The 57,671-nt window shown below is 61.1% G+C and carries 44 protein-coding genes, 1 tRNA gene, 1 other RNA gene and 5 pseudogenes (2 of these 51 cut by a window edge); 23 read left to right on the forward strand and 28 right to left on the reverse strand.

Annotated elements, in window-relative coordinates; genetic code table 11:
- Nucleotides 1-104, reverse strand: the 5' portion of a protein-coding gene (locus L8U58_RS05875) for an oxidoreductase (RefSeq protein WP_269954902.1). The gene continues 292 nt to the left of window position 1, outside the view; the window shows 104 of its 396 coding nt (coding positions 1-104); it begins with the start codon at nt 102-104; its stop codon lies off the left edge, out of view.
- A 130-nt stretch (nt 105-234) separates the two neighbouring features.
- Between L8U58_RS05875 and sucB the strand changes: the two genes are divergently transcribed.
- The 4 genes from sucB (at nt 235) to L8U58_RS05895 (ending at nt 5,758) form a co-directional block, all read left to right on the forward strand.
- Entirely contained in the window at nt 235-2,394 is a 2,160-nt protein-coding gene (gene sucB, locus L8U58_RS05880; RefSeq protein ID WP_269954903.1) for a 2-oxoglutarate dehydrogenase, E2 component, dihydrolipoamide succinyltransferase, read from the forward strand.
- 639 nt (nt 2,395-3,033) lie between these two features.
- Nucleotides 3,034-3,774, forward strand: a complete 741-nt coding sequence (gene lipB / locus L8U58_RS05885) for a lipoyl(octanoyl) transferase LipB (RefSeq protein ID WP_034978127.1) — start codon at nt 3,034-3,036, stop codon at nt 3,772-3,774.
- A gap of 26 nt (nt 3,775-3,800) precedes the next feature.
- Nucleotides 3,801-4,850 carry a lipoyl synthase gene (gene lipA, locus L8U58_RS05890; RefSeq protein WP_034972050.1) on the forward strand — a complete coding sequence of 350 codons (1,050 nt, stop codon included), beginning with the start codon at nt 3,801-3,803 and terminating at the stop codon, nt 4,848-4,850.
- Between the two features lie 128 nt (nt 4,851-4,978).
- Nucleotides 4,979-5,758, forward strand: a complete 780-nt coding sequence (locus L8U58_RS05895; protein ID WP_034972048.1) for a DUF4191 domain-containing protein — start codon at nt 4,979-4,981, stop codon at nt 5,756-5,758.
- 38 nt (nt 5,759-5,796) lie between these two features.
- On the opposite strand, the gene L8U58_RS05900 is transcribed toward L8U58_RS05895, so the two are convergent.
- Nucleotides 5,797-6,273: an RDD family protein gene (locus L8U58_RS05900; RefSeq protein ID WP_034966160.1), complete on the reverse strand. Its 477-nt coding sequence runs from the start codon at nt 6,271-6,273 to the stop codon at nt 5,797-5,799.
- 155 nt (nt 6,274-6,428) lie between these two features.
- On the opposite strand from L8U58_RS05900, the gene glnA reads away from it, so the two are divergent.
- On the forward strand, nt 6,429-7,865 hold the full coding sequence (gene glnA, locus L8U58_RS05905) for a type I glutamate--ammonia ligase (RefSeq protein WP_034972047.1): 1,437 nt from the start codon (nt 6,429-6,431) through the stop codon (nt 7,863-7,865).
- 227 nt (nt 7,866-8,092) lie between these two features.
- On the opposite strand, the pseudogene L8U58_RS05910 reads toward glnA, so the two are convergent.
- Nucleotides 8,093-8,351: pseudogene (locus tag L8U58_RS05910) on the reverse strand (transposase); the annotation flags it as partial.
- A 127-nt stretch (nt 8,352-8,478) separates the two neighbouring features.
- Entirely contained in the window at nt 8,479-9,897 is a 1,419-nt protein-coding gene (locus L8U58_RS05915) for a peptide MFS transporter (protein ID WP_269954904.1), read from the reverse strand.
- 54 nt (nt 9,898-9,951) lie between these two features.
- On the opposite strand from L8U58_RS05915, the gene L8U58_RS05920 reads away from it, so the two are divergent.
- From L8U58_RS05920 to istB, 4 genes and pseudogenes are all read left to right on the forward strand, one after another.
- The gene (locus L8U58_RS05920; protein WP_034966212.1) at nt 9,952-11,184 is read left to right on the forward strand and encodes an adenosylmethionine--8-amino-7-oxononanoate transaminase; all 1,233 of its coding nucleotides are present in this window, start codon (nt 9,952-9,954) and stop codon (nt 11,182-11,184) included.
- Nucleotides 11,181-11,840, forward strand: coding sequence for a dethiobiotin synthase (gene bioD, locus L8U58_RS05925; RefSeq protein ID WP_070551063.1), 660 nt, complete (start codon nt 11,181-11,183; stop codon nt 11,838-11,840). The genes L8U58_RS05920 and bioD overlap by 4 nt, the downstream gene beginning before the upstream one ends.
- Before the next feature lie 337 nt (nt 11,841-12,177).
- Nucleotides 12,178-13,386: an IS21 family transposase gene (gene istA / locus L8U58_RS05930; RefSeq protein WP_051892061.1), complete on the forward strand. Its 1,209-nt coding sequence runs from the start codon at nt 12,178-12,180 to the stop codon at nt 13,384-13,386.
- Nucleotides 13,383-14,179, forward strand: a pseudogene (istB, locus tag L8U58_RS05935) (IS21-like element helper ATPase IstB). The gene istA and the pseudogene istB overlap by 4 nt, the downstream one beginning before the upstream one ends.
- Nucleotides 14,180-14,246: 67 nt before the next feature.
- On the opposite strand, the pseudogene L8U58_RS05940 reads toward istB, so the two are convergent.
- From L8U58_RS05940 to L8U58_RS05960, 5 genes and pseudogenes are all read right to left on the reverse strand, one after another.
- Nucleotides 14,247-14,609 (reverse strand): annotated as a pseudogene (locus L8U58_RS05940) (VIT1/CCC1 transporter family protein); the annotation flags it as partial.
- A 50-nt stretch (nt 14,610-14,659) separates the two neighbouring features.
- A complete protein-coding gene (locus tag L8U58_RS05945; RefSeq protein WP_070551065.1) occupies nt 14,660-15,775 on the reverse strand; it encodes a DUF3322 domain-containing protein in 1,116 nt (371 codons plus the stop codon).
- Entirely contained in the window at nt 15,762-19,112 is a 3,351-nt protein-coding gene (locus tag L8U58_RS05950) for an ATP-binding protein (protein ID WP_269954905.1), read from the reverse strand. Before L8U58_RS05950 ends, L8U58_RS05945 begins: the two co-directional genes overlap by 14 nt.
- Nucleotides 19,109-19,696 (reverse strand): DUF4194 domain-containing protein, encoded by a 588-nt coding sequence (locus tag L8U58_RS05955; protein ID WP_034978096.1) that lies wholly within the window; start codon nt 19,694-19,696, stop codon nt 19,109-19,111. The genes L8U58_RS05950 and L8U58_RS05955 overlap by 4 nt, the downstream gene beginning before the upstream one ends.
- Complete coding sequence (locus tag L8U58_RS05960) at nt 19,697-21,169, reverse strand: DUF3375 domain-containing protein (protein WP_230580566.1); 1,473 nt, start codon at nt 21,167-21,169, stop codon at nt 19,697-19,699.
- Nucleotides 21,170-21,448: 279 nt separating this feature from the next.
- Here L8U58_RS05960 and L8U58_RS05965 point away from each other — a divergent pair.
- Nucleotides 21,449-21,821, forward strand: a pseudogene (locus L8U58_RS05965) (carboxymuconolactone decarboxylase family protein).
- A gap of 47 nt (nt 21,822-21,868) precedes the next feature.
- Here L8U58_RS05965 and L8U58_RS05970 read toward each other — a convergent pair.
- Entirely contained in the window at nt 21,869-23,797 is a 1,929-nt protein-coding gene (locus tag L8U58_RS05970) for a hypothetical protein (protein ID WP_269954906.1), read from the reverse strand.
- Nucleotides 23,798-24,052: 255 nt separating this feature from the next.
- Here L8U58_RS05970 and L8U58_RS05975 point away from each other — a divergent pair.
- The 3 genes and pseudogenes from L8U58_RS05975 (at nt 24,053) to L8U58_RS05985 (ending at nt 28,624) form a co-directional block, all read left to right on the forward strand.
- Nucleotides 24,053-25,611 (forward strand): annotated as a pseudogene (locus tag L8U58_RS05975) (MFS transporter).
- Between the two features lie 143 nt (nt 25,612-25,754).
- Nucleotides 25,755-26,492 (forward strand): ATP-binding cassette domain-containing protein, encoded by a 738-nt coding sequence (locus L8U58_RS05980; RefSeq protein WP_269954907.1) that lies wholly within the window; start codon nt 25,755-25,757, stop codon nt 26,490-26,492.
- Nucleotides 26,492-28,624 carry a YhgE/Pip domain-containing protein gene (locus L8U58_RS05985; RefSeq protein WP_034966189.1) on the forward strand — a complete coding sequence of 711 codons (2,133 nt, stop codon included), beginning with the start codon at nt 26,492-26,494 and terminating at the stop codon, nt 28,622-28,624. The genes L8U58_RS05980 and L8U58_RS05985 overlap by 1 nt, the downstream gene beginning before the upstream one ends.
- On the opposite strand, the gene L8U58_RS05990 is transcribed toward L8U58_RS05985, so the two are convergent.
- Both L8U58_RS05990 and L8U58_RS05995 read right to left on the reverse strand, forming a co-directional pair.
- Complete coding sequence (locus tag L8U58_RS05990) at nt 28,621-29,256, reverse strand: DUF421 domain-containing protein (protein ID WP_269954908.1); 636 nt, start codon at nt 29,254-29,256, stop codon at nt 28,621-28,623. The two genes, L8U58_RS05985 and L8U58_RS05990, sit on opposite strands and share 4 nt — an antisense overlap.
- Nucleotides 29,257-29,286: 30 nt before the next feature.
- Nucleotides 29,287-30,549, reverse strand: a complete 1,263-nt coding sequence (locus L8U58_RS05995; protein ID WP_034973183.1) for a membrane protein — start codon at nt 30,547-30,549, stop codon at nt 29,287-29,289.
- Nucleotides 30,550-30,767: 218 nt separating this feature from the next.
- Here L8U58_RS05995 and L8U58_RS06000 point away from each other — a divergent pair, with 218 nt between their 5' ends.
- The 5 genes from L8U58_RS06000 (at nt 30,768) to L8U58_RS06020 (ending at nt 35,250) form a co-directional block, all read left to right on the forward strand.
- Nucleotides 30,768-31,244, forward strand: a complete 477-nt coding sequence (locus tag L8U58_RS06000; protein ID WP_011273306.1) for a cupin domain-containing protein — start codon at nt 30,768-30,770, stop codon at nt 31,242-31,244.
- 528 nt (nt 31,245-31,772) lie between these two features.
- A complete protein-coding gene (gene bioB / locus L8U58_RS06005) occupies nt 31,773-32,867 on the forward strand; it encodes a biotin synthase BioB (RefSeq protein WP_237744587.1) in 1,095 nt (364 codons plus the stop codon).
- Nucleotides 32,868-32,889: 22 nt separating this feature from the next.
- The gene (gene bsaP / locus L8U58_RS06010) at nt 32,890-33,165 is read left to right on the forward strand and encodes a biotin synthase auxiliary protein BsaP (RefSeq protein ID WP_034993682.1); all 276 of its coding nucleotides are present in this window, start codon (nt 32,890-32,892) and stop codon (nt 33,163-33,165) included.
- Nucleotides 33,166-33,282: 117 nt separating this feature from the next.
- Nucleotides 33,283-33,819 (forward strand): SRPBCC family protein, encoded by a 537-nt coding sequence (locus tag L8U58_RS06015; RefSeq protein ID WP_034966194.1) that lies wholly within the window; start codon nt 33,283-33,285, stop codon nt 33,817-33,819.
- Between the two features lie 15 nt (nt 33,820-33,834).
- Nucleotides 33,835-35,250, forward strand: coding sequence for a glycosyltransferase 87 family protein (locus L8U58_RS06020; protein WP_155272501.1), 1,416 nt, complete (start codon nt 33,835-33,837; stop codon nt 35,248-35,250).
- Here L8U58_RS06020 and L8U58_RS06025 read toward each other — a convergent pair.
- Complete coding sequence (locus L8U58_RS06025) at nt 35,180-36,472, reverse strand: MFS transporter (protein ID WP_269954909.1); 1,293 nt, start codon at nt 36,470-36,472, stop codon at nt 35,180-35,182. The two genes, L8U58_RS06020 and L8U58_RS06025, sit on opposite strands and share 71 nt — an antisense overlap.
- 43 nt (nt 36,473-36,515) lie before the next feature.
- On the opposite strand from L8U58_RS06025, the gene L8U58_RS06030 reads away from it, so the two are divergent.
- A complete protein-coding gene (locus tag L8U58_RS06030; protein ID WP_034977033.1) occupies nt 36,516-37,307 on the forward strand; it encodes a sortase family protein in 792 nt (263 codons plus the stop codon).
- Here L8U58_RS06030 and L8U58_RS06035 read toward each other — a convergent pair.
- Complete coding sequence (locus L8U58_RS06035) at nt 37,304-40,348, reverse strand: bifunctional [glutamine synthetase] adenylyltransferase/[glutamine synthetase]-adenylyl-L-tyrosine phosphorylase (protein ID WP_034966201.1); 3,045 nt, start codon at nt 40,346-40,348, stop codon at nt 37,304-37,306. The two genes, L8U58_RS06030 and L8U58_RS06035, sit on opposite strands and share 4 nt — an antisense overlap.
- An 85-nt stretch (nt 40,349-40,433) precedes the next feature.
- Nucleotides 40,434-41,771, reverse strand: a complete 1,338-nt coding sequence (locus tag L8U58_RS06040) for a glutamine synthetase family protein (protein WP_034966224.1) — start codon at nt 41,769-41,771, stop codon at nt 40,434-40,436.
- Between the two features lie 92 nt (nt 41,772-41,863).
- Between L8U58_RS06040 and panB the strand changes: the two genes are divergently transcribed.
- Nucleotides 41,864-42,724: a 3-methyl-2-oxobutanoate hydroxymethyltransferase gene (gene panB / locus L8U58_RS06045; RefSeq protein WP_034966204.1), complete on the forward strand. Its 861-nt coding sequence runs from the start codon at nt 41,864-41,866 to the stop codon at nt 42,722-42,724.
- A 266-nt stretch (nt 42,725-42,990) separates the two neighbouring features.
- Here panB and L8U58_RS06050 read toward each other — a convergent pair whose 3' ends face one another.
- The 9 genes from L8U58_RS06050 to L8U58_RS06090 form a co-directional block, all read right to left on the reverse strand.
- Nucleotides 42,991-43,677: a hypothetical protein gene (locus tag L8U58_RS06050; protein WP_269954910.1), complete on the reverse strand. Its 687-nt coding sequence runs from the start codon at nt 43,675-43,677 to the stop codon at nt 42,991-42,993.
- 106 nt (nt 43,678-43,783) lie between these two features.
- The gene (locus tag L8U58_RS06055) at nt 43,784-44,110 is read right to left on the reverse strand and encodes a DUF202 domain-containing protein (protein WP_269954911.1); all 327 of its coding nucleotides are present in this window, start codon (nt 44,108-44,110) and stop codon (nt 43,784-43,786) included.
- Entirely contained in the window at nt 44,111-44,479 is a 369-nt protein-coding gene (locus L8U58_RS06060) for a YidH family protein (protein WP_255463675.1), read from the reverse strand.
- 115 nt (nt 44,480-44,594) lie between these two features.
- Nucleotides 44,595-44,786, reverse strand: coding sequence for an SPOR domain-containing protein (locus tag L8U58_RS06065; protein WP_269954912.1), 192 nt, complete (start codon nt 44,784-44,786; stop codon nt 44,595-44,597).
- 38 nt (nt 44,787-44,824) lie between these two features.
- A complete protein-coding gene (locus L8U58_RS06070) occupies nt 44,825-46,375 on the reverse strand; it encodes an RNB domain-containing ribonuclease (protein WP_269954913.1) in 1,551 nt (516 codons plus the stop codon).
- Between the two features lie 75 nt (nt 46,376-46,450).
- An RNA gene (rnpB, locus tag L8U58_RS06075) (RNase P RNA component class A) lies at nt 46,451-46,911 on the reverse strand.
- 13 nt (nt 46,912-46,924) lie between these two features.
- Nucleotides 46,925-48,316 carry a bifunctional RNase H/acid phosphatase gene (locus L8U58_RS06080; RefSeq protein ID WP_269954922.1) on the reverse strand — a complete coding sequence of 464 codons (1,392 nt, stop codon included), beginning with the start codon at nt 48,314-48,316 and terminating at the stop codon, nt 46,925-46,927.
- Between the two features lie 82 nt (nt 48,317-48,398).
- A complete protein-coding gene (locus L8U58_RS06085; protein ID WP_034966286.1) occupies nt 48,399-49,145 on the reverse strand; it encodes a C4-type zinc ribbon domain-containing protein in 747 nt (248 codons plus the stop codon).
- 13 nt (nt 49,146-49,158) lie between these two features.
- The gene (locus tag L8U58_RS06090; protein ID WP_269954914.1) at nt 49,159-50,352 is read right to left on the reverse strand and encodes a Nif3-like dinuclear metal center hexameric protein; all 1,194 of its coding nucleotides are present in this window, start codon (nt 50,350-50,352) and stop codon (nt 49,159-49,161) included.
- 102 nt (nt 50,353-50,454) lie between these two features.
- Between L8U58_RS06090 and L8U58_RS06095 the strand changes: the two genes are divergently transcribed.
- A complete protein-coding gene (locus L8U58_RS06095; protein ID WP_034993692.1) occupies nt 50,455-51,171 on the forward strand; it encodes an HAD hydrolase-like protein in 717 nt (238 codons plus the stop codon).
- Between the two features lie 30 nt (nt 51,172-51,201).
- Complete coding sequence (locus L8U58_RS06100; RefSeq protein ID WP_269954915.1) at nt 51,202-51,765, forward strand: low molecular weight protein-tyrosine-phosphatase; 564 nt, start codon at nt 51,202-51,204, stop codon at nt 51,763-51,765.
- Nucleotides 51,766-52,251: 486 nt separating this feature from the next.
- Here L8U58_RS06100 and L8U58_RS06105 read toward each other — a convergent pair whose 3' ends face one another.
- The 3 genes from L8U58_RS06105 to L8U58_RS06115 all read right to left on the reverse strand — a co-directional run bounded on the left by L8U58_RS06105 (nt 52,252) and on the right by L8U58_RS06115 (nt 54,350).
- A complete protein-coding gene (locus tag L8U58_RS06105) occupies nt 52,252-53,481 on the reverse strand; it encodes an SURF1 family cytochrome oxidase biogenesis protein (RefSeq protein WP_269954916.1) in 1,230 nt (409 codons plus the stop codon).
- Nucleotides 53,482-53,622: 141 nt separating this feature from the next.
- A tRNA-Val gene (locus tag L8U58_RS06110) sits at nt 53,623-53,698 on the reverse strand.
- 178 nt (nt 53,699-53,876) lie between these two features.
- Nucleotides 53,877-54,350 carry a DUF3052 domain-containing protein gene (locus L8U58_RS06115; protein WP_051873902.1) on the reverse strand — a complete coding sequence of 158 codons (474 nt, stop codon included), beginning with the start codon at nt 54,348-54,350 and terminating at the stop codon, nt 53,877-53,879.
- Between the two features lie 440 nt (nt 54,351-54,790).
- On the opposite strand from L8U58_RS06115, the gene aceE reads away from it, so the two are divergent.
- The gene (gene aceE / locus L8U58_RS06120) at nt 54,791-57,547 is read left to right on the forward strand and encodes a pyruvate dehydrogenase (acetyl-transferring), homodimeric type (protein WP_034973204.1); all 2,757 of its coding nucleotides are present in this window, start codon (nt 54,791-54,793) and stop codon (nt 57,545-57,547) included.
- A gap of 19 nt (nt 57,548-57,566) precedes the next feature.
- Here the strand turns inward: aceE and L8U58_RS06125 are convergent, their stop codons facing one another.
- Nucleotides 57,567-57,671, reverse strand: partial view of an alpha/beta fold hydrolase gene (locus L8U58_RS06125; protein WP_034980563.1) — the final stretch only. The gene runs 882 nt beyond the window's last position; the window shows 105 of its 987 coding nt (coding positions 883-987); its start codon lies off the right edge, out of view; the stop codon is at nt 57,567-57,569.

Raw genomic sequence — 57,671 nt, forward strand, 5'->3', positions numbered from 1 at the left:
GCCCATTGCTGCAGGTATACCAGGTCTTTGGGGCGAACAGTCTCCCCTGGCGCGCGTGGCGGGCGGGTGGAGCTGTTCTTGTTCCGGCCGAAGAGATTAAACACGCTAAGCGATTCTAGTGGACGCACGACCAGGGGCGAACAACGGCGCAGAGTCAAGGCGCGTAGACTTAGGTAGTATTTCAACCAAATAACCACAGCTGATTTCCGTTTAGCTTGAGGAGCTTCAAACACCATGGCGTACTCCGTCGAAATGCCCGAACTGGGCGAGTCCGTAACCGAGGGCACCGTTACTCAGTGGCTGAAGAAGGTCGGAGACAAGGTCTCCGTCGACGAGCCGTTGCTGGAGGTATCCACCGACAAGGTTGATACGGAGATCCCTTCTCCGGTAAGTGGTGTTCTGCTGAAGATCATCGCTGAGGAAGACGACACTGTGGATGTCGGCGCCGTCATCGCCGAGATCGGTGAGGAGGGCGAAGAGCCTTCTGGTTCGGACGCCGACAGCTCCAGCGACAACGATTCCAGCGACGCAGCCAAGGCTGAGTCTTCTGACGACTCCGCTGAGTCTTCCGACGATTCCGACTCCGCCTCTTCCTCCGATTCCGACTCCGCTTCCAGCTCTAATGCTTCCGGTTCCGCTGGTTCCGGTTCTGCTGGTTCCGGTGAGGCCGAGGACGTCACCATGCCGGAGCTCGGCGAATCCGTCACCGAGGGCACCATCACCCAGTGGCTCAAGAGCGTCGGCGACAAGGTCGAGGTCGACGAGCCCCTGCTGGAGGTCTCCACCGACAAGGTCGACACCGAGATCCCCTCCCCGGTCGCAGGCACCCTGGTAGAGATCCTCGCCAACGAGGATGACACTGTCGACGTCGGCGCCGTCATCGCCCGCATCGGCGACGAAAACGCCGCCGCTTCCGGCTCCAAGTCCAACAACTCCGAGTCCGCCGCTGAGTCCGACGACTCCGCCTCTTCCTCCGATTCCGACTCCGCTTCCAGCTCTAATGCTTCCGGTTCCGCTGGTTCCGGTTCTGCTGGTTCCGGTGAGGCCGAGGACGTCACCATGCCGGAGCTCGGCGAATCCGTCACCGAGGGCACCATCACCCAGTGGCTCAAGAGCGTCGGCGACAAGGTCGAGGTCGACGAGCCCCTGCTGGAGGTCTCCACCGACAAGGTCGACACCGAGATCCCCTCCCCGGTCGCAGGCACCCTGGTAGAGATCCTCGCCAACGAGGATGACACTGTCGACGTCGGCGCCGTCATCGCCCGCATCGGCGACGAAAACGCCGCCGCTTCCGGCTCCAAGTCCGACGACTCTGACGACTCCAACAAGGCCGACGAAAAGAAGGCCGAGCCGAAGGAGGAAGAGAAGAAGGCCGAGGCTAAGCAGGCTGAAGCGAAGGCCGAAAAGAAGGCCGAGCCCTCCAAGCCTGCTGCAAAGCAGTCGGAGCCGGCCGAGGGCAACCTCCCCTACGTGACTCCGCTGGTACGCAAGCTGGCTGAGAAGCATGGCGTCGATTTGTCGACGGTCGAAGGAACCGGCGTCGGTGGCCGTATCCGTAAGCAGGACATCCTGGCTGCAGCAGAAGGCACCTCCGCATCCGGCGCTTCCGCGAAGTCCGCTTCCCCGGCTGGCCCGCGCGCTTCCTCCTACAAGGTCGACCCGGCTAAGCAGGAGCTGCGCGGCACCACCAAGAAGGTCAGCCGCATCCGCGAGATCACCGCAAAGACCACCCTGGATTCCCTGCACGCTGCAGCTCAGCTGACCCAGGTCCACGAGGTCGACATGACTCACGTTGCTGAACTGCGCAAGGCCAACAAGCAGGCCTTCGCCGACAAGCACGGCGTGAACCTGACCTACCTGCCGTTCTTCGCAAAGGCAGCGGTCGAGGCTCTGATTTCCCACCCGAACGTCAACGCATCCTACAACGCAGAGACCAAGGAAATGACCTACCACGAGCGGGTCAACCTGGGTATCGCCGTCGACACCGAGGCTGGCCTGCTGAGCCCGGTCATCCACGACGCGCAGGACATGACCCTGCCGGAGCTGGCCAAGGCCATCGTCGACATTGCCGACCGTGCGCGCAACAAGAAGCTGAAGCCGAACGACCTGTCCGGTGGCACTTTCACCATCACCAACATCGGCTCTGAGGGCGCCCTGACCGACACCCCGATTCTGGTCCCGCCGCAGGCTGCCATGATCGGCACCGGCGCTATCGTGAAGCGCCCGGTTGTGCTGAGCGAAGACGACGGCGAGGCCATCGCTATCCGCCAGATGGTCTTCCTGCCGATGACCTACGACCACCAGGTCATCGACGGTGCCGACGCAGGTCGCTTCATGTCCACCCTGCGTGACCGCCTGGAGAACTCGGACTTCACCGAGGACCTGGAGCTCTAAGCTCTAGGCTGTTAGCTGCCGCCTGCCATTAAGCGCCAGCTATCCTGGCAGAGCGTCGGCCCCGCTTCCCGCGGGGTCGGCGTTTTTGCGTTTGCTAGCCCCGCATAGTGGCTCCCGATGGCAGTCCAGTAGTCCCGGACCTCTCTAGCAGCCTTCAGAACCCTCAAATGTCGTTAGAACGGGAATACGTTAAAGACAATGAGTTGCATCTATACATAAGCGCAGGTCAGAGAGTTTCACTTTTTCTGAATCCGGATTCTGTTTTGACTAATTCCCGATTCAGCGACATTTGCCACCACAGAGCAACACCTAATGCCCAGAAGCCAGGGCTAACGCCACCCCCAGTGTCTTAAATGTCGAAAAAGTTGCAATTTGTTAATGGCAAAGACTTTCAACTATATAAAAGTGCAGGTCAGGGGCATTTTGGGAAAGTGAACATCAGTGCAGATTTGAAGAAATGCAACTTTTCCGACATTTAGCTGCGTTCAGCAGGCGCTGGCCGCCGGAGGCGCCAGCATCAAAGTCACCACCTGATATATGCAGCACCACCAGAAACTCCAGCCCCACTCCCGGCAGAACCCGGCACCCATTGAACAGCACCCAGCAGCACCACAGAACCACTGGAGTATCATCGCCACCATGGGATTCCAGCAAGGCAGCATCCGCAAAGCAAACACCGGCACCACAGCATCCGACATCGACACCCGCGACATCGACATCCGCGACATCGACATCCGCGAACTCGGCACGGTGGACTACGAGGACACCTGGCACCTCCAGGCGGACCTCGCCGCTCAACGCGCCGAAGGCAAAATCCCAGACACCATCCTGCTGCTCCAGCACCCGCCGACATACACAGCCGGCAAGCGCACCGAGCCCTCCGACCGCCCCACCAACGGCCTGCCCGTCGTCGACGTTGACCGGGGAGGCCGCATCACCTGGCACGGCCCCGGCCAGCTGGTCGCCTACCCCATCATCAAGCTCGCCGACCCGGTGGACGTGGTCGATTATGTCCGCCGCCTCGAACAGGCGCTAATCCAAACTTGTGAAGATCTAGGCCTGCACGGCACCGGCCGCGTAGAAGGGCGTTCGGGCGTGTGGCTGCCTGCGGGCGTCATAAAGAATGAGCTTAAGCCCGCACGTAAGATCGCCGCGATCGGCATCCGCGTGACGCGCGGCGTGACCATGCATGGTGTGTCCTTGAACTGCAACAACACCATGGAGTACTACGACCATATTGTGCCTTGTGGGCTGGCGGATGCGGGTGTCACGACTCTTACTGAGGAGCTTGGGCGCGAGGTTACTGTTTCGGACGCCCATTCCCTGCTGGCCCGGCACCTCGTCGACGCATTGAACGGCGACTTGCAGGTGGATTCCTGAGCCTCCGCCGGCGTAGGCTAGTCGGCATGAGTGTGACTGCAGATGGACGCCGGATGCTGCGCATCGAGGCGAAGAATGCCCAGACCCCCATCGAGTCGAAGCCGCGGTGGATCCGCACGACTGCGAAGGTCGGCCCGGAATACCGGGATATTAAGAACCGTGTGAAGGGCGCTGGCCTGCACACTGTGTGCCAGGAGGCCGGCTGTCCGAACATCAACGAGTGCTGGGAGGATCGCGAGGCGACGTTCCTCATCGGCGGCGATACCTGTTCGCGCCGCTGCGACTTCTGCCAGATTAAGTCCGGCCGCCCGTCCCCGCTGGATCGCGATGAGCCGCGCCGCGTGGCGGAGAATGTCCGCGAGATGGGGCTGCGCTACGCCACCATCACTGGCGTGACCCGCGATGACCTGGACGATGAGGGCGCGTGGCTGTACGCGGAGGTTGTGCGGAAGATCCACGAGCTGAACCCGAACACGGGTGTGGAGAATCTGACGCCCGACTTTTCCAACCGCCCGGAGCTGCTGAAGGTCGTCTTCGATTCCCAGCCGGAGGTGTTTGCGCACAACCTGGAGACCGTTCCGCGCATCTTCAAGCGCATCCGCCCGGCCTTCAAGTACGAGCGTTCCCTGGAGGTCATTCAGGCGGCGCACGACTACGGCCTGGTGACGAAGTCCAACCTGATCCTGGGCATGGGCGAAAAGAAGGAGGAAGTGCGCGCGGCTATTAAGGACTTGGCGGACGCTGGCACCGACATTCTGACGATCACCCAGTACCTGCGCCCGTCCTCCATGCACCACCCGATTGAGCGTTGGGTGAAGCCGGAGGAGTTCATGGAGCACTCCGACGCGGCCTACGAGCTGGGCATCAAGGCTGTTATGTCCGGACCGTTGGTGCGTTCCTCTTACCGCGCTGGCCGCCTGTACGCCCAGGCCAAGCAGGCCCGCGGGGAGGCTATCCCGGAGAACCTGAAGCACCTGGAGGAAACTCTGGATTCCACCACGTCGCAGGAGGCCTCTACCCTGCTGGAGCGCTACGGCGCTTCGGAGGACACGCCGGTCACCGCGTCGCGCCGCTAACTGCGCGAGGCGCTGGCGTTGGCGCTAGTGTGCGCGATGCGCTAACGCTGACGCTGGCCGCGCGCGGCCAGCAGCATCACGGCGGGGCACTTTCGCCCCGCCTTTATTCATGCCTTATTGTTAGTTCCATGGCGAAGGATAAAAAGGACGTAAGGGTCAAGGAAGAGAAGAAGGCTGCCAAGGCTGCGAAGAAGGAGCAGCGCAAGCAGACGCGCTCCCAGCTGTGGCAGGCCTTTAAGCTGCAAAAGGGACGGGATAAGAAGCTTATCCCGTTTATGGTTCTGGCCTTCCTGATTCCCGTTGTGCTGATGCTGCTGCTCAGCCTGGTTTTCGGCTGGTGGTGGCTGAACCTGATCGTCGGCATCATAATCGGCGTGATCGCGGCGATGTGGACATTCTCCCGTCGCTTGCAGACTGGCGTGTACGACCAGATCGAAGGCGAGGCGGGAGCCGCTGCATGGGCTCTGTCCAACATGCGTGATGGCGTAGGCATGAAGTGGATTACGGAGGCCGGCGTGGCGTCCAATACCCACATGGACGCAGTGCACCGCGTGGTAGGCACCCCCGGCGTCGTGCTGGTCGGCGAGGGCGCACCGCACCGCCTCAAGCCGATGATGGCGCAGGAGCGTAAGAAGCTTGCGCGCATCCTGGGCAAGACCCCGATCTACGACGTGATCGTCGGCAACGACGAGGGCCAGGTGCCGGTAAAGAAGTTGCAGAACCACCTGATGCGCCTGCCGCGCAACATCAAGAAGGATGAGGTGGACGCCCTTAACTCCAGGGTCGAGTCGATCTCGCGACTAAGCAATCCGAATAACAACATGCCGAAGGGCCCCATGCCGAAGGGCGCGAAGATGTCCGGCATGAACCGCCGTGCCCGCCGCGCAGCGCAGCGCGGCAAGAAGTAACAGCGCGGCAAGAAGTAACAGCGCGGCAGAACTAGCGGCTAGCGGGTGCGAATGACGGCCGTTCCCGTAGCGCGGTCGTGCATGCCGCGGCCGTCAGTGTCTTGAATAATCGGGGGGAAGAGGAAGACCGTCAACAGGGCGCGCACTACAGAGCGCCACAGCCCCACACGCTCGTCGGGCTGGTCGATGCGTGCCACGCCAATGCCGACGATTGCGTGCCCCGGCGACTGTGCGAAGAGCCAGACCGTCAGGATGCGCCAGACGATGAAGAAAATAATGGTGGCGGTGGCAGCATCGCCCAGGGCACTTGTCATGGAGACGACGAACCACGCCAGGGCGTAGCAGGCCAGCCAGTCGATGGCGAGGGCACCAATCCGGGGGAACAAAGTCGACAGCGAGCCCGGGCCTTCCTTGGGAAGCCCCAGCCGGGCGCCGGGGTACGGGCTGAGGTCGGCGAGGTCTTCGTTTTCGCCTGGGACTAGGGGGCCTTCGAGCCAGCTACGGGATTTACTCATGATGTTTTAGAGCCTAGCTGCCCCCAACTAGGTGGCACAATTTCGTTAAAGTTTGCCTGAGGCCGGGGCTTTTATGCGTAGGATCGATTGTGTTGCTTTTATATGTTGTCGCAACAGTTTGAGATTCCCACTGCAAGGAACGGAAGAAGATTACAGTGCCATTCAAGACCGCAGAAGAAGTCGCAAAGTACATCAAGGATAACGACGTCGAGTTCGTAGACGTTCGCTTCACCGATGTGCCCGGTGTAGAGCAGCACTTCACCATCCCTGCTTCGGAATTCGACGAGGACGCGATGGAAGAAGGCCTGGCCTTCGACGGTTCGTCCATCCGTGGTTTCACCACGATTGAAGAGTCGGACATGAACCTGCTGCCGGACCTGAACACCGCCAGGATCGATCCGTTCCGCAAGGCCAAGACGCTGAACGTTAAGTTCTTCGTCCACGATCCTTTTACCCGCGAGCCGTTCTCCCGCGACCCGCGCAACGTTGCCCGCAAGGCCGAGCAGTACCTGGCTTCCACGGGCATTGCGGATACCTGCTTCTTCGGCGCTGAGGCGGAGTTCTACCTCTTCGATTCCGTGCGTTACGAGGCAGACACTAACCGTGCTTTCTACGAGCTGGATTCCGTCGAGGGCTGGTGGAACCGCGGTGCAGAGGTTAACCCGGATGGCACCCCGAACCTGGGCTACAAGACCCGCATGAAGGGTGGTTACTTCCCTGTCGCTCCGTACGACCACTACCAGGATCTGCGCGACGACATGGCCCGTAACCTGGCGAACGCTGGCTTCAAGCTGGAGCGCGCGCACCACGAGGTCGGCACCGGTGGCCAGCAGGAGATCAACTACCAGTTCAACACCCTGCTGCACGCTGCGGATGACCTGCAGTCCTTCAAGTACATCATCAAGAACACCGCTTGGCAGGCCGGCAAGTCCGCGACCTTCATGCCGAAGCCGCTGGCTGGCGACAACGGGTCGGGCATGCACGCTCACCAGTCGCTGTGGAAGGACGGCGAGCCGCTGTTCTACGACGAGTCCGGTTACGCCGGCCTGTCCGACATCGCCCGCTACTACATCGGTGGCATCCTGAAGCACGCTGGCGCTGTGCTGGCCTTCACGAACCCGACGCTGAACTCCTACCACCGTCTGGTTCCGGGCTTCGAGGCTCCGATTAACCTGGTGTACTCGCAGCGTAACCGTTCCGCTGCGGTGCGTATCCCGATCACGGGCTCCAACGCGAAGGCGAAGCGCATTGAGTTCCGCGCTCCGGACCCGAGCGGTAACCCGTACTTCGGCTTCGCTGCGATGATGCTGGCTGGACTGGATGGTGTGAAAAACCGTATCGAGCCGCACGCTCCGGTCGACAAGGACCTGTACGAGCTGCCGCCGGAGGAGGCCAAGGACATTCCGCAGGCTCCGACCAGCCTGGAGGCTTCCCTGAAGGCTCTGGAGGAGGACAACGAGTTCCTGACCGAAGGCGGCGTGTTCACCGACGACCTGATCGACACCTACATCGCCTACAAGTACGACAACGAGATCGCACCTGTTCGCCTGCGCCCGACGCCGCAGGAGTTCGAGATGTACTACGACTGCTAAGGGCTGCTTTAAGCTGCTCTAGCTGTTTGACGCCGCCGGTGTCGGCAGAGACCCCATCCGTAGCCCCGAAGGCTCGCGCGGTGGGGTCTTAGCTTTTTGCGCTCGTTGCGCCCGTCAGTATGTCGGACTACTAATCCCAAAGGGCAAGAAGCCTCTTAAACAATTGGAATCAAAAACCTGCAGGGCAGTGGCGTGCATGTTTGTGCACGCCACTGACTGAAGCGTCCTGGGCTTAGTTCCGCTGCGAAAAAAGCCGAGGCAGTTTTGAGGATTCCGTTTGCTCGTTTCAGCTCGCGGTTTTCGCGGCGCAGACGCTTGAGCTCTTCCTCCATTGTCTCGCCGCCTGACGCGTCAGAGTCATCACGTACTGAAGCGCTGTCACGGTACCAAGCCCGCAACGTGTGGTGAGATACACCAAGGAGCTCACCAACCTCCGTGTAGGCGCGCTGCCGTGAGCAGGACTCCAGGCGGACCATTTTCGATGATCTGATGGACCGCCTTCTCCTTAAACTCAACGGAATACTTTCTAGGCGTAGTTCAATCCATCCTAAGCTGAGGTAGGAACTAACCCCAGGACGCTTCAGTTTGCGCAACTTCCGCCAATCGCCCGCTTCTACGACAGCTTTGCCCTGCTTAAGCCCGAAAGAGCGATAGTGCCACCAGTAACAACTGGGACGGTTCCCACGACCACTAAATAGAGAAACTCGGTATCAGCCGAGTACAGCGTGGACAAGCTGCCGGAAAGCGAAGTTCCGATAGCTAGGGAAAGAAAGAACAAAGCAGAGAAGCGGGTCTTAAAAGCTGCGGGCGCATAGGCAGTTGTCGCCGCCATACCAATGGGCCCGATGAAGAGCTCTCCGATGCTCATGAGCATGATGCACAGCGCTAACGCCAGGAATGGAACCGCAGTAGCACTCACAAAAGGCAGAAGGATAAACAGCCCCGCACCAGCTAGCGCCAGACCACCGCCCATCACACGGTTGCGATGCACCGTCCTTTTGGCCAAGAATGCAGCAATGGGCAGTGCGAAAGCCAAGATAAAGAAGGGATTGAGAGACTGCGTCCACGCCGCCGGAATCTCAAAACCAGCGATGCTGCGATCTAGGCGCTGATCGGAATACACCGCAAGCACTCCATAAGTTTGGGATTGCAGCGCCCAATACATTGTGGAGGCCACAAAAAGCGGAAGGAAAGCCCTGACCCGACGACGCTCAGGCGCACTCACTCGCGAGGAAACCAACATAGTAACAATCAGGCCAACTGCCACCGCCACAGTAGTGAGAAGTAAAACAAAAGCCATGCGGTCAGGCGTCAGGGTACCCGAGGCAAGGCACCAGACTCCTAATGCGCAGACTAGAACAGCAGCACCTGCCACTGGGGCGAGATGCTTCGGGGCAATCGGGTTTGAAGGACGGGTGATGTCAACGCTGATACTGGCCAAAAGGCGTGAGCGCAGCAGCAAGTAAGACACGCAACCGATAAGCATCAAGCCCGCAGCGGCACCAAAACCTGCGTGATAGCCATAAGCTTCGGACAGCCAACCAGTCAGCATCGGTCCAGCAACTGCACCGACGTTAATACCGAGGTAGAAAATCTGGAAAGCACTATTGTTGCCTTCGGCCGGAAACGCTGCCCCCAGCACAGTGATTGCTGCGGTCTTGAGCAAGCCGGAACCTAGTGCAAGCGGGAACAGCCCCGCGAACAAGCCGGGGAACCCTGGAATTAGGGACAGCGATACATGCCCGCACATCAGCAGGAATGCACCCAACAGCAGAGTGCGCTCAGCACCGAGTACACGGTCGGAGACCCAGCCGCCGACAAACGTGAAGAGATAGAGCACAGCACCATACGCGCCAACTAGCGCAGTGGCATGGGTTTGCTCAATCCCCAGCCCGCCCGCCTGGTCATAGAGGTAATAGGCCAGAATGGCCTGCATTCCATAGAAACTAAAACGCTCCCACATCTCAATGCCCGCAACCGCGGGAATGGCGGGTGAAAACCTTTTACTTGAACGCTGTTCAATTACTGTCATACCAAGGAATTATGCACAACTTTTGTATGTGGTACAGATAAATGGGTGAAGTTTTTGAACAGTGTTCAAGTAGCGGCAGTAGATTCCGCCCACATGTGGCACCCGTATGCCGCACCCGGCGCGCCCGCGTTTGAGGTCATCGGCACAGATGGTGCCTTTCTTCAGCTCGCCGATGGCCGCCGCGTTATCGACGGCATGAGTTCCTGGTGGGCTGCTTGCCATGGGCACTCGCACCCCCGACTAGTCAATGCTGCTAAAGAACAGATTGATCGCTTTAGCCACGTCATGTTCGGCGGACTTACCCACGAGCCCGCGGCACGCCTGACCACTCAGCTCATGGAACTGACCCGCGGAGACTTCTCCCATGTCTTCTACTCAGATTCCGGATCCGTGTCCGTTGAAGTCGCCATCAAGATGGCCTTGCAGGCCTCCCCGCCGGAACGCACCAAACTGCTGACCTGGCGCTCGGGGTACCACGGCGATACCTTCGGCGCGATGAGCGTCTGCGATCCTCAGGGCGGAATGCATTCGCTCTGGGCAGGCACACTGACAGAGCAGGTCTTCGCCCCTGCCCCGCCCACGGAAGGCGCGAGCGAGTCCGAGCAGTCAGACTACCTGGCGCAGATGGAGCGCCTCATTACTGATGACGTCGCCGCCATCATCATCGAACCGGGCGTACAGGGTGCCGGCGGCATGCGCTTTCATGACAATGCACTGGTAGCGGGTGTGCGCCGCTTATGCGACAAGCACGGAATCCTCATGATCGCCGATGAAATCGCCACCGGATTTGGGCGCACCGGCTCGCTTTTCGTCACCCAGGACGCCGGCGTTGTGCCGGATATTATGTGCGTTGGCAAGGCACTGACCGGTGGCTTCATCTCACTGGCGGCGACGTTGGCCACGGGGGACGTCGCCAAGCGCATGCAGCCCACCCCACTCATGCATGGCCCAACCTTTATGGCCAATCCTCTCGCCTGCGCGGTCGCCGCGGAATCCACCGCGCTCATCGCGGAGGGCCAGTGGCGCAGCGCAGTACCGCGAATTGAGGCAGGTCTGCGTAAGGGACTTCAGGGCGCACCCGGCCTCACCAGAGTGCGCGGCGCTATTGGCGTGCTGGAAATGGACCACGAGGTTGACATGGCCGCTGCCACTGAAGCGGCCCTTAAGCACGGAGTATGGCTGCGGCCGTTCGGGCGGCTCATCTACGCCATGCCGCCCTATATCTGTACAGACGAGGACATCGCGCGCATCTGCCGCGCCATCCACGCAGCCGGGGAGGCCGCATGATCATTTGCATTACGGGAACCAACACCGACGTGGGCAAGACCATCGCCACCGCAGCCATCGCCGCCCAGCTCAAGGCTGCAGGCAAGCATGTCATCGTGGCCAAGTCCGTTCAGACAGGTGAGCCTGCCGGGCTTGGCGACGCCCCCACCATCTCCCGCCTCGCCGGGGTTGAGACCCGCGAGTTTGTGCGCTACCCCGAGCCGCTTGCCCCCAACCTGTCGGCCCGGCGCGCGGGAATGCCCCAGCCAGACCGCAAAGAACTCGTTGAGTGGATTCGCAGTATCGAGGCGGATGTTGTGCTCGTCGAAGGCGCCGGCGGCCTCCTCGTGCGACTGGCTGACAACTTCACGCTCGCCGATATCGCCGCCGACCTCGGCGCTCCACTCATCATCGTCACCAGCATGGGTTTGGGAAGCCTCAACGCTGCGGAGCTCACCGTCGAAGCCACCCGTAACCGAGGCCTGGAGGTACTGGGGCTCATTGGTGGCTCGCTGCCTGCACAGCCAGACCTAGCGACCCAACTGAACGTGAAGGAAATGCCGAAGGTTACCGGCCTGCCGCTACTGGGCTGCCTCCCCGCCGGAATAGGCCAGCTCTCCCGCGACGAGTTCGCAGATCGGACTTCGACCATTGATGCGAGCCAATTCCCCGGATAAATCAATAACCGCGGCGATTTACGCCTACTTTCGTAGTGCAGGGATCGTTCCGAGGTTTTCAAAGCGCACATCATCATATCCATATGGATAATCCAAGCCCAGCCCCAGTACCGATGACCCAGTGGTTTTCATGTGTGTGAATGAGCAAGCACGCCGATCATCCATCACCAGAAATGATCTACCTTTGGAATACTCACCTCACGAAGACTCCGTCGGCCCGTCCCAGTACCAACTACCCGGAACACGACAGTACCGAGTCCCCAGAACACCGGTACCAAAAACTGTCAGTGACGGTTGAAAAGTAGCCCATCCGAGAACAATTGGATGGGTGATTTCCATGGATGATTGGGCGCAGATCAGAATCTTGCGCAATGAAGGTATGTCGATTCGAAAGATTGCCAGCACCGTTGGCTGCGCGAAGAAAACCGTCGAGCGGGCTTTAGCTTCGAATACTCCGCCTTCGTATAAGCAGCGTGCTCCTCAAAAGACCGCGTTTGATGAGTTTGAACTTGATGTACGCGCTTTACTTGATGATGTACCAGATCTACCAGCTACGGTGCTAGCTCAACGGGTGGGCTGGTCAGGGTCTATGTCTTGGTTTAGGGAGAATGTTCGCCGTATCAGGCCTGAGTACATGCCCAAGGATCCGGTTGATGTTCTTGATCATAAGCCTGGTCAGCAGATTCAATGCGATCTCATGTTCCCCGAAGACGGAATCACCAATGATCAGGGTGTACCAGCGAAGTTTCCGGTGTTGGTGATGGTTTCGTCCTATTCGCGGTTTATGGCGGCGTGTGTCTTGCCGACCAAGACGACAGGCGACTTGGTGTCTGGGATGTGGATGCTGCTGCACGACCGCTTCCAGGTAGTGCCCCAGCAACTCTTATGGGATCACGAGTCGGGTATTGGCCAGAAAAGGCTGGTGGATCAAGTCGTTGGATTTTCTGGCACGTTAGGACTTAAAGTCCGCCAAGCGCCGCCACGAGATCCGGAAACCAAGGGCATCGTTGAACGCCATAACGAGTACCTGGAGACTTCATTCTTTCCGGGCCGGCGGTTCAACGATCACATTGATGCCCAAGCCCAGTTAGACTCCTGGATTGATGGCATTGCTAATAAGCGTATTCATGCCACGTTGAAACAACGCCCAGTAGATCGGTGGAAAGCGGATAAGGAGGCGATGTCTGTCCTGCCACCGTATGCGCCGCAGACTGGGCTTCGGCGTCAAGTGCGCTTGCCAAGGAACTACTATGTGTCTGTTGACTCCAACCGTTATTCGGTATCACCTGCAGCAATCGGCAAGATTGTGACTATTTTCGTTGAGCTTCATAGGGTCCTTGTCACTGATAGCGCTGGAGTCATTGTTGCAGACCATCGGCGTGTGTGGGGTAAAAACATCACGGTGACCGATCCTGACCATCAACATCTGGCTAAACAGATGCGTCAAAGCTTGGCAGCGCCGAAACCACAGGCGTGCGATATTGCTGTTGAAGCTGCCGACTTGAGTATCTACGACAAGATTGCAGGATGGGAGCAGTCAGCATGACGACTAAAGATCATCGTCAGATTGATTCTGAATTATCCCACATTTCCAAGGTGTTAAAAGCTCCTCGTATTCGCGCTACCTATTTCGAAACCGCTGAACAAGCTCGTGAGGACGGGTGGAGCTTTGAAGAGTACTTAGCTGCGGTGTTATCTGTTGAAGCTTCTGCCCGACAAGAATCTGGAGCCAATGCGCGAATAAAGCGAGCGGGGTTTCCCAGGTGAAGACGATTGAAGAATTCGATTTCACCATCCAGCCCAGCATCGACCGAGCAAAGATTGCGCGCCTAGAAACCTCAGCATGGATAAGCCAGGCAAGCAATGTCATCTTCCTCGGCCCACCTGGTACCGGCAAAACTCACTTGGCGATTGGACTAGGAGTTATCGCTGCCAGGCAGGGCTACAGGGTTTTGTTTGACACCGCTGCTGGCTGGGTGCAGAAACTTACCCAGGCGCATGACCAGGGAGAACTGCCAAAACTGCTGACCAAGCTGGGGCGCTACGATCTTCTTGTCGTCGATGAAGTCGGATACATTCCCATCGAGGCTGAAGCGGCCAACCTGTTTTTCCAGCTGGTATCAACCAGGTATGAGAAAGCGTCGCTGATTATGACTTCGAATCTTCCGTTTTCGCGATGGGGTGAATGCTTCGGCGATCAGACAATCGCCGCAGCCATGATCGACCGCGTAGTCCACCACGCAGAGATCCTCACACACAAAGGAACCAGCTACCGCATCAACGGTCACGAAGATATCCTGCCTTCCGTAAACGCAGAACGCAGCAAGGCACTAGAGTAAACCACAAGCACAATTGGGCTACTTTTCCACCGTCAGAAGTGGGCTACTTTTCGACCGTCGCTGACAGGTTGATGCCGTAGCCGGAAAGTATCCCCGCGAGCTCCTCCATCTCCTCTTCCGGAGCCTCCCGCAACTCCTGCCTCTCCTTGGCCACCAAGAACTGCTCGGAGTCCCGCTGGGCGGACACGGACACAAACTCCCCAAAGCCATGGACACCCCGCCTGCAATGGTGGCAGCCAGGCCTGCCATCAAGATGGCCTTATCTCCCGCGCCGGTGGCAATCACGCCGATAAGCAGGGCAGCAACGGAAACAATGCCGTCGTTGGCGCCCAAAACTCCGGCGCGCAGGGAGTTCATCTTCGCTGCATCACCGGCGTCGTGAAGCTCCTGGTGAGCGCCGGGAACAGTGGAAAAGGGTGGTTTTCCTCATGAGCGGAATATTAGCCGACTGATTCACAAGCTCCGGGTCTACTGCCGCTGCTATGCACCAGTCCCACTGGAACTCACTGCCCGACGCAGCTGCTGCTGCGCATAGTCAAACAAGATTCTTTCCTGCTCAACGCGCAAGCACCCGCCCGCAGAACGCCCCCGGAGATAGTCCAATGCCAAGCGCTCCCCGTAGCTCAACAGCTCAGGCTCGAACCGGCTAGGTTGCGGTTCTTCCACCGCAAGATCAACGTGGTCACGGACCGTATCCAGGTCCATGAGAACAGATCGCGCATGAGGCACGTATCGCCTGACGAGTTCCAGGATATAGAAACCATGCGAATCTAGATCTCCCCAATAAAGAACTTCCTTCGCCTCTAGCGATGGCATCTGCTGGACGATCCTGGCAGCGTTCAATCCACCACCGAAGATCGCGATCGTCGCGGGCAAGTCTGGCAAGGCAAGGAAACTCTGGTGATTTTCAACGATAAGAACTCGCGCCCCCGGGATCTCACGGAGTTCTGCCGCCGGACATGCCAAGTGCCGCAAACCGCCAATTCCCAGTGTCGGGTCAAGGCTGCGGATCTCCACCAACTGGGGCTTCGGCTTGAAGTTCAGTGGCCCGACCACCGCTTCAACGACCGCCCTGTGTGCCTCGAACCATTTGCTATCGACACCAAAGATTGGCAATTCGCGAATATAAAAGTCGCTGACCTCGTGCTCGTGAACCCACCGGACAACAGCAATGAACTGCTCCACAGTCGTATCATTCCAGTCGTCCCACGCAGAAAGGTGCCTGATGAGCTCAGGTCGAACGCTCTCCCCCAATTCCGTGCAGAAACGGTCCAAGACCGTGCGGAGGCGTTGCCAATGATCGAGTTTGCCGGCCACGCGAGCCGCAGTATCCGCGTCCGCGAGAACAACTCGCCGAGGCAGCGAATAAGTCCCCAAATAGCTGAGCTTTTTATCCTCCCACTCGACGGTAATTGAACTGCGGTTCCACTGTGCCACCCAGGCTCTCACGGCAGCGCCGTCATCACGCTCTGCCGACCTTCCAGTCGGCGGATCCAGGTTGATGGTCAGCATCTTGAATTCCCCGGCCAACCAGCTGCGGTGGTTACGTGAATAAAAGACCGCAGCGCGTTGGCGCACCTGATCAGGAGTCTTCATCCTGGACCTCCTCGATCGTCAGAGAACTCGTTCGCGATCGCTTCCGGTCTGGGCATTCCACCATCAGCACACCCCCGATGTAGTCCTGCACGGTCTGCAGCAGCTTCTCGGGCGTGGCCAGAATCATGTGGAAACCAAAGCGGCGAAAGGCCTCCATCGCAGCCCGAGTGAACTCCGTATCCGCACGATCAAAAGCTTCATCCAGAACGATCGTGCCGAATCGCGGATAAATGTCCTCCCCCACCCGGACAATGGATTTCTTTTCTTGTGCGGCTGGCAAGCCCATCCCAGTCAGCCTGTAACGCAAGGCTGCAGCCAGGCAGAAGGAGGACAGCTTTTGGGCTTGGCCGCCCGAGAGTCCTTCCGACGAGTCATAGACCGCACCGCGCGTTCCATCCTCGCTGTATTCCACTCCCAGGAACTTCACGTGTTGCCTCGTATCCAGACGCAACTGGCGATCACGAGTTGTCGTACCGTCCGAGACCGTCACTGCGTCGATCACCGCCTGCAGCTTATGGAATCGGTGCTCGCTCTCCTCCTGATCAGCTTCATTGATAATCCCTGCTAGTGCGGAATCCAGAAGTTCAACGAAATTGCGGGCGATCGCGGGCTGTGCCTCCCTCACCTCGATCGTCAGGTAAGCACCCGGATAGAACTCGACTTCCGCAAGTGAATCATTAATCATCTGGATCGAGCTGCGAGTCTTCGCTGTCGCGTCACGGATTAAACGGCGCAGCCGACCGAGATGCTTGTGGGTTTCGTCTTGCAGCATGTCCCGGAAACGCTGTTCAAAACGGGGCAAGTCGTCTGCTTCAAGCCTGCCCAGTTCCCGAAGAAAGTCCTGCTCCCACTCCATATCCGCCTTGAGGTCACCCGCCCGATCAGGCCAGCGCACCAAGTAAAGGTTCATTGCGTTGACCAGATCACCACAATATTTGGTGAAGTGCGCATTGAGGTCTGCGAGCTGATCTTCGATACCACGAATGAGGCGATTGTTGAGCACATCGATGTTATCGGGCCGAATGGTGCGGTCGATAGCCGTGCAACGTTCTGTCAGACGGGTCGCAACGTCCTCAGAGACGGTCTTCCCACCTCGGCGATTCCGAATCTTCTCAAGCGTTTCTTCTGCCTGCTCCAGGCGAGCTTTGGAGACACTAAGCTGGTTCCGCTGCGCCATGACGTGCTCCTCAACTTTGTCGAGAGTAGCTTCAACGCCCTTCAACTTCGCTTTCAGTTCAGCCAGCTCCGCGTTTCCATCAGTGAGTTCATCAACGACTCGCTGGGCTTCTGCAAGCTCCTGGGTCACCGATGACACATCGATATCCTGAAAACGTTCCGTCTCCAATAGCCGCTCGATCGTGGCTATTTGGGCACGCCTTTTCTCCTGGCCGGCCGCGATGGCCTTGCGTCGCCGTTCAGCGTCTTCAAGTTTCGCCACGATGTCGCGCACCGCTGTTTGAAGGGCATCGATCTTGTCAGCGAGATTGCCCCACAGCACCCAGTTCGAACGGTCATCGATTCGGCGGCGATCATCCTTAATGTGATCGTTGCGGTTATGTTTCACCTGACCCTTTGCAGTCACCGCCCGCCGGGCAGCACGAAACTCTTCCACAGAGCCGCAGCATAAGTAATCGAACTTCGTAGAAAGTTGGGTCTGGATCCAGTCGTGATACCGCCCGGACTTTACGTTGATTTTCAGCCCCAGTGAGTTCGGTACGAAACGGGACGGGCGCTGTTCTTCCAGATCCCGAGTGAACCTGGTGTAGCTCACTTTCGCACCGAGATAGGTGTCATCGATAGCTGAAGAAACCTGGTCATAGTGCTCGTCTGGGACAAGGATCCGCCGGGCAAACCCGCCCATCACTCGCTCTGCGGTTCCTTGCCAATGGTCTTCACCAGGCTTCATACTCACGAGGTCTGCAATGAATGGAAGGTCAGACTCCCGCACTCCAGACTTCTCTGCAATCAAGGCTCGCGCACGGAGCAACCGGTTATCCATGGCCGATTCGTATTTTCGCAAAGCCTCAAGCTCCGCGACCAGCTTGTCCTTGTTCTCGCCCAGCTCGTAAACGCGCACGTGCGCCTGACCCAGCTTTACGTCTTCTGTTTCATATGCAGCACTCAACCGCTTCCGCTCTTCACGCAACTGCAGCACAAGGTTGGTGAATTCCTCGACACTGCCGGGCTTTGCAGCCCCAATGGATTTGAGCCGGGAATTGAATGCCTCTTCCTCTTTGGTCACTCGCTCCAGCCGGTCCTGCAAACGGTCACGCCGAGCCTGTGCAGAAACCAAGGCAGAATCCTGCGCTCCATGAATCAACGTGCGCAGTTGATCTGCTTGCGCCCGGTGTGCGTCTCGAACCCCGGTGGCTTCTTCAATCTTCGCGCTGACTGTCTTAATCTCGGAAGTCCACTGATCCCGCTCCTGTTCGGCGAAACGCTGCTGCCATTCGTCAACGAAGGTTTCGACGCCGTCTCGGTCCTCCTTTACCGTGGTCAGCCTGTTTTCGACCCCTGCACGCTTCTCTGCTGCCACGCGCACCGGTGCCAGTTGCTCAATCTGTTCACGAGTTTTCACCACCGACTCATACGCCGTTCGGAGGTCTGTGAAATTCTCCGCTGCTTGCTCCGCGATCTCGAAGGTCTCTGGTTCGGGCAGCATGAAGGTACGCATCAAATGATTAAGATCGCCGAGCGTTTTAGCCGATTGCGTTCGGTTCAGCAGGTCCAAAGCACCGGCATCGGCGATCCCCACCGCTCGGCGCAGCGCCAAACTGAACTTCGGATGATTTCGACTGACGTGCAGGGCATCGCTGTATGTCTTCTTCGCCTCACTAACCGGCAAATTCTTCTGTGCCAGATCCTCAAACTCTGTCAGATCGGCGGCCCGAGGGAGCAAAATGTAAAGATCCGTGATTTCCTGGCGCGAATAGGCGTTAGCGGGCAAAAACATCAACCGGCAAGCGGTTACGGTCTCCCCTGCCCCATCGCTATAGCGTAGAGCGACGCCCGTCCACGTCGCACCTGTTCGAAGGTAGGACTGCGTAAGTTCGTCCGCCTCGATCGAGTGCTCGCGGCGCCAGGCACCGCGGCAGTAGGTAACCAAGTTACGGCCCGAGTGTGCTTGGTTATCAGCCGCAGCGTTGAAACGAATCTTGCCGGGCGGAACAAGAATCGTCGAGATCGCATCAATCAGCGTCGACTTGCCGGAACCTGAAGGGCCTGTGATGAGGAAGCCCTCCCGCGGCACCTCGACACAGTGAAGGTTGTCGAATGTTCCCCAGTTATAAACCTGGATTTGGGAAAGTCGGAATTGGCCAGGCAGAGTCGTCGTCATTGTTCTTCCTCCAGGAGAGCTCGGAAAGACTCGGTGACAGCGGCGATTTCTTCGCTGGAAAAGATGATGCGCAGCACCGGGGACACCTCGAAACGCCCCTCGGTCGGGGTGCTGGCAATAATCGAGTAGCTCTTCAGCTTGTTCCACGCTGCAGTAAAGCGCTTACGCTGCGTGGACTTGTCCGTGCCAGCATGGCCTTGATACGGCAGGGTCGCCTCAAAAACCTCACCCTCATCCACGATGGTTCGCTCGTTGGGGCTCGTCGTCACCAGCTCACGGCGCAGGTGGAGAATCACCACCGTGTCCATAAAAGTCAACGACTGTTTGCGTAGCAGCGCACGCTTTTCAGGGACATCCGCTTCCCACGCCTTTGTGTAGGCAACCCCTGCATGCTCGTCGAGAATGAGAGTGAGGAAGAGATTATCCAGCTGTTGGGCAAGAATCTCACGTGAGTTGGATATCGCAGCAAACACATCTGGCGATTTCACGCTCGACACGTATGGGCCGCGGATGAGTTCCGCCAGGGCACGACGCTGCAAACCTGTCAAGGTTCCGGTGTCGCCTTCATACAGTTTGTTTTCCATTTAGATGCGCCCAACCTTCCTCCGAAATTCGAAACGCCCATACCGCCCTTGATACCTTTTCCCGCTTGGTCTCTCCCACTGCAGGACTTCTGTACCGTCGGATCTTTCGCCGTGATCATGCGCAAGTTTGATGAGCCCCACCACACTCGCTAGCCCCTGAGTGGCAGGGTGTTCTTCCAAGACTTCCCGAATCGATGCTTGCCCCTTTCTGCCGAGCACATCGTTGATTGCGTCGCGCAGTTCCTGCCAGTCAATTTCTGATTCCCGGATACGCCGACGCATCTGTTCGAAGTCGATCTCGCCTGACTCGTTGACTTCCATTGACCGCTCGATGCGGTATTCCTTCGGGTTGTGTAATTCCCAACTGGAAAGCGACGTCGGTTGCCGCGTCGTCAGCTCGAGCTCGTAGCCGATCTTCTCGTAAGGCGCGATCCCTCGTTTTGCGAGCTCGAGCGCTTGCTGCTGCGCCTGATTGATTGCCCGTGTGAGGGCCTGCTGCGATTCTGCTTCTCGGGACTGCACGAAGCGCCTTAGGGACCGCGATAGGCCCGTGAGCGAGGTATGCACCTGTCCCGAGGAGGAATCGAGCATGTCTACCAATTGCGCGATCTCGCTCCGCTCTTCCGGGCCGAGCTGCACCATGAAGTCCCGCGATTGCACTGAATCCATCACGGCATCGAGTTGCTTTGATTGCTCCGGGTCAAGGAAAAGCTCATAGAAGGAGTTGAATGCCCGTCCCGCTTCTGATTCTGCGATCAGATCTACACCACGGAAGACATTGTCCAGTACCTCACCAGCGTTTAGCTGCCCTTCGACGAGCGATTCTCGGAGTTCGTGATCGACATTCTCAACCTCCTCCCGAACGCGGGAGAAGTCGGTGGGCAAATCCCTCGCCAGAGCCAGGATTTCCCGTGCCCTCTCCACTGCCTCTTCGTCGGAAATCACGCCGACACCGTTCATGCGGATGTTGTCGATACGGTCTTGGATCTGATCTCGCTGAGCTTCCAGGCGACTAATCGCTCTCGCTTCGTCGGGATCTGTTTCAGCCGCCAGATCCTGGAGATTATTGAATAGAGTTCCGAGGCGGGATTTGGTCACCACCCGCTGAGGACTGATCAACTGCTGGACATAGTCGATAGCAACGTGCGCGTCCGTGGTGAGCTCGTAAAACTCTTCCCTCGAGCCCTGAGGGCTGCGCCTCGTGAGGTATCCGAGTTTCACCCAGTCATTGATATAAGCCACGGCTGACTTGGGCAGCTCCATATTGGTCTGTTCCCGAATATCGATCAGCAAGGACTCCACTGCTAGGGTGAGCTCGGATCCGGCGATCTGGCGATTACCTGCTTGGAAGACAGCACTTAAGACAGAAAGAACAGCTGGGGCGTTATGGGCACGAAGCATCGCCCAAGCAGGTACCGAGTCCGCAAGGCGGATCATCGCCAACGCATCTGCCACCACAGTTGTCCGATTCATGTGCTCAATCTAACAAGCGCTGCAGACAAGGATTCAAGAATATCGAACATCTCGGCGCCAACTAAGGGTTCGATGCTCATGCGCACGCCCTCAGATTGGCACTGCTGTACGACAAAGGCTTTGGGCAAGTGCACCGGTTAGCCCACGGCTGCCCCGCGTCCTGGTGCGAGAACTTGGGCTAACCTCGGGGCAACCCACCCCGCTCCTGGTGCACGTGTCTGGCTACATCGCCAGCCGGGCCTAACCGGAGCGTGGATCCAAAGAGAGAGGCATGCCCCCATGGAACTGAACCGCGACAAAAGCGACGAGTTCGTCCGCGAGACCCAAACCCCAGAATCCGCCACTGCGTGGAAGAAGCAGCTCGACGAGTTCGCACCCGGCGCGTCCGACTGGGTTGTCGAGGCCGTCTTCGGCGGAACCTACCAGCGCGATGGCATTACTCTCCGCGACCGTCAGATGCTGAACATGGCTGCCCTGGCTGCGATGGGTGGCGTAGAGCCACAAACTCACCGGCCACATCAAGACCGCTGTGGACGTCGCAGGCATGAGCCCAGAGGAGGTGGCCGAATGCTTCGTACACCTCATGCCTTACGTCGGCGTGCCGAAGACTTTGGCCGCGATGCGCTGCATGAAGGCCGCCCTCGAGGGTTAATGCTGCCGGGGTAGGCCTGGCCGCTTATTAGCGCTTGGCAATCGAGATCAACCCGACTGTTTCTTTCTCCGTTGACGGCGCGAGAAGTACGTCACCGCTGATATAACAACAATGGCCACCAGGCAAACAATGAAAACCCACCACTGCCCAACAGCGGGCAGAAGCGCAAAAAGGCTTGGGACTGCCAGAACTGCGGCTGCTAACGCGATTAATTCATTGCGTTCATCGCGCCGCTCTTGTTTACGCTTATGAGTGTCTGCCTCGATGCCATCAAGTCTGATACGTGCGAAATTGTACTGGGTTGTGTAGACGTTCTCACGTATCTCAAGTTCGCCGACGATGTCATCAAAGTCTCCCCGTGCACCTGTCTTTTCCAACATATGCTGCAGAATGGTGGTCGCTACGTCGCGTCCGGGGACTCGCTCGTACCAGAGGTGATCGCGCACATAGACTAGTTCCGCTTGTATCTTTGCGAACTTCCGGAGACTGCCCTGCAGCTTTTGGTCCGCGCCCCTTATCTTCTCGAGAGTTCCAGCATTGCCCTCAGAGCCGGAGCTTTCCAAGACATTGAGCGCTTCCGGACCGAAAGATAATTGGCGAAGTTGTTCGCTAATACACCCCAGATAATTAACTGCTCTGAGCGCTAAAATAGCCAGGTCTACAAAGCGAGTCCCAGCCAGCATAAAGAAATTATTTTGTGAGTTTTCTAGCGGTGCCCGGCGCACCACTGCCAACCCCTCCTCGCAGGAGTGAATAGTCCAGTCACGGTAGCGGGACACGAGGCTTCTGTTTATAGAGCCATCACGAAAATACGGGATTTCTGTTGTGTACCGGTCGAAACGAGAAGCAAAGTACCATGCCCATTGGTCATGGAGCATCCAGTTCTCCCCCGACTCCTCAGATGCATCCGCGATGGGAGTTGGTAGGGCAATGTCTGTACGGCCCGGGATAGCCATCGTGACGCAATAAGGTTTGGGAGACTGTCGACCGCGTTTCGCTTTTGTACCCCTACGGGTTTTTTTGAAGTATCCGCCCTTATTGAGATCCCACGGAGTGTGAGTTTCCGAGCCGACGAATAGCTGCTCTTCCACAACCTTCACGGCAGCTTCCAATAGGCAAACACTAGCCTTGTTGTTAGTCAGTGGTGAGCCAGTGAGTTCTTCAAGTAGCTCTCTTTGTCTCGCCTCTCCGTTGCCTTCCTCCGCAATCAGGGTCATTTTCTCTCGTGGCTTAGTCAACGACGCAGTAGCTTCCTCCAGCGCTTTTCCGGAGCAATTTTCCGCGACGGCATGGATGACGAGAAAATTCTGTTCGAAGTTACTAGGTTCGCCACTTTCAAGGTCATAAAGGCATGGCCCGGAATATTGCAGGTACTCGGCACATACAAACTTCAAGGTCGCATAGGGGTGCCCGGTGTCGTCCAAAGCGAAACGCAGCGGATATGTCTCCATTTTTGGTGCCCGCTGCTTGCCCTCCGTCGTATAGTCCTCCGTCGTAAGGTCGGGCTCAAACACGAGGCGATGCGCGACGACCTTGGCAGGATTAGTAGATGCATCCGAGATCCACTCCGCGGGATCCCCACCAGACGTCGGTACAGCATCAACCGCACTCGCCCCCATAGAGCTGGCTAGGGGCTCACGGAAGTACGACCCAGCACTCTTATGGAAAACGCGGGGTACATATTTGTAATCAACTTTATTACCCCAGAACTGGCGAACGAAGTCCCCTTCTTCATCCCGTTCTGCGAACTCAATCTTCTTAATCCCGCGAAAACGACCGGGCACCCAAGCCTCGGGCCAATCGAAAGCCTCCGGTAATTCGGGCACTGGAAGAACCACCGCGAAATGCGCAAGGCGCCACTCCGGCTGAGAGCCACAGACATAACCCTCCGGAAGATGGAACTCCGCTCCCTGGATTTGATACCAGTTGGAATTCCGAGCATTGTTCGCCTCGGTGAACTCGTCGTTTATCCCCATAGCACAAAGCCTCCGTGATCTTCGAACCACCTGTACCCCAGGCTACAACAGCACTTCAGAAGCCTATCCACTTTGAAACCATCCCACCCCCTGAAATAAGGTCACCCTTAGTAGCGATATGCTTCACTAAAGGGAATTTCGCGCACAACCGCGCGAAACCGCGCCAGCGCACAGATCTACACACAGGCGATCCGAAGGAGGGCACGCACCACCGTGGCTGAAAAGGACCCGCACGCCGCAAGCTCACAGCCGGGCATTCCTCGCAGGGAAGCACACCCAGGCACCCCGCGCCAGGGCACAGACAACCCCCGCCCCGGCGCGACGGAGGCCACGGTCCACTCACCCGGTACCTATCCCCCGGGTGAGGATCCGCGCCGCTGGAAAGTTCTGGGCGTCATCCTCACGACGATCTTCATGTCGCTGATCAGCGTGTCCATCATCAACGTCGCCCTGCCCTCCATCCAGCAGGGGCTGGGCGCCACCGAATCGGACATCCAGTGGGCGCTCTCTGGCTACACGCTGACCTTCGGCGTGGTACTCGTCGCCGCTGGCCGCGTCGGCGACCTGCTCGGCCGGGGCGGAATGTACCTCATCGGCTTAAGCGTCTACGCCCTGGCCGCCATCACCGCTGGCTTCGCTCCCACCGCGGAAGCTCTGAACATCACCCGCTTCATCCAAGGCGTGGGCGCGGGCATGCTCAACCCACAAGCAGTGGGTATGATCCAGCAGTTCTTCCGCGGCAAGGAACGCGGCCGGGCCTTCGGCTGGTTCGGCACCGTCGTGGGCGTGGCCGTGGCCATTGGTCCCGTCCTTGGTGGTTTCCTCATTCGCGTCGGTGGCCCGGAGCACGGCTGGCGCTCGACATTCCTGGTCAACGTTCCCTTCGGCCTTCTCGCTTTCGTCCTCGCACTCCTGTGGTTCCCGCGCCCGCTGATGGGCCGGGTTGAGGATCCCGCCACCGGCCGTAACGTGGGCGTCATCCGCGCAGTGCGCAGCCTCGCCCCCTTCGGATCCCTCCTGCTTGGCTTGGCCGTCCTGGCCTCCCTCTTCCCGTTCGTGGAATCCTCCGGCAATGCCCGCACCTTCCTGCCTCTCCCCATCGCCGTCGCCCTTCTGGCCGGGTGGCTGGCCTGGGAGCGGCACGTTAAAACAACCAAGCCCTTCGACCCCATGGTGGACATGCAAATCTTCCGCTTCCCCAGCTTCCGACTGGGCACCATGCTGGTGCGGGAGTGTACTTCATGGGCATAACCAGCATTTGGGTGCTCGTGGCGCTGTACTTCCAAAACGGCCTGGGCTACAGCGCGCTCGTCGCCGGTAGTGTCGGCATCCCCGCCGCGATCAGCAGCCCCTTCGCCGCCAACTGGGCCGGCAAGCGGGTCGCCGACCGGGGCCGTCGAGTCGTCATCGACGGCATCACCGTGGCACTGACCGGCATTGCGCTAACCATCCTCACCCTTGTGCTACACCACGCTACCGGCCTGTCGGAGTGGTGGATGGTAATCACCCTATTCCTAGTCGGCACCGGCCAGGGCACGGTCATCGGTCCGAACCAAACCCTCACGCTCGCGGACGTTCCTCTCAACTACGCGGGCAGCTCCGGCGGGGTTCTGCAGGCTGCACAACGCATCGGTACCGCCATGGGACTCGCGCCGATCACCGCGATAGTCTTCGCTAGCTCGCGCGCCATCAACTGGCCCCTCGGCACCGCCATCGGCTTCGGCACCATCGGCTCGCTCGTCCCCGTCGCCCTCGTCATCGCGCTCTACGACAATCGGTTGCGCGCCCGTAGCGCTGTAGCAGCTTCCGGCTAGCTTCCCCGCAGATTTCCGTACATTGCAGCGCCGTTTCGCCACGCCAGGGCCAAAATTGACGAAATCGTCAAAGTCTACAAAAATACGCAGGGTGTCTGTTGAAATAGACCGTGCTTCCCTCCCTACAGAAATCAGGTAAAGCCATGACTTCCCTCGCAGTAGAAGCCCAGGATCTCGAGCTCAAAGGCGACGAGGGCCAAGTATTTGGCCCTCTCTCCTTTTCTATCCCTAACCAGGGCCTAACCAACCTGCTCGGCAAGGGCGGCTCTGGCCGTACCGCTCTAGCTCTGGTTCTTTCTGGGCGCATGAAGCCCACCGGCGGCACCCTCAATGTCCTCGGTGAAACCAAGCCCAAGCAGATCCGCTCCCGCGTCGCCATCGCCGGCGTAGAGCAAATCGACCTGTTGGAGCGTTCCGTCACGGTCCAAGACATCCTCACCGAATCCCTGTCCTGGTCGAAGCCCTGGTTCATGCCGATGCGCAAGGCCACCGCAGAAGACCTGCAGCGTATCTGCTCCCACGTCTACGGCGAGCGCGATCTTCCCCCGCTGGATGCCTACATCTCCCAGCTGGATAACCTCGACAAGATCATGCTACGCATCAGCCTGGCCCTGTCGCCCGCCGACAACAAGCCAGTCCACCTGCTGATCATGGACGATATTGAGCAGGCGCACGAAAACGACGAGCGCGCGATCCTACTGCAGGTACTCGAGCGCTTGTCGATGGATATTCCTGTGGTCGTTAACTCGTCGAACCCTATCGTCGGTCCGGTCGAGCCCACCACGGTTATTGAAATTGACGCCTACGCTAACCACGCGCACCCGATTCATACCGGACTGCGCGAATACACCGACATCGCAGAGCCAAAGGAGAACAACTAATGCTCGCCGGTTTTAAACTCAACAGCGAGATCCGCAGCTTCAAGCGCAACCGGCTGACCCGCGCCGCGCTGGTCATCCTTGTGCTCATGCCGCTGCTGTACTCCGCCTTGTACCTCTGGGCATTCTGGAACCCATTCGGCAACCTGAACGCCCTGCCCGTTGCCCTTGTTAACAGTGACAAGGGCACGAGTGTCGACGGCAAGGAGCTCCGCGCCGGCGACAAGGTCATCGAAGGCTTGAAGGAAAACGACCAGATCAGCTGGATCGAAACCGATTCCGAGGATGCCCGTCGGGGCGTGGAATCCGGCGAATACTACTTCTCCTTGGAACTGCCGGAGAACTTCTCCGACGCAGTGGCCTCGCCTACCTCCGGGAAGCCGGAAAAGGCCAACCTCATCAGCACATACAACGATGCCAACGGCTACCTCTCCACCATGATCGGCCAAAACGTCATGCGTGAGGTGCTGAACGTCGTCGGCGACAAAATCAGTGCAGAGGCCGTGGATAAAGTCCTGCTCGGCATCGTCGACGCGGGCAGCGGCATGCAGCGCGCCGCCATCGGCGCCGGCAAGCTCGCCGACGGCACCGCCCAACTCAAAGACGGCTCCGTCCAACTGAACGATGGCGCAGAAAAGCTCGCCAACGGCCTGGCCACCGCCAAGGACGGCTCCGGCAAGCTGCGAAATGGCGCCGTCGAACTCGACGACGGCATCGCCAAACTGCACCAGGGCGCCGGCACGCTGTCCGACGGCACCACCGAACTGTCCGACAAGGTAAACGCCGCGGCGGAAAAGATCAACGGTCAGGCTGGAAAGCTCAACCAGCTGGAAGGTGGCGTCGATAAACTTGGCGACGGAGCGAGCCGCCTCAACGACGGCGTGCAACAGCTCAACACCAAACTCGGTGGAGTCACCAAGGCACAGGGCGACCATGCAAGGAACCTGCGCGACATCTCCCGCAACCTGCGTGGCAGTGGCCTGCCCGCCGCCATTACGGCCGCGAACGAGCTAGACAAGGTGGCCCTCGCCCTGGAGACGCAGGGCATCGGCCCGAAGTCCCAGAACGCGACCGATCTGAAGCGCCTGGCTGACGGCAGCGCCCAGCTGTCCTACCAGCTCAACGACCCGAACGCCCCGCTGCGCAAGGGCGTGGGCGAACTTTCCGGGCTTCCCGCACAGTTCAAGCAGCTGCAGGACGGCGTGAACAAGATCAACAACGGCGCACACAAGCTGGACGACAAGCTGGGCGAGGCCTCGGCTGGCGCGACGAAGCTGAAAAACGGCGTGATCAAGCTGGACGACGGCAACACCAAACTCAAGGACGGCGCGGACAAACTGAAGGACGGCACCGCCAAGGCCAAGGACGGCACCGCCAAGCTGAACAACGGCGCTACCGAACTGCGCGACAAGCTTTCCGACGGCTCCAAGAAGGTTCCGCAGTGGGACGAAGGCCAGCGCCTGGCAGCCTCCAGCACCATCGGCGGGCCGGTACAGATGAAGGCCGATAACAACTCCGGCACGCACACCTTCGGTGCAGGCATGGCGCCCTTCTTCTTCAGCATGTCGCTGTTCATCGGCGGCATCATGGTCTACGTCATGATCAAGCCGCTGCAGGCCCGCACCGTGAACTCCGGCATGCACTCCTGGCGCGCCGCCCTGTCCGGCTTCCTGCCGACAGGCATCATCGCCATCCTGCAGGCAGCCGTCGTGGTGGCTGTCACCATCTGGGGTGTCGGCATGGATACCGCGAACGTCCCGGGGCTATTCCTGTTCGCAGCGCTCGTGGCGCTGGTGTGGATGCTCATGAACCAAATGCTCATCGCCTTCCTCGGCCCCGGGCCTGGACGCGTGACCGCCCTGGCGATGCTCATGCTGATGATCCTCGCCTCGGGAGGCTTGTACCCCGTCGAGACACAAAACAAGTTCTTCCAATTCCTGCATCCGTTCGACCCGATGACATACGCGGTCAACGGCTTCAGGCAGCTGATCTACGGCTTCTACGACGAACGCCTGCCGATCGCAGTGGGAGTGCTGTGCCTCGTTGGCCTCGGATGCTTCCTGGTCACCACGCTATCGGCGCGCAGCCAGCAAATGTGGACCATGAAGCGGCTGCACCCCGTGCTGAACGCTTAAAGGTCGTTGGGACGAGGGGGCGTCACTACCCTCTCGGCTCCCTGTACACCCAACAAGATCGAAGAGTCGATCTGCTCCCCCACCCGCAGCGTAGAGATCGAACCATTGGATTCCAGCACCATGCAGGCGACCTCGCTGAGGTCGCGCACGCCGGCCTTGCGCATCGCAGTGGCAATGGCGACATCATTGATGTGATAGCGCTGCAGGGCGGACTCGATGATCTCGCCGTGCGCGATCAGAACCGTTGGCTGCGGGTTGATGGTCCGGCGGAGCCCCACCACATCCTGCACGGCGCCGAACAGCGCCTCCATACACATCAAAGTAAGCAGGCCGATCACGCCCGCAGCCAGCGACGGCGGGTGGCCAATGACGGAACGGCCGGCGACCGCGCCGAACATGAAAATAACCACTGCATCGAAGCCGCCGAGACTGCTTAAGATCCGCTGTCCGAAAAGACGGACCGCCACCAGGAACGTCAGATAGATGCCGACGGCGGCGACCATCACAATCGGAATGCGCCACAGGTCGATGCCTAGCTGTTCTTTAAGCACCGGCCCCCAACCCTGCGGCGGGGTGAAATCCGCAGCGCTAATCGCAGCCGTCGTGAGTGATCCGTAGATGCCGCCAAACATGAATACCCATTCTACGCTGTGGTTTTGGGGTTAGGATTCCGGCTTGGCGGGGCTTTCCATGGACTCGTCGGGGAGCTCGCTCTTCACCTCGTCGGTGATGGTTTTGTGCAGCTCCTTGTCCTCGATGTTGGATTCGCCGACCAGCTTGCGCAGTTCCTTGCGGTCCTCGGCGGTGTATTCCTCGTCCTCGTGCTCGCGGTTATAGGCCAGCTCGTGGATGCGGTCGCGACGCTTCGATTCCAGGGAAATGCGGGCGCGGGAACGCAGCCACCAGGCAATCATCACGACGATCATGACCATGCCGATGTAGCCAATGACCGGGTACACGTACGTCATCAGGGTCTCGAAGCCGACGAAGCTGATGCCGTAACCAATCAGCGTCACCACGACAAACACCGGACGGAAAGACTTGTCCGTGCTGGCCGTCAGGCGCTTACCCAACGCGTAGAACATGCCGATCGCGGTGTTGAAGATCATGAAGAAGATGATGATCGCCATGATCACGCCGAGGGTGGGGTTGATGTTGTTCATCAGCTCCAACATCGGGACGTCGCTATCCTGCACGGTTTCGATGTTTAGGTACAAGGTGATCGCGGCGATGATCAGCATGACCGTGTACAGGGCGCCACCCATCAAGCCGCCGATACCGGCCTCCTTCGGCGAGGAGTAGTTACCGCCGATGACCAGCGACATGGACACGCCCAGCAGCAGCGCCAGGCCGTTGTAGTTCAGGGCGGACAGGATCCACGGCGATACGGGGGAATCCGCCCCCTTCGCGATTTCGCTGAGGTGGGATGTGTCCGCGGGCATGTTGATCAGCGTGTACACGAACGCGAAAAGGACGGCGACGATAATCAGCGGGGTCAGCGCGCCGATCACCTGGCTGACTTTTTCCACGTCCAGCATGCCCGCAGCCAGCACCACGCCGGTCATGATCAGCGCACCGGCCCACGCGGGCAGGCCGAACTGCTGTTCCAGGTTCGAACCCGCACCCGCCAGCATGACAAATCCGACGGCGAACAGCGTGAGCGTTACCGACAGATCCAAGAAGCGCGAGACTATCGGGTGCGCGACGTTGCGGAACACCATGCGGTGTTCGTCAGCCAGGAAGTAGCTTCCCACCTGCAGGATTACGCTACCCGCGATGGTCATGACGATGCCGGCCAGCACCGCACCCCAGATTCCGTTCATGCCGAAGGACACGAAGTATTGGATGACCTCTTGGCCGGTGGCGAAGCCGGCGCCGACGGTCAGGCCGACGAAAGCCATGGCGATGGAGAACGTTCTCTTCACGCTCGCAGAGCTCCTTAGTTTTTGCTCGATGATTCTTATTCGATAGTGCTATTTTTAGCCCGAAATTCGACTGTACTCCGTCGGCTTCCCGGTGGCAGCTCGGCGCTTCACTGGTCCGCGCGCGGATGGGCGCGGATGGGCGCGGGTGGGCGCGCCTGAATCTCACGGGAAAACGGCCTAGCATGGGCAATAGAGGACATCTCACCGGAAGGAGAACCATGAAGATCGTCGACAACGGACCAGAAGCCAATGTCTTTGACATTGAAACGGCCACCCGAGAGAACACGAACTACCGAACCACCGCGTGGACGGGCAAGTACCTGCAGGTGACCCTCATGTCCATCGCCCCGGGCGATTCCATCGGCCTGGAAGTACACCACGATACCGACCAGTTCCTACGCCTGGACGCGGGTGTTGGCAAGTGCATCATGGGACCGGATAAGGACAACATGACCATCCAGCAGGAGGTCTCCGACGGCTGGGCTGTGCAGGTTCCGGCCGGTGTGTGGCACGACATCATCAACACCGGTGACGAGCCGATGCAGGTGTACGCGGTCTACGCGCCGAGCCACCACGCCAAGGGCATCGTCCAGGAGACAGCCGAGCAGGCAGAGCAGGACGAGGAGTCCGGCAAGGACGTTCCGCCGGAGTGGACCGTTCAGCCTCCGAAGCAGCAGGCTGACGAGCACGCCTAGGGCTTGGTTGGGCTGGTGACCGGGCTGGCTCCTGGGCAGGCTCCCTGTGCTGGCCCCTGACAGTGGCACCTCCCCGCGTGGTGCCACTTTTCTTTTTGCCCTTCACCGCGCAGCCTCCACCACATAACCTCCACAGCGCCGGAACCGCCCACGCCACGCGCGTCACATCCGCCCCTTGTGCCCCACAGGCTCCACAATCGCAAGCGGGCTGCGGCGACAATGTCCCAAATCTTCGAGTTATTGAAAATAGCAGGTGTGCAGCCATTTCGCGCAACGCACTGACCTGCATAAACAGAACAGTTATATCCTAAGACGTGGAATTTGGGACATCACCGCCTCGCATCACGCGCCATCACCCCCTCGCATCACGCGCCCTCACCCCCCGAACTACACGCCCAACCCCCGGTATGTCACACACTGCAATCGCGGTAAGTTAGCATGTGAAACTAAACAGCGTTCAAGAGCGATATGCCCCCATGACTCGCCAAGACGCGCCATGACTCGCACGAGAACTAGAGGAGACCGACGATGACTACTGCGGAAACCAATACCGCGAAAACCCCCGCGACCGAGAACCCAGCGAAAATCCCCGCGACCGAAAACCCAGCACAAACCCCCGCGGCCGACACCCCAGAAATCCTGAACCTCGCCCGCACGAAGGTTCTGGAAAACGGCGAGCCCCTGAACTACGAGGAAACCCTCCAGGTCCTGCAGCTCGGCGACGAGCACCTGGACGAGCTCCTGGACCTGGCTCACCAGGTCCGCCTGAAGTGGTGCGGCGATGCGGTGGAGATGGAAGGAATCATCTCCCTGCAGACCGGCGGTTGTCCCGAGGATTGCCACTTCTGCGCCCAGTCTGGCCTGTTCGAGTCCCCGGTTCGTTCCATCCAGCTGGATATCGCCCAGCTGGTCGAGGCTGCGAAGCAGACCGCCAAGACCGGCGCCACGGAGTTCTGCATCGTCGCCGCGGTGAAGGGCCCTGACGAGGACCTCATGAACCAGATGGCGAAGGCCATCGCCGCTATCCAGGCGGAGGTCGACATCAACGTTGCCGCCTCCATCGGCATCCTCACCCAGGAGCAGGTTGACCGACTGAAGGAGCTCGGCGTCCACCGCTACAACCACAACCTAGAGACCTGCAAGAGCTACTTCCCCGAGGTCGTCACCACCCACACGTGGGAGGAGCGCACCTCCACCCTGGAAATGGTCCGCGACGCAGGCATGGAGGTCTGCTGCGGCGGCATCGTCGGCATGGGCGAAACGGTCGAACAGCGCGCGGAGTTCGCCATCGACCTGCAGAAACTTGACCCCACGGAGGTCCCGCTGAACTTCTTCGATCCGCGCCCGGGCACCCCATTCGCGGACCTCGAGCCGATGCCGGTCAACGATGCCCTGCGCACGATCGGCGCGTTCCGCCTGGCCCTCCCCCGCCAGCTGCTGCGCTTCGCGGGCGGCCGCGAGCTGACCCTGGGCGACCTCGGCGCAGAAAAGGGCCTGCTGGGCGGCATCAACGCCGTGATCGTGGGCAATTACCTGACCACGCTGGGCCGTCCCGCTGAGCGCGACGTGGATATGCTCGGCAAGTTGCAGCTGCCGATCAAGGCTCTGAACGCAACGCTGTAGGCGCCTGACCGTGACTTCCTCGATGCCTCTTAGCGAACTTACTGCCCTCTATGTTCTCGGCGGTATCCCTTTATATGACGCCCACACGGGCCAGCCACTCGATACGTCCGACGGCTCTTTGCGCGTCGGTCGCGGGGCTCTTGCACAGGCGAGCCGCGGAGCTCTGGCGGGTTTGGAGCCGCCACGCTTCTGCCCGCTGTGCGGTCGGCGCATGAAGGTGCAGGTGAATCCGATGGGCTGGACGGCGGAGTGTTCCCGGCATGGTGACATGGATTCGTCGATTGTGATGGATGTCTAGCTTGTGGCACGTAGGGTGGAATCACCGCTAGTTCTAGTGCCAAAAGTTCCAGCACAAATTGCATCCAGCACAGACTCCACCACACAGATTCCACCGAAGAAAGGCAATACCCGGACCATGGCAGCACCTGAGATTTCCGCCAGCATTGACGTCAACGCTCCTGTTAGCAAGGTCTGGGAGCACGTCACCGACTTGTCAGCGATGGGCAAACGTAGCCCGCAGTGCAAGAAGATGATCCTACTGAAGGGGCGCGGCGGTAGCAGCGGCTCAGGTGCGGGCACGGCCGGCGCAGGCGCGGGCACAGCCGGCTCAGGTGCGGCCCCAGCGCCGGGATCCATCACCATCAACCTCAACCGCCAGGGCTTCCTGTGGTGGCCCACGTGGGCGGTGGTCACGGAGGTCCAGCCAGGCCAGGTCTTCGAGTTTAAGATCCCGCTGAATGGCTCCCACTGGCGCTTCGAGCTGACGGAATCGGCCGACGGTTCCCGCACCACCCTCACGGAGAAGCGGCACATCCCGGGCGGGAACACCTCCCTGATCTCCCGCGCACTTGTGGCGACCGCCCTGGGCGGGGAGAAGAAATTCGAGGCTGGCCTCCAAGAAGGAATTGAGCAAACTATTCGTGCCATTGCAAGGGAAGCTGAAGGCCTTTAGGTACAGTTCACTTTCGTGAGTGATCAGACGAACCTATCCGCCGCCCCGTGGCCACGATCGAAAATCATCGCAGCCTGGGCGCTGGTGCAGACGGTTATCGTCGGTATCCTTATCTTCTGGCCCTTCGCAAACGGCGATCCGCTGTACTACTTCCGCAACTCCGTGAAGGAGCCAACCCGCCCCCAAAGTGGCGCCATCCCCCTGTCCGAGTACCCGGATGCAGGACTGTGGCCAGTGCGGGCGATCATCCAATTGTGTGGGGATCATACGCGCGTTTTCCTGACCCTCTTCTCGGGGTTTTTGTTAGCCCTGAGCACGGCGTTTTTCTTTTACCTGCTACGCCGCAGCCACCGGGCCGCCCTGTTCTGGACGGCCTTCTCCGCCGCGGCTGGTCCCATCGCCTACTCCCGCCTGGACCTGATCCCCGGCCTTCTGGTCGCAGTCACCGCTGCGGCGCTTTTCACCCATCCAAAGATCGCCTCGGCTCTGCTGGGGTTCGCGGCGATGTCGAAGCTCTGGCCCGCCGCCTTGGCCGCGGGTCTGGTGGATAAGTGGAACCGATCGGCCACATGGACCCGGCTGGCAACCTTCGCGGGCACGATGTTGGCCGTCGGCGCGATAACGTGGCTGACTTCTGGCTGGGATCGCCTGGTCTCCCCTCTGACGTACCAAGACGTCCGCGGCCTGCAGATCGAGTCGATCCTGGCCACTCCCCTCATCGTCGCCGCGGCCATCGTCCCGGGGCGCTGGCACATCGCCAAAGCCCCGTCAAAGAGCTTCGAGATCTTCGGCCCTGGCGTGGATCAGCTGGTTTTCGTCAGCTCTGTGCTGATGCTCGGAACGGTTCTGTTCGGCCTGGGTTGGGCTCTGTGGCGCTTTCTTTTTGACGCCTGGTCTCCCCGCAGCACCGCCCTCTTCTTCCTGTCCATGGTGCTGCTGCTGATCATCTCCAACAAGGTGTTTTCCCCGCAGTACGTCGTGTGGTTCGGCCCGCTGCTGGCCGTGTTGATAGTGAAGCTGTCGCCGGAGTCTCAGTCCGCACAGGAAAACGAGCCTGTGCTTGATGACCAGCACGCGCAAGTTCGCGAGCCCGCACAGGATGGCGAGCGCGCGCAGGACGTTCTCGGAGAGCTGCCCCGCCTCAGCGTCATCGCTGCCGCCCTCACTACTGTGGTGTTCCCTTTTACCTACAACCTCCTCTTCGAGGGGCCGCATTGGTTCGCCGCGCTCGTGCTTGCTCTGCGCAACATCCTGATGGTGTACATCACCTTCTTGGCGATCAAGCTCACCATCCGCGAAGGGCTTAAGTCGCGAGTCTCCGGCGGGCTGGGGGCTGTGGGCGTCCTAAAGAAAAGAAAGACTAGGAATAGTAGCGAGCGTTTCGATCCCGCGAAAGCCACATTCCGCAGAAACCAAGCGCCCACACGGTAGCCACGGCCAACCAGGCCGCACCGAAGTTACCCCAGGTGTAGTGGCCATCGGGGGCCTGGACGTTCAGCAGGATTCCGACGGCCTGGGCGCCGATCATGCCCGCGACCCAGCCGCCCATGTTCGCCAAACCCGTGCCTGTGGCGACGAAGCGACGGTCCACCTTTTCGCGCACAGAGTCGAAGCCCAAGTTCGCAACGGGCCCGGTGAAGCCCATGACCACGTTCATCAGGCATGCAGCCCACAGCGCTCCCGTCGGCGCGGAGGTGAAAAACCACAGCCAGCCCAGCCAGCCGGTGATGGAAAAGAGCATCACCACGTACATGCGGCGGCTGTAGAAACGCGCGGATAGCAGGCCTACGATCGGGCCGACTGCCACAGAGGCGAGGGTGCCCAGGGATAGTGCTAGACCGGCCTGATCCTTTGGTAGCCCCATGCCCAAAGTCATGATCGGCAGTCCCCATAGCAGCGTGAACACCACCAGAGCTCCCAGGCCGGTCCAGTGGATGAAGAAGGCGTGCCAGCAGACTCGGTTGGTCAGGACATTCGCCAGGATCGTCTTGACGGGCAGGCGCTGGGCGGGCGCGGCGGGTACGGCAGCCTTAGCGGACGCGGGCTTAGCGGGCTCGGGCGCGTCCTTCACCAGCACTCCCGCGGCCATGGCCAGCAGCGCACCAACCGCGCCGAGGCTGAGGAAGCCCACCTGCCAGCTGGTCGCGTGCAGCAGACTAAGGAAAGGCACGGCCGACAGGAACTGGCCGAACTGCCCCACCGCGCCCGTCAGCTGCCCCATCAGCGGGGCGTGGCGCAGCGGAATCCAGGCGGGGATCAGGCGCATCACGGACAGGAAGGCCGTGGCATCGCCCGCTCCGATCAGCATGCGGGCGCCGATCGCCACTGGATAGCTGGTGGTGCACGCCAGGATGAACTGCCCCAGCGCCATCACAAAGGCGCCCGCGACCATGAGTTTCCGCGGCCCGAAGCGGTCGATCAGCAACCCCACGGGGATCTGCGACAGCGCATACACCGCCAGCTGCAGCGCGGTGAATACCGCCAGTTGTGCTGCGTTGATGTGGAAGCGGTCGATCGCATCCACGCTGGCCACGCCGAAGGAGGTGCGCCCCGTCACCGCCAGGGTGTAGCACAGCACTCCGGCTGCCCACACCAGCAGCGCCCGGCCGCTGAGTTTGTCGGCACTTGGGTTGTCTTTCTCTCTTGCCGTCACTTGTCCAACGCTACTCGTCGATAAATAGATAAACTCATTCACCATGAGCTTTACCCGTCCCTTTAGCAATCGTCGCCGAGTAGCCGCCGCCGTTGTCGCGTTATTGGTCGTGATCGCGTTGCTTGTGTGGGCGGTGGGTAGCTTTTCTGGTGATGACGCCCCCTCGGCCTCCAACGGCACCAACTCCAGCGAGGGCACCGGCGGTTCTGCTTCGTCTTCGTCTTCGTCCTCAACGCCGAAGCCCAGCAAGAAGAAGGAACCGAAGTCGGAGGACGAGGGTGATCCATCGGTAGTTCCGGGGCAGGTCGGGCAGACGGGAACGTTCAACATGGACGGCCCCGCCCCGGTGCAGGGTGCGACTTTTGCATCTATGCCTTATGCGCTGCCACTGAACCCGGCGGGTCCGCAGAACACGATGGTGCGCTGGGTGGACGGCTGGGGAGTATCCCCCGCCGATGCGAAGAAGGGCACGATGTACGTGCTGGGACACGCCTGGGGTTCCGCCCCACTGGTGTTTAACCCGCTGAGCGAGGCCGTGACCGCCGACGTGAACCTGAACGCCCCGGCGAAGACCGTTACCGGTACGGATGGGAAACCGGTGAAGCGCTACTCTTCGGACGTGCTAAACGGGGCGCGAATCAAGATGCGCGATGGCGCGAACCACCAGCGCACCTGGAAAGTCACCCGCAGCTGGCTGGTGGACAAGAACGAGGCCATTGTCGACCCGGACATCATGGACGACAAGCGGCCGGGGCGGATTGTGTTGATCGCCTGCTCGGTCTCCGGAACCAGCGACCTGGGCTACAACGTGATCGTCGAGGGTGAGCTGGTCTAGCCGCCGTAGTCGATGCCGACGTCCTCGCCCCAGAAGATCCTGTCCACCACTCGGTGGGCTTTGCGGGTTTTCTTCAGGTAGTCGTCCAGGAACTCCTGAGCCTTCTCCGGCGGCCAGTGGGCGGCAGCCGCGACGTGACGCAGCTGGTCGCCGTGGCTGGGCAGCTGATCCTTTCGCTTGCCCTTGACCAGCACAATCGCATTGCGGGCAACAGTGGCGGTGAGCCACGCTTCGCGCAGAATGTCGGCGTCCGACTCGGCGATGAACTCGCCGCTGGCGAGCTCGCGCAGCATCTCCAGGGTGGAGGTGTTACGCAGGTTCTGGGCATCATCCCCGTGCTGCATGGCCAGCAACTGCACCGTCCACTCCACATCCGTCAGGGCACCACGGCCCAGCTTGGTGTGGGTCTTGCGATCCGCCCCTCGGGGCAGACGTTCGGAATCCACGCGGGCCTTCATCCGGCGGACTTCCTGGACGACCTTGTCGTCCACGCCACCCGGCGGGTAGCGGAAGTCGTCGATCATGCGCAGGAACTCGATGCCCAGGTCCTTGTCACCGGCAATCCAGGTGGCGCGCAGCAGAGCCTGCATCTCCCACGTCTCGCCCCACTCCTTGTAGTAGCGGCGATAGGAATCCAAGGTTCGAACCACCGGGCCGTTTCGGCCCTCTGGGCGCAGATCAATATCCACATCCAGCGGCGGGTCCTGGCTGGGCCTGCCCAGCCGCGTGCGTACCGAGTCACAAATGGAGGTAGCCCACTTCAGCGCCTCTGATTCGTCCGCTCCTTCGACAGGCTGAGCGACAAACATCACGTCGGCGTCCGAACCATACCCCAGCTCCGCACCGCCCAAACGACCCATCCCGATGACGGTAATGCGGGCGGGCGCATTGGCGACGTTTTCGTCCTCCCAGAAACGAATCTCGGCGCGCAGGGCGGCCTCCAGCACCGCGTCCCACACCCAGGACAGGGACACGCAGACCTGCTCTACATCCATGAAGCCCAGCAGGTCAGCCGCGGCGATGCGGGCCAGCTCCGCGCGGCGCAGGGAGCGGGCGACGGCGATCGCCTTGTCCGGGTTCAGGTGCCGACCAGCGGCCGCGACCAGGGAGTGGGTCACCACCTGCGGCTCGCGAGCCAGGAACTTCGGGCCGGTGGCACCATCGGACAGAACCTTCACGGAATCCACCGAGTTGAGGAACAGCTCGGAGGCATAGGGCGAGGTGCCGAGGATGTGCATCAGGCGCTTGCCCACGATGTTTTCATCGCGCAGCAGTCGCAAGAACCAGCTGTAGTCGTGCGCGGCCTCCGACATTTTGCGATAGTTCAGCAGGCCGGCATCCGGATCAACGGTTTTGCCGAGCCATTCCAGCAACGTGGGCAAGATGATGGCCTGGAGTTTTGCCTTGCGGCTCTTCCCCGCTGCTAGCGCGCTCAAGTGCTCAAATGCACGATCCGGGTACGCGTATCCCAAGGCGGCAAGCTGGCGCTTGGCGGCCTCCGGAGACAGGCGAATGGTATCTGCCTCCATCGCTGCCACCGAAGTAAGCAATGGGCGGTAGAACAGTTTCGAATGCAGGTGGCTGACCTGTAGGTTAACGCGCTTGACATCCGCGGATAGCTGCTCGTCCATCGACCTGGTGCCCTCCGGTCGGCAGCCGGCTGTGCGACCCAGCCATACACGTGCGCGGATGTCCTCCTTGGGCGGCAGGGTGTGGGTGCGCTTAAGGCGCTGTAATTGCAGGCGGTGCTCAAGCAGGCGCATGAACGCATAGTCTTCCTGCAGGCTCTGGCAATCTGCCCGGCCGATATAGCCACCTGCGGCCAGAGCATTCAACGCGGAGACGGTGGAGCGGGTACGCAAAGATTCGTCGGTGCGCCCGTGCACCATCTGCAGAAGCTGGACTGCAAACTCGATGTCGCGCAGGCCCCCGGGGCCCAGCTTCAGTTCGCGGGCGCGGAGCTCGTCCGGGATGTTCTCGATCACGCGGCGGCGCATGGCTTGGACGTCCGGGACGAAGTCCTCGCGCTCGGCGGCCGACCACACCAGGGAAGCCAGGGAGTCCACGTAGTCCTGCCCCAGCTCCATGTCGCCGGTCATTGGCCGGGCCTTCAACTGAGCCTGGAACTCCCAGGTTTCGGCCCAACGGTTGTAGTAGTTCACATGCGATTCCAGGGTGCGCACCAGCGCACCGCTCTTGCCCTCGGGGCGCAGTGCCGCATCCACCTCAAAGAACACGCGAGTGCCGATGTTGATGAACTCCCCTGCCCAGCGCGTAGCCTTCGGGTCTGCGGGTTCGGCAACAAAGATGACGTCCACGTCCGAGATGTAGTTCAACTCCTGCGCACCGCATTTGCCCATGGCTAGTACGGCAAGCCGGGCGGGTTCCTCGTCGGCGTCATACACCTGCGCACAAGCCACTGCCAGCGCGGTGGTCAGGGCAGCATCCGCAGCATCCGACAGGCGTCGGGAGACCAGCTCGAAGCTGACTGGTTTGCATGGCTTCTGTCCGCGCTGAACAAAAGTGCCCGCCACATCCACAGCGGCGATGCGGGCCAGGATTGTGCGATAGGCAAGGCGCATGGCGTCGTCGGCCTGCGAACCGGTAACGGCTGCGCGGAACACCCGTTCACCCGCGCCCTCAACGCGCGTCGCCTCGACGCTGTCCAGCATCAGCTGCATCATCTCTTGAGAGGTGGGCATGCCCGATTCCAGCTGCTTCCACTCCTGCGGATGGGCGACAATGTGATCACCCAACATCGACGATGCACCGAAAAGCCCCAGTAGCCGCACGGCGAAGGTGCGGGACTCGGCAATGCGATCCAGCAGCTCAGATGCCCCATCACCCAGCGCCTCCACCAGGCGAATCAAGTTATTCAGCGCCAGATCCGGATCCCCCGTCGCCGCGAGCGTCCACATCTGCTCCGCGTGCTGGGTATCCACCCAGCCCAAGCGCTGCAGGTCCTCCTGCGCCTTGGGGTGCGTCAGCCCCAAACTGCGGGCGTTGGGCACGGAAGATCGCGAGCTGCGTGGGCGGGTCATAAAGTGCAGGTGCTCCTGGGGTTAGTGAAGGTGAGTACGTGAGGGCGTCAATAAATAGATCAATAAAAGAGAGTCAACTAAGGAATCAGAAAGACAAGTTATTCCGCAGCTCCCACGGCGTGATCTGCGACTGGTACTCGTACCACTCGCGCCACTTGTTGCGCAGGAAGTACTCGAATACGTGCTCGCCGAGGGCATCGGCGACCAGCTCGGAACGCTCCATCTCGCGCAGCGCGCTGTTCAGATCAGACGGCAAATCCTTGTAACCTGCGGCGATGCGCTCGCGGCGGGTCATGCGGGAGACATCCTCCTCCGCCGGGGCGGGCAGCTCGTAGTCCTCCTTGATGCCCTTCAGGCCCGCTGCCAGCAACACCGAATACGCCAGGTACGGATTGCACGCGCTATCCGGCGAACGCACCTCCACGCGACGGGAAGCCGCTTTGTGCTGCGTGTACATCGGCAGGCGCACCATCGCGGAACGGTTCGACGCACCCCACGCCGCCGCGCGCGGAGCCTCATCACCGGACGTAATGCGCTTGTAGGAGTTCACCCACTGGTTCGTCACCGCAGTGATCTCCGGCGCGTGCTCCAGAATGCCCGCGATAAAGGACTTCGCGGTGCCCGACAGACGCAGTTCATCATCCGGGTCGTGGAAGGCATTGGTATCCCCCTCGAACAGCGACATGTGGGTGTGCATAGCCGAACCGGCATGTTCCTGGAAAGGCTTCGGCATGAACGTCGCCGCCACTCCATTGCGGCGGGCTACCTGCTTAATCAAGTAGCGGAAAGTCATCACGTTATCTGCCATCGTCAGGGCATCGGCATAGCGCAGATCGATCTCCTGCTGCCCCGGCGCGTTCTCGTGGTGAGAGAACTCCACCGAAATACCCATGTGCTCCAGCGCACTAATCGCGTGGGCGCGGAAAGCCGGCGCATCGTCCGTGACGGCCTGGTCAAAGTAGCCACCATTATCCGTCGGCACGGGCGGGTAGCCATTGGTCTCTAGCTCCTTGACCAGGAAGAACTCAATCTCCGGGTGCACATAGCAGCTGAAGCCCTGGTCCGCTGCGGCCTTCATCTGGCGGCGCAGAACCTGGCGCGGATCCGCCCACGAAGGGGTGCCATCCGGCATCGCAATATCGCAGAACATGCGCGCCGACAGCTCCCCGGTATCGGATTTGAAAGGCAGGATCTGGAACGACGACGGATCGGGCTGTGCGATCGTGTCGGATTCCGCCACGCGCGAAAACCCTTCAATCGCCGAGCCGTCAAAGCCGATGCCCTCCTGGAACGCCCCCTCCAGCTCCGCCGGCACCACCGCCACGGACTTGAGGTACCCCTGGATATCCGTAAACCAAAGGCGGACGAAGCGGATCTCGCGTTCTTCCAGCGTGCGCAGAACATATTCCTGTTGGCGATTCATAGAACCCATTGTAAGAGCTTCCCTCTTCGCCGCGCCCCCTTTCCTGGCCTTCGCCGGTGGCCGGCTCGTTGGTGCTGGGGGCGTCACTTAGAATGAACAGCATGACTGCAACATCTGGAACATCGGGCTCCACCCCCACCGGCTACCTGGTCCCCACCAAGAAGGTGCGCATCGCCGACCTGAAGGCGCGCAAAGGATCCGGCGAGCCGTTCGCGATGCTGACCGCCTACGACTACTCCACCGCCGTCGCCTTCGCCGAGGCCGGGGTGGAGATCATGCTGGTCGGCGATTCTGCCGCGAATGTGGTCTTTGGTTACGACGCCACCCAGCGCATCAGCATGGACGAAATGGTCTACCTGGTCGCCGCCGTCGTCCGCGGGGCTGGCAATGCCGTTGTGGTCGCTGACCTGCCCTTCGGCACCTATGAGGCCTCGGACGAGCAGGCCGTGAAGGCCGCCACCGAGATGCTGCATCGCACGGGCGCCCACGCGGTGAAGATCGAAGGCGGGGTGCGGATGGCGGATCGCATTCGCGCTATTACGGACGCCGGTATCTCCGTGTGCGCACACATCGGCTTTACTCCACAGTCCGTCAACCAGCTGGGAGGTTTCAAAGTGCAGGGCCGCGGGGCTGGGGCCGAGCAACTGCTGGCCGACGCCCGCGCCGTGCAGGAAGCCGGTGCCGACATGGTGGTGCTGGAGATGGTGCCCGCGGACGTGGCTGCTTCGGTAACTAAGGAGCTGGCCATCCCGACGATTGGCATCGGCGCAGGTCCGGACTGTGATGGGCAGGTTCTGGTGTGGCACGACATGGCTGCCTTCCCGGCCGGTGGGCACCGTCCGCGCTTCGCTAAGCAGTGGGCTTCGGTGGGCGCGGATATGACTGCCGCCGCGGCGGCCTACAAGCGGGAGGTCGCTACGGGCGAGTTCCCGGCGGCGGAGCACTGCTTCTAGGCCTGCTGGACTGGGCTGGCGCCCCTTCCCAAAACGCTAAATGTCGTTAAAGTGGGAATTCGTCTTCCCGAAAAAATCTTTCCAGAAACTAAAACTGCTCTGACCTGCAGTTTTGCGGTAATCGCAATTGTTGCCAATAAAGTTTTACCACTTTAACGACATTTAGCGCGCCAGCCACCGCCGGTCACCACGCCCACGCGCCACCGCCCAGCATCATCAGCCGCCAACAAACACCGCCAGCCACCGTCAGCCGCCGCCAGCCACCACTAGCTTCGCCCAGAAATGTAAATCTTAAGCCGAACCGGCATGCCGCCGCCAGGCGAGTTTTCTAAATCCATCCCTACACTTTCTCGAATATATTCTGGCCTCTCCCCAAAATGAAAATGGGGATTTAAACTAAACTCTTTCCCTCCCTTAACAGCATGAACACCGGAATCCAGATAGCCGCCGCAGAGGATTGACTTCTCATGCTTGTCATCCCCTTGATCCCTACATCCCACAAGGTCATACTGCATTAACTCTGGGTCACTAGACAAAGCGTCTTGGATCTCTCGATGGTACTTCTCCAAAAATGTCTTCTTGGTGTGATCCATTCTCACAGTGTTCATTGGGGAATCTTCCGACACCATGGGAACCGCCCTCCCATTCCCATATTTATCCAGCGCGTAGATTTTGGATGATATTCCACCCGGGAACAGCACTAATTTGAAGGACAACGGAACAGAAATCACGTATATCGCAAAGGACAGAGCAAAGATAACTGACCACATACGGGTTTGCCTGCCGGGGTTCTTTTTTCTCCAAATCGATCTGGAAATCAAAATTATGATTGCCGCCCAGGCCATAATGCTGGACAGAACAGTAAAGAGGATCAACCCGTGAAAGATGAGATCTAAGACATTAGCCCCTGGGGCAACATCAGAGACGTCAAAAGTCCGATAGAAAACATTCACGTCCACACGCTTTTTGCCCCTTTATTACGCCTGCACATAGTGACCTGCCTTGAACTGCGCGTTTGATCAACACTTAGGACAGTACAACAATACTGGGCGGTTGGGGTTAGATGGCGTCCAGAATAACGAAGATGGCAGCGACAAAGCCGCAGATCAAGACAGCCGCAGTGACCGCGACGACCGAGCCGACGTTTGCGGTGAGGCGTTCGGCGCGCAGACCGGCGCTGAAGCGTAGGTAGCGGCGGCGTTGGGTCAGCAGAATTAGCGCCGCGAGCAGCATCAACACCCCGGCCGCGGGCAGGACGACCACTCCGTAGCGGCCGATCCAGCGGAACAGCAGGGCGCTGACGACCAGCAGCGCCAGCAGGGTGCGCTGCCACGACAGGCTGGTGCGCTCCGGCTGAAGCCCCAGGTCAGAGTGCGGGCGCGTCACTTACAGCTCCATCCCGAAGTCGCCGAAGATCACAAACCCCAGCGCCACGGCGCAGGCGACCACGGCCACGCCCGCCAAGAAGGGCACGATCGCGGGCACAGGCAAAGCCTTCCCGGTGCGCATGGCACGTTCCACGCGAAGCCAGCGCACCGCCGCACCCAGCCCGATCAGCATGCCGACGAGCAGCACCAACACAGCTGCGCCGCTCCACAGGTGCTCGGGGACGCTCGGAGAACGGAACGCTTCCAAAGCTACGCCACCGGCAAGAAACGCCAGGCTAGTGCGGATCCAGGCCAGGAAGGTCCGCTCGTTGGCGAGGGTGAAGCGCGGGTCGGGCTCCTCCCCTTCGGGCAGTAGCGTGCGCGCCAGCCACGAGCGCTCGTCCGCGCCGCCAGTGCACGAGCGCTCGCCCGCGCCTGTGCTTCCCGAGCCGCTCGAGCCCGCGCCCGCGCCGCCAGCGCTCGAACCCGCGCCGTCCGAATCCTTAGTCGTCATTCTCTTCCACGTCGTACTCCTCGGCTTCCTTGGCGCGCCGCTGCGCGGTCTCGATAGCCGACTGGGCCTCCTCGCGCGAGTCGTAGGGCCCCATGCGGTTTTCCCAGGCGCCTTCCTTACCCTGGCTGACCTGCCCAGTCTTCGTGTCGTAGTACCACTTCTGCGCATCGTTTTCGCTCATATGCCTATGTGTACCACACGCACCGGACAGCCCCCGCGCTAATCCGCTGGCCAGGCGAAACGCACCTTTCGCGCTGTGGGTTCGGCGATGACCAGGGTTACTTTTACTGTTGACGCCTCGTCCGGGCCGCCAACACAAGTCGTCAAGATGGGCGGCTGTTCGACCAGGATTTTTGCTTTGTCTGCGCCGTCGCTATGCAGGACGGTGGCGTTGAAGTTCTGGCCGACCCACGGTTGCAGAACGACTGCCTCGGTGAGGTTCAGGCAGGCACGGTCGACGGCGCTAGCCGTCTGGCCACTGGACTTCATCGTGCTGAGCACCTGGTCTACGTTAGCGGTGACCCACTCCGGGATGGGCTGGGAGTTCGCGATCGCCAGGCAAACCTCCGTGGCGAAGCGGTCCACCAGCCGGCGCAGTGGAGCGGTGACGTGCGCGTAGTGGCCACCGATGCCGGCGTGGATACTGGGCTCCGCGTCGGCAGCCTCGCCCGCACTGCCCGCGCTGCCCGCGCCGTCGGCGCCAGCTGGCTCCGCGTCCGCCTCAGCATTCCCGTTGACCAGGCCGAAGTGCTGGTACCCCGCCCCGCGCAGAAGAGTCTGCGCGTCACGCATGAGTGCCATGCCGCGCGGCGTGGAGGCGTCAATATCAGCGAGCAATTCCCCGATCGAACGACCGGAGCGATCAAAGCCCAACGCGCGCGCACCATTGTCGAACGCGGCGATTTCCTTGTCTCCGGCGGGAGGCAGGGTGCGCAGGATGCCGACTCCGGCGCGAACCATCATCTCGCCGGCGCACATACCCGCCAGAAGGGAAAGCTCGGAGTTGAAGTCGTTCATCTCCAGACGCTCGTCGATGTCCAGGACGTAGCGCTCGGTGCCGTCGTCGCTTTCGGTGCGCTCCACGGAAATCGAAGGTAATCGCAGGTTGATGGCCTTTCGACGCAGGTCAGAGGACTGGCGCGCCCGGCCAACCTCCGGCAGCTGCGCGATGGCGGGGTGAAGAGTGCCACGCTTCATGTCGGCCTCAACCTCGGTGTAATCGAAGCGCTTCACGGAGCGGATCAGTGCGCGGTAGACGGTGCACTCCGCGACCTCACCGTCGGCACGCAGCAGAATATCCCACACCACGGCGGGGCGGGTCTGGTCCGGCAGCAGCGAGGCACTGCCCTCGGACAGCTCCGCGGGGTGCAGACGGGTCGGCTCGTCGGGCAGGTACATAGTCTGGCCGCGCTGCAGGGACTCCGCCATCAGAGCCCCGGCCGGGTCGACAAACGCCGCAACGTCCGCGATGGCGTAGCGCACGCGCCACCGGGCCGCGCCGCCAGCCGGGTCCGCGCCGCCGCCAGCCCCGCCAGCCGCGCCAACCCCTCCAGCCCCGTCTGCGTCCTGGATGTTCACTGCCTGATCCAGGTCCATCGAACCGGCCGGGTCGATCGTCACAAAGGGAACATCCAGCAGGTCGCGGCGCTGATCCGCATACCGGTCGGTGGCGTGCAGCGCCTCGGCGTGGACATCCTCCGGGAAGTGTTCCGGCAGTTCGAACTCCTCGGCGATGGTGCGGAAGTTCAGCTCGGCGGCGAAAAGTTTCATGCCTTCAAGAGTGGCACAACCGCCCTGCCCGCGGCAGCCCAACGCCCCGCCCCAGCCCCACCCCAAAAGATTTTTGCGTCGAGACGACCTGTGAGCCGGATTCTGTCCTATCCCCCGCCCGCCCCGCAGCACCTATGGCACGCGAGGACAGCGTGGGACGAGGCGATCATCCATCTGAGCGCACCATTGCTGATGGCTTCAAGCGGCCTACCTGCTCATTGTTGGGCGGGCAGCCCTAGAGCTACGCCGCACGTCTGCACTATCTGGGATAGCGCGCGTGCGGGCACCTTGACCTTGCTCCCGGTGGGGTTTACCTAGCCACCCCAGTCACCTGGGGCGCTGGTGCGCTCTTACCGCACCTTTTCACCCTTACCCGCCTGTGGCGGGCGGTTTGTTTTCTGTGGCACTGTTCCCGCGGGTCGCCCCGGGTTGCTGTTAGCAACCACCGTTGCCCTGTGGAGTCCGGACTTTCCTCCGCGCCCGGCCTGCCCCGTGTGCAGGGTGGTTCCGCGCGCCGCGATCGCCCGGCCGTCTCGACAAGGGTTAACTCTAGCGCACCGTTTCTGTATCCAGGAAGTGCGTATCGTTCACCCGTCGCACTACTGCACTGTCTTTATTCTGGACGCCCACTTCTCCCCCGCGGACCGCCCCATCGGCACCGAAGATCTCGATGACGGAAAGCCCCGCCAGGTCCAGGTGCAGTGTGCGGTAGATGGCACCGCTTGCGCACAGCGCGTGGCGCAGGATGGATTTGATGGGGGTGACGTGGCTGACCAGCACGACGTCCTCGCCCGGGTGGTTGCGGGCTACGTCGCGGAAGAAGGGGCGGACGCGGGCGAGCACGTCATCGGGGCTTTCGCCTCCACTGGGGGCGGCGGAGCTGTCCCAGAGGCAGGCGTCGTGCTCGAGGGGGAATTCGTCCATGACCTCGGCAAAGGTGCGGCCTTCCCAGTCGCCGAAGTTCATCTCAATGAGGGCCTCGGTGGTGTGGACGCGGGACTTATCTGCAGCGCCGCCTGCGGTGCCAGTTGCGTTGCCAGCGTCACTGGAGCCACCAGCCCCGCCGGCGTTCGCAAGTGCCTCGGCCACGGCTTCCGCGGTCTGGCGGGTGCGCTTCAGCGGGGAGCTGTAGATAGCCACCGCGCCAGCGCTACCACTTGAGCCAGCAAGCTGCCCTGCCACGTACGCTGCAGCCCGCTTGGCCTGCTCTTGTCCGTGCGCGGTCAGCTCCGGGTCGGAGAGTCCGGAGAACTGCCGCTGAACACTCATCTCCGTCTGTCCGTGACGTAGCACCCACAGGCGCGTCGGCTTCCCGCCGGGGTGCCATTCCGGCGAGCTTGCGGCCTCCTGCGCCGGAGCCGGTGCCGTCCCCTTCGGTGCAGCAGGAGCCGTCTGCGCCGGAACAGCTGGCGTCGCCTGCGCCGTGGCAACCTCCGCAGACTCTGCCCCGGCCCCCGCGCCAGCGCTCGCTGAATCGGCGGCAGGTTGGAACGAGAGGGCGTCATCAAACCAGCGACCCCCAACCTTGTCATCCATGGCGCGGTTGGCCAGCTCGTCGGCGCGCTTGTTCTGCGCGCGCGGCACCCAGTTATAGGTGACGGCGGCGAGGGTCGCTTCCAGCTCCTTCACCCGCGCGGCCAGGGGCTTCATGTCGGGGTGCTTGATCTTCCAACGGCCGCTCATCTGCTCGACGACGAGTTTGGAATCCATGCGCACCTGGATCTCCAGCTCGGACGGCGCGGCACCGCGCATTTTCGCGACTTCGATGGCCAGCTCCAGGGCGTTGATGAGCCCCTGGTACTCGGCCACGTTGTTGGTGGCCTTGGCGATGAACTCCCAGCGTGCGGCGACTTCCTGGTCGCCATCCAGAACCGAGCTGCCACAGCCAGCGATGCCCGGATTACCGCGGGATCCTCCGTCGCATTCCACGTCTAAGCGCATCATTCATCACCCTCGTCTACCGAAAACCATCGTCTGCCGTCTTGCACAACCTCGCGCCGCCGTGCGCGATCTTCACGCCACTTTATCGCAGCAGCAGGACATTACATTCAGGGCACCGCGGCACTTCCCCGCTACCACTGTCGGCCAGCGCGTCGAGCTCCTTCATCGACAGTGGGTCGAGCTCCATGAAGCACGCCTGGCACGTCCGCCCTTGCAGCTCTGCGGCCCCCACGCCATGCTCGGACATCTGCTGGTCGTAGGCCTGTAGAAGGCCAGGGTTCGTGTCCTCTAGCGCTGTTCGCCGCTGAGCTAGCCGCGCCTGGATCGCAGAGATATCCGCCTGCAGCGCACTGGTCGCCCGCTCTACGTCGGTCCGCGCGGCGGCGATGTCCGCGTCGATCTTCGCGTGCGTCTGGCTATCGGCCTGCTCGGCAGCAGTGTTGGCTCCGCTAAACAGCGACTGCACCTTCGCGGAGCGTTCCAGCCGCTGTTCCATCTCCCGCAAGCGGTCGCGAGTACTGCGCAGGTCGTGCTTTAGATCCCGCCGCCGCTCGGGGTCGGTCTGCGCGCTGAGCCCCGCCACGTTGGCGCGCTCGCGCTCCTTCAACTTCGCCACGTCCTGGCGGAGGCGCTGCACCGTCGCCTGGTCACTCCTGACCTGCGCCTTATTCAGCACATTTTTACGCTGCTCCGCCCGCTTCTTCGCCAGCAGCTCCTCCAGCGCCGCCTGTTCAGGCAGAGAATCCAGCCGCGCCTGTGCGATCCCCAGCTCCTCCTGGTCGCGCGCCAGGTCTGCCAGTGTGTGTCGGTCCTCGCTCGTCCAGCGCATCGCAGTAACCCTCCTATTGTTCGTGCACGGTCCACGGATCGGTGCGCACGTCGATCACTGTGGTCTGTGCCTTCGTCGCTTTCTTAATGACGCCCTCCGCCTGGAAACACCACGGAAACTCGCTGGCCCAGTGGGCGGTATCGATGACCGGGCATCCGCCCATGCGTAGGTGTTCATCCACCGGGTGGTGGCGCAAGTCGGAGGTGACGAAGCAGTCCACATTCATTTTTGCGACTTGGCCCAGGAAGCTGTCGCCGGCGCCGCTGGCGACGGCGACGGTGCGGATCATGGTGTCCGGGTCTCCGGCTGCGCGTACGCCCCATTCGGTGCGGGGTAGGCGCTCGGCCACGCGGGCGGTGAACTCCCGCAGAGTCATAGGGGTATCCAGCTCGCCGACGCGCCCGATGCCCAGCTGCTGATCGGCGGGCGTGGGCAGGGAGGTTTCCACGCAGTCGTAGGCCGGCTCCTCGTAAGGGTGTGCCTTAATCAAGGCCGCACGGATGGCTTCCCGCTTCGCGGCGGGGGCTACGAATTCAATGCGGACCTCCTCGACCGTCTCGACCTCCCCCACCGCGCCGAGGTGCGGATTCGCGCCTTCCGTAGGCAGGAACTGCCCGGTGACGGAGAACTCAAAGCAGGCCTGTTCATAGTCACCCTGCGCGCCGCCGCCTGCGGAAAAGATGGCGGATTTCACTGTGGGGGCGTCATTAAGAGGAACGGTGAAGCCCCACTTATCGGTGCCGGAAGGGATCGGCCGCAATGCTGCGCCCGGGGTGATGCCGAGGAGTTCGGCAAGGCGATCGTTCACGCCAGGGCGGGCGGAATCGGCGTTCGTGTGCGCGGCGAACAGAGCGATGCCGTGGCGGATGAGCTTGTGGACGATGCGGCCCTTCGGGGAATTGGCGGGCACCGCGGTGACGCCGCGGAGCAGCAGCGGGTGGTGGACCACGAGCATCTGCGCGCCCTGGGCGATGGCGGCGTCCACGACGGCATCGGTGCAGTCCAGGGCGAAGGCGACCTTGTCGGCGGGCTCGGCGGGGTCGCCGCAGATCAGGCCGACTGCATCCCAGGATTCGGCGAGGTAGGGCGGGTAGGCGGCCTCCAAGGCGGCGACGACGTCAGCGACGGTGGTGTTGGCGGCGGAGGTCGCGGCGGTTTCGGTCGCGGCGGTTTCGAGCGCGGCGGGTTTGGTAGATGACTCTGGCACGGATTCTCCTGGGGTACTGCTTTGTGCTGCTGGCACTAAATGCTGCTGGCACTGCTGTCTGCATGCTTCACCCAGCCTAGCCAGATCTGACAGACTGGAGGAGTGCGAGATTTACCAATTCTGCTTGTAGACGTAGACGGAACGCTGATGGATAGCTACCCCGGCATCCGCGCCAGCTTTGTAGAAGCACTGGAGGCACACGGGGTGCCGGTTCCTCCCGAGGAGCGCGTGCGGCAGATCCCCGGACCGCCGATGGTCGAGACTCTGCGGGACATCGGGCTGGAAGGCGAGCTGCTGCAGAAGGTCTTCGACACGTACCTGTCGGACCAAGAGAACGGCCGCTGGCAGGAAGCCACCCCATTCCCGGGCATGCGCGACCTGCTGGAAAAATGGTCCGGCGAAGGCATTGTGCTGTCGACGGCGACGTCGAAATCCGAGGTCTCGGCGGAGCGGATCCTGCGCGAACACGACATGCTGAAGTACTTCGCGGTTCTCGGCGCCGCCCAGGAGGACGGCACGCGCCGGTCCAAGGCCGCCGTCATCGAATATGCGCTGGAGCAGCTGAAAGAGGCCCCCGAGGTGCGCGAAGTGCTGGCGCACATGAGCGCCGAGGAAGGCCTGCGGGCCCTCGACCCGACGAAGATGCTGCTGATCGGCGACCGCATCCACGACGTGGAGGGCGCCGCGCAGTCCGGCATCCCCACCGTGCTGGTGGGCTGGGGTTATGGCTCTGCGGAGGAGCGCGCCAAGGCCGCCTACACCGTGAACACTCCCGAGGAACTGGACGCTCTGGTGCAGCGCTGGGCCAACGAGAGCTAGCCGAATCGGCGAGAAACGGAAAGGAAAACAATGCACATCACTGTCGTATGCACGGGCAACATCTGCCGCTCCCCGATGGGCGAGGTCATCCTGCGCGCCGGCCTCGAAGATGCCGGCATCGCCACCAGTCACTCCCCTGAGTCTGGCACCTCCCTTGAGTCTGGTCCCTCGCCTGAGCCTGGCCCCTCCCCGGCAGCTGAAACCGCTGGTTCCGCCGACGCGCCCGTGACCCTGAACTCCTGCGGACTCGGCGGCTGGCACATCGGCGACGGCGCTGATGGTCGGGCGGTGGACGAGTTGGCGTCACTAGGCTACGACGGCACAGCGCACCGCGCGGCACAGCTTGGCTCTGAGCATATGGGCGCCGACCTTTTCCTCGCGATGGACGACGGGCATGTGCGCGGGTTGCGCAGTGCGGGTGTCGATCCGGGGCGCATTCGCTTGTTCCGTAGTTTTGACGCCAACTCCCCCGCCGGTGCCGAAGTCGCCGACCCTTATTATGGCAGCCGTTCGGACTTTACCGAGGTCGGGCAGCAAATCGAGGCCGCCGTGCCGGGGATTGTGGCGTATGTGCAGGAGAAGCTGGGGCGCTAGCGGCCCTGTTCACCGCCTAAATGTCGGAAAACTTGCAATTTGTTACTGCAACAAATTTTCACTAGTACAAACATGCAGGTCAGAGCGTTTTGCTCATTCTTCGCAAACCCACCGCGGCGCTCTATTGCAACTTTTCCGACACTTACCCCCCCTCCTCCCGCATTCGCGAACATTGCTAATTCGCGCACCCGGACTCCCCGGAAGGCCAAATGTCATTAGAACGGGAATCCTCGGCCACTCCAGATGGCCAAATGTCGCTAGAACGGGAATCCTCGACCACCCCGGAAGGCCAAATGTCGCTAGAACGGGAATCCGTTACAGACCACCATTATCAACAACGCAAAAGAGCTGGTCAGCGCGTTGCAGAAAACCAAAGCTCTGCGCCCGCGCTTCCTAATTCCCGTTCTAACGACATTCGCTCCTAGCTGCCCCGGCTAATTCCCGTTCTAACGACATCTCGCGGGCTGGGCGGATAGCTTGCGGAGACTAGAAGCGCTCCTTGCCACGCTTTTCGGCGCGGCGTTCCTCAAAGCGGGAGCGGGTACCTCCATAGCGGTCGGTAAGGTCAGACCGCTTGCGAGATTCCTTGCCGGAGGTAGCATTATCCCTGTTCGGAGACGTTTCCCTCTTGCTTGGCTCGGATTTGGCATCGGCGGAACCAGCAGATTTGACATCGGCCGCACCAGCAGAATTACCAGCAGACGTGTCCGCAACAGCAGACTTGTCCGCGTCGCCAGACTTGTCCGCAACAGCAGAGGCACCTTCAGCGTCTCCGGCAGAACCGCCGTCAGCACCGTCGGCGACCTGGGCGTTTAGGCGGGCCACCTCGGCGCTTTCCTCACGCTCGCGTCGACGCTCGCGCATCTCCGCATACACGAACCAGCCCAGACCCGCCGGAGCCAGAATGCCAAACGCAATCCACTGGATTCCGTAGGACAAGTTCGTGCCACCATCCAAGTGCGGCAGAGGCAGCGCCTGCAGATCCAGGACTTCAGCATCACCGCCGTCGGCACTGTCACCACCACCGGCACCACCAGCACCAGCACTGTCGCCACCGCCACCACCAGCACCATCGCCACCGCCACCGGCCATACCGTTCAGCCGGTCCACACTCTCCGAGTCCAGCTGCACATAGTCCGCCGCCAGATCCTCGCCCGTCGCGTCGGAAATCTGCTTCGTCGACATGCCCGTGACCTGCGTGTATCCCTGAGATTGCGACGGCTTCGCAGACGGCACAGCCTCGCTCATCCGGATAAACCCGGTCACCTTCACGTCACCACCCGGCGCACGCTTCAACTTAGGCGCAGCCCCGTCACCTTCCACGGCAACCCACCCGCGATGCACCAAGACGGTCTGGCCGCCGTCGAGGCGAAAGGGCGTCAATGATTGATAAGAGTGAGCCGATTCGACCGGACGGTTACGCAGCAGCACCTCTTTATCGGGCAGGAAATGGCCCTGTAGTGCGACTCTGGTCCATTCTTTATCGACGCCCACCGATCCCCCGTCGCCCGGAATCACATCGGTGATCGGGGCGGGGTCGACCTGGAGGGATTGTTCGAGGCGCTGGTTAAAGGCGTTTTTATCCTTGTTCTTGCCGAGCTGCCATGGAGCCAGGAAGCTGAATGCGGTGTAGGTGAAGGCGATGACCAGGATGGCAGTGATGATCCATCCGGGGGTGAGGAGACTTCGCCAGCCGCTGCGCTTCGAGGGTGTCATGTGATCCATTATTGCCCCAGCCAGCGGGGAGGCCAAATGTGGCGCGGGAGGGCGCGCGTGCAGTGCGGGCGGGTGCGCGTGCAGTGCGGGCGGAACGCAACAGCCCCGCGACCGAGGTGGCCGCGGGGCAGTGAAAAATCTTGGTGCGCCCTGACGGGTTCGAACCGCCGACCTGCTGGGTGTAAACCAGCTGCTCTTCCAGCTGAGCTAAAGGCGCGTGCTGTTTCTAAGAAAGAAACTGTGGCTTCGTTTGAAGCGTTAATGACTCTAGCACGTCCACCCGCAAAATAACGAAACCGCAGGTAGCGCCCGGCCCGAGAAGCATCCGCACCAACGGCAGCGTCTGCGACTGCGGCAGCGACCGCGACTTCGCTAACGGCAGCATCGGGTTGAAGCTAGCGCTTGGCTCCGGAGGAAACGAGGCAGGCTCCCTGCCAGTCGCCGAGGCGCTCCGACTTGGTCTGCACCAGTCCCGCCAGTTGGGCGGACTCTGCGATCACGCCTGGCTCGACGCGGCCGGCGTCCAACTTTGCGGGGGTCAGCAGCCAGATGCGGCCGTCCTCCCCCAGGCTGCGCGTTGCGTCGACCAGGCCGTCGACCAGGTCGCCGTCTTCGTCGCGCCACCACAAAAGCACCACATCGACGACCTCGTCGGTATCGATGTCCAACAGTGCGTCGCCAATGGCATCTTCCAGGGCTTCGCTGATGCTGCTGTCGCAGTCTTCGTCCCAGCCGATTTCCTGGATCAGGTAGTCGGACTCGATGCTGAGCAGGTCCGCCCAATCAGACGCGCCCTTCGCGCCCTTCGCATCCTTGCCTTGTGCACCGCCAGCGGAGCCTGCAGAGCTCTGAGCCGAACCGGGGGCCATTGCCACTGTTATTACGTACCTTTCCTAATCGTCCAACCCGGCATACAAATCCGCCATGCAAATCTGCCGCACATTCCTGCCGTACAGATCTGCCACGCGAACTAACCGGGCGTTCCAGCCACGCACACTGCCTAGCCATACAACCATCGCAATCGCACCGCGCACGTGCACCGCGCACTCACATCACGCATGTACACCGCGCAATCCCATCACGCAATCACATCGCGCCTATGCACTGTGCGGTTGCACATACACTTGCACAACTTTGCAGTTACCGCAGCTGGTGTGGTTAAAAAACTACATTTTTGAACCTAACACAATCGGCCCACCAGCGGAGGTTTTCTAACCCGACTTTGACGTACTGTGGCAAGTACTGTGGGAACAAGAGCAGGGGCTCACCCTGAACCCCCGGAACACGTGGATCATAGGAGGACTAACAAGTGTCCGCTTCAGCTGAAGAAAACAACATCCCAACCGATGCCAGCAACTTCGCTCTCATTCGCGATGGGGTGGCCTCTTACCTGGCCGATTCCGACCCGGAGGAGACCCAAGAATGGATGGAATCCCTCGACGGGTTGCTGGAAACCGCAGGCCCGGATCGTGGCCGCTACCTGATGCTGCGCCTGCTAGAGCGCGCCACCGCCAAGCGAGTTCCCCTCCCGCCGCTGCTATCCACCGACTACGTCAACACCATCCCCACTACCCAGGAACCCGACTTCCCCGGTGACGAGGAAATCGAAAAGCGCTACCGCCGCTGGATCCGTTGGAACGCGGCCATCATGGTGCACCGCGCCCAGCGCCCCGGCATCGGCGTGGGTGGCCATATCTCCACCTACGCCGGCGCCGCACCTCTCTACGAGGTCGGTCTGAACCACTTCTTCCGTGGCAAGGATCACCCGGGCGGCGGTGACCAGATCTTCTTCCAGGGCCACGCCTCCCCCGGCATGTACGCCCGCGCTTTCCTGGAAGGCCGCCTCAGCGAGGAAGACCTGGATGCCTTCCGCCAGGAGGCCTCCAAGCCCGGCCACGGCCTGCCTTCCTACCCGCACCCGCACGGTATGCCGGAGTTCTGGGAATTCCCGACCGTCTCCATGGGCTTGGGTCCGATGGATGCCATCTACCAGGCACGCTTCAACCGCTACCTGCACGACCGCGGCATCAAGGACACCTCCGAACAGCATGTCTGGGCGTTCCTCGGCGACGGTGAGATGGACGAGCCGGAATCCCGCGGACTGATCCAGACCGCCGCGCTGAACAACTTGGACAACCTGACCTTCGTCATCAACTGCAACCTGCAGCGTCTGGACGGCCCGGTCCGCGGTAACACGAAGATCATCCAGGAGCTGGAAAGCTTCTTCCGCGGCGCCGGCTGGAACGTCATCAAGGTCGTCTGGGGCCGCGAGTGGGACGAGCTTTTCGCCCGCGACGAAGAAGGCGCCTTGGTTCATGCCATGAACACCACCCCGGACGGCGACTTCCAGACCTTCAAGGCCAACGACGGCGCCTACGTCCGCGAGTACTTCTTCAACAAGGACCCGCGCACCGCCAAGCTGGTCGAGGACATGACGGACGAGGAGATCTGGCACCTGCGCCGCGGCGGCCACGACTACCGCAAGATCTACGCCGCCTACAAGCGCGCCCTGGAGACCAAGGACCAGCCGACCGTCATCCTGGCGCACACCATCAAGGGCTACGGCCTGGGCCACAACTTCGAGGGCCGCAACGCTACCCACCAGATGAAGAAGCTCACGCTGGACGATCTGAAGCTCTTCCGCGATAAGCAGGACATCCCGATCTCCGACGAGGAGCTGGAGAAGGACCCGTACCTGCCGCCGTACTTCCACCCCGGCAAGGACGCGGAGGAAATTCAGTACATGCTGAACCGCCGCAAGGAACTTGGTGGCTTCCTGCCGGAGCGCCGCGAGAAGTTCACCCCACTGACGATGCCCGACCTGTCCATCGCCAAACTCGCCCGCAAGGGCTCCGGCAAGCAGGAGGTCGCCACCACAATGGCGCTGGTCCGCGTGTTCAAGGACCTCATGCGCGACGACGAGTTGAAAAAGCGCATCGTGCCCATCGTCCCGGACGAGGCGCGCACTTTCGGCATGGATTCCTGGTTCCCGACGCTGAAGATCTACAACCCGCACGGCCAGAACTACACGCCGGTGGACCACGACCTGATGCTGTCCTACCGCGAGGCCACCGACGGCCACATCCTGCACGAGGGCATCTCGGAGGCCGGTTCCATGGCTTCCTTCATCGCCGCGGGCACCAGCTACGCCACCCACGGCGAGCCCATGATCCCGCTGTACATCTTCTACTCCATGTTCGGCTTCCAGCGCGTGGGTGACGAAATCTGGGCGGCGGGCGACCAGATGGCTCGCGGATTCCTGATCGGAGCCACCGCGGGCCGTACCACGCTGACAGGCGAGGGCTTGCAGCACATGGACGGCAACTCCCCCGTGTTGGCGTCCACAAACCCTGCCGTGGTGACCTACGACCCGGCGTTCGGCTACGAGATCGCCCACATCGTGCACCGTGGCATCGAGCGCATGTACGGCGAGAACAGCAACAATGGCCGCGGCGAGGACGTGATCTACTACATCACGGCCTACAATGAGCCGATCCACCAGCCGGCGGAGCCAGAGAACCTCGACGTTGAGGGGCTACACAAGGGCATTTACCTTTATGACGCCGCCTCGGGCTCAGCGGAGTTGCAGGCCAATATTCTGGCCTCTGGCGTGGCCATGACGGCAGCGTTGAAGGCGAAGGAACTGCTGAAGGAGTTCGACGTCGACGCGAACGTGTTCTCTGTGACCAGCTGGAACGAGCTGGCCCGCGACGGCCAGGCCGTGGAACTGGAGCAGCTGCGCGACCCGTCGGCGGAGCCCCGCACGCCGTTCATCACCCAGCAGCTGGAGGCTGCGGAAGGCCCGTTCGTAGCGGTCAGCGACTACGCCACCACCGTGTCCGAGCAGGTGCGCAAGTGGGTGCCGGGCGAGTACGTGGTGCTGGGTGCCGATGGCTTCGGCTTTGCGGATACTCGCGAGGCGGCGCGCCGGTACTTCAACATCGACGCGGAATCCATCGTGGTGGGCGTGCTGCTGGGCCTGGCACGCGAGGGCAAGATCGAGCGCTCTGTGGCAGCCGAGGCCGCCCAACGCTTCCAGATCGACGACCCGACCGCGACGAACTAGTCGCGCGCACAGCGGGCGACTAGCCCAGTAGGTTCAGCAGCGCCCGGTTGACGTCCTCCGGGCGCTCGACGGGCAGCATGTGCCCGGATTCCGGGTACTCGTGGAAGTCGGCGCGTGGCCAGAG

Source organism: Corynebacterium macclintockiae, from assembly GCF_027570165.1.
GTDB classification, from domain to species: Bacteria; Actinomycetota; Actinomycetes; order Mycobacteriales; family Mycobacteriaceae; genus Corynebacterium; species Corynebacterium macclintockiae.

Excerpts from the sequence above, each read along its gene's own strand:
- L8U58_RS06085 (WP_034966286.1), bottom strand. The coding sequence starts at position 49,145 with ATGCGCTGGACGAGCGAGGACCGACACACACTGGCAGACCTGGCGCGC.
- panB (WP_034966204.1), top strand. The coding sequence starts at position 41,864 with ATGAACAGCATGACTGCAACATCTGGAACATCGGGCTCCACCCCCACC.
- L8U58_RS06080 (WP_269954922.1), bottom strand. The coding sequence starts at position 48,316 with ATGCGCTTAGACGTGGAATGCGACGGAGGATCCCGCGGTAATCCGGGC.
- L8U58_RS05955 (WP_034978096.1), bottom strand. The coding sequence starts at position 19,696 with ATGGAAAACAAACTGTATGAAGGCGACACCGGAACCTTGACAGGTTTG.
- L8U58_RS05945 (WP_070551065.1), bottom strand. The coding sequence starts at position 15,775 with ATGAAGACTCCTGATCAGGTGCGCCAACGCGCTGCGGTCTTTTATTCA.
- L8U58_RS06115 (WP_051873902.1), bottom strand. The coding sequence starts at position 54,350 with ATGGCCCCCGGTTCGGCTCAGAGCTCTGCAGGCTCCGCTGGCGGTGCA.
- istA (WP_051892061.1), top strand. The coding sequence starts at position 12,178 with ATGGATGATTGGGCGCAGATCAGAATCTTGCGCAATGAAGGTATGTCG.
- L8U58_RS06070 (WP_269954913.1), bottom strand. The coding sequence starts at position 46,375 with ATGAAACTTTTCGCCGCCGAGCTGAACTTCCGCACCATCGCCGAGGAG.
- L8U58_RS06015 (WP_034966194.1), top strand. The coding sequence starts at position 33,283 with ATGGCAGCACCTGAGATTTCCGCCAGCATTGACGTCAACGCTCCTGTT.
- bsaP (WP_034993682.1), top strand. The coding sequence starts at position 32,890 with ATGCCTCTTAGCGAACTTACTGCCCTCTATGTTCTCGGCGGTATCCCT.
- L8U58_RS05895 (WP_034972048.1), top strand. The coding sequence starts at position 4,979 with ATGGCGAAGGATAAAAAGGACGTAAGGGTCAAGGAAGAGAAGAAGGCT.
- L8U58_RS05970 (WP_269954906.1), bottom strand. The coding sequence starts at position 23,797 with ATGGGGATAAACGACGAGTTCACCGAGGCGAACAATGCTCGGAATTCC.
- L8U58_RS06100 (WP_269954915.1), top strand. The coding sequence starts at position 51,202 with ATGCACATCACTGTCGTATGCACGGGCAACATCTGCCGCTCCCCGATG.
- lipA (WP_034972050.1), top strand. The coding sequence starts at position 3,801 with ATGAGTGTGACTGCAGATGGACGCCGGATGCTGCGCATCGAGGCGAAG.
- L8U58_RS05950 (WP_269954905.1), bottom strand. The coding sequence starts at position 19,112 with ATGACGACGACTCTGCCTGGCCAATTCCGACTTTCCCAAATCCAGGTT.
- L8U58_RS06000 (WP_011273306.1), top strand. The coding sequence starts at position 30,768 with ATGAAGATCGTCGACAACGGACCAGAAGCCAATGTCTTTGACATTGAA.
- bioD (WP_070551063.1), top strand. The coding sequence starts at position 11,181 with ATGATCATTTGCATTACGGGAACCAACACCGACGTGGGCAAGACCATC.
- L8U58_RS05960 (WP_230580566.1), bottom strand. The coding sequence starts at position 21,169 with ATGAATCGGACAACTGTGGTGGCAGATGCGTTGGCGATGATCCGCCTT.
- L8U58_RS06030 (WP_034977033.1), top strand. The coding sequence starts at position 36,516 with ATGAGCTTTACCCGTCCCTTTAGCAATCGTCGCCGAGTAGCCGCCGCC.
- L8U58_RS06035 (WP_034966201.1), bottom strand. The coding sequence starts at position 40,348 with ATGACCCGCCCACGCAGCTCGCGATCTTCCGTGCCCAACGCCCGCAGT.
- L8U58_RS06065 (WP_269954912.1), bottom strand. The coding sequence starts at position 44,786 with ATGAGCGAAAACGATGCGCAGAAGTGGTACTACGACACGAAGACTGGG.
- L8U58_RS06040 (WP_034966224.1), bottom strand. The coding sequence starts at position 41,771 with ATGAATCGCCAACAGGAATATGTTCTGCGCACGCTGGAAGAACGCGAG.
- L8U58_RS05985 (WP_034966189.1), top strand. The coding sequence starts at position 26,492 with ATGCTCGCCGGTTTTAAACTCAACAGCGAGATCCGCAGCTTCAAGCGC.
- L8U58_RS05980 (WP_269954907.1), top strand. The coding sequence starts at position 25,755 with ATGACTTCCCTCGCAGTAGAAGCCCAGGATCTCGAGCTCAAAGGCGAC.
- L8U58_RS05915 (WP_269954904.1), bottom strand. The coding sequence starts at position 9,897 with ATGACAGTAATTGAACAGCGTTCAAGTAAAAGGTTTTCACCCGCCATT.
- sucB (WP_269954903.1), top strand. The coding sequence starts at position 235 with ATGGCGTACTCCGTCGAAATGCCCGAACTGGGCGAGTCCGTAACCGAG.
- L8U58_RS05900 (WP_034966160.1), bottom strand. The coding sequence starts at position 6,273 with ATGAGTAAATCCCGTAGCTGGCTCGAAGGCCCCCTAGTCCCAGGCGAA.
- lipB (WP_034978127.1), top strand. The coding sequence starts at position 3,034 with ATGGGATTCCAGCAAGGCAGCATCCGCAAAGCAAACACCGGCACCACA.
- bioB (WP_237744587.1), top strand. The coding sequence starts at position 31,773 with ATGACTACTGCGGAAACCAATACCGCGAAAACCCCCGCGACCGAGAAC.
- L8U58_RS05990 (WP_269954908.1), bottom strand. The coding sequence starts at position 29,256 with ATGTTTGGCGGCATCTACGGATCACTCACGACGGCTGCGATTAGCGCT.
- L8U58_RS06105 (WP_269954916.1), bottom strand. The coding sequence starts at position 53,481 with ATGACACCCTCGAAGCGCAGCGGCTGGCGAAGTCTCCTCACCCCCGGA.